This window comes from Rhizobium sp. Root482, assembly GCF_001426565.1.
Classification (GTDB): domain Bacteria; phylum Pseudomonadota; class Alphaproteobacteria; order Rhizobiales; family Rhizobiaceae; genus Pararhizobium.
This window is the reverse complement of record NZ_LMFA01000021.1, coordinates 56,356-111,917: the sequence shown is the minus strand read 5'-3', so window position 1 is coordinate 111,917 and position 55,562 is coordinate 56,356. Positions and strand designations below refer to the sequence as shown.

General features: G+C 54.6%; 57 protein-coding genes, 4 tRNA genes and 2 pseudogenes (2 of these 63 only partly in view). 22 read left to right on the top strand and 41 right to left on the bottom strand.

All coding sequences use genetic code 11. From position 1 onward, the window contains the following. From sthA to ASD31_RS14685, 4 genes and pseudogenes are all read right to left on the bottom strand, one after another. A protein-coding gene (gene sthA, locus ASD31_RS14700) for a Si-specific NAD(P)(+) transhydrogenase (RefSeq protein WP_056335068.1) crosses the window boundary here: on the bottom strand, nt 1-1,051 show its 5' portion. 353 nt of this gene lie to the left of the window's left edge; only the first 1,051 of its 1,404 coding nucleotides appear in the window; its start codon is at nt 1,049-1,051; its stop codon lies off the left edge, out of view. 164 nt (nt 1,052-1,215) lie between these two features. After that, nucleotides 1,216-1,461 (bottom strand): annotated as a pseudogene (locus ASD31_RS14695) (JAB domain-containing protein); the annotation flags it as partial. A gap of 183 nt (nt 1,462-1,644) precedes the next feature. Then, nucleotides 1,645-1,974, bottom strand: a complete 330-nt coding sequence (locus ASD31_RS14690) for a hypothetical protein (RefSeq protein ID WP_056335061.1) — start codon at nt 1,972-1,974, stop codon at nt 1,645-1,647. A gap of 38 nt (nt 1,975-2,012) precedes the next feature. Continuing rightward, the gene (locus ASD31_RS14685) at nt 2,013-2,747 is read right to left on the bottom strand and encodes an NUMOD3 domain-containing DNA-binding protein (protein WP_056335059.1); all 735 of its coding nucleotides are present in this window, start codon (nt 2,745-2,747) and stop codon (nt 2,013-2,015) included. 170 nt (nt 2,748-2,917) lie between these two features. Here ASD31_RS14685 and ASD31_RS14680 point away from each other — a divergent pair, with 170 nt between their 5' ends. The 3 genes from ASD31_RS14680 (at nt 2,918) to ASD31_RS25540 (ending at nt 4,641) form a co-directional block, all read left to right on the top strand. After that, the gene (locus ASD31_RS14680) at nt 2,918-3,703 is read left to right on the top strand and encodes a hypothetical protein (RefSeq protein WP_056335056.1); all 786 of its coding nucleotides are present in this window, start codon (nt 2,918-2,920) and stop codon (nt 3,701-3,703) included. 73 nt (nt 3,704-3,776) lie between these two features. After that, on the top strand, nt 3,777-4,043 hold the full coding sequence (locus tag ASD31_RS14675) for a hypothetical protein (RefSeq protein WP_056335053.1): 267 nt from the start codon (nt 3,777-3,779) through the stop codon (nt 4,041-4,043). Between the two features lie 244 nt (nt 4,044-4,287). Then, complete coding sequence (locus ASD31_RS25540) at nt 4,288-4,641, top strand: hypothetical protein (protein ID WP_082520576.1); 354 nt, start codon at nt 4,288-4,290, stop codon at nt 4,639-4,641. A gap of 113 nt (nt 4,642-4,754) precedes the next feature. Here the strand turns inward: ASD31_RS25540 and ASD31_RS14670 are convergent, their stop codons facing one another. From ASD31_RS14670 to ASD31_RS14580, 19 genes are all read right to left on the bottom strand, one after another. Next, on the bottom strand, nt 4,755-5,243 hold the full coding sequence (locus tag ASD31_RS14670) for a hypothetical protein (protein ID WP_082520575.1): 489 nt from the start codon (nt 5,241-5,243) through the stop codon (nt 4,755-4,757). A gap of 14 nt (nt 5,244-5,257) precedes the next feature. Then, a complete protein-coding gene (locus ASD31_RS14665; protein ID WP_056335049.1) occupies nt 5,258-7,483 on the bottom strand; it encodes a hypothetical protein in 2,226 nt (741 codons plus the stop codon). 53 nt (nt 7,484-7,536) lie between these two features. Then, entirely contained in the window at nt 7,537-9,735 is a 2,199-nt protein-coding gene (locus ASD31_RS14660) for a hypothetical protein (RefSeq protein WP_056335045.1), read from the bottom strand. Nucleotide 9,736: 1 nt separating this feature from the next. Beyond that, complete coding sequence (locus tag ASD31_RS14655) at nt 9,737-10,597, bottom strand: hypothetical protein (protein ID WP_056335042.1); 861 nt, start codon at nt 10,595-10,597, stop codon at nt 9,737-9,739. After that, nucleotides 10,597-12,003, bottom strand: a complete 1,407-nt coding sequence (locus ASD31_RS14650) for a hypothetical protein (RefSeq protein ID WP_156392675.1) — start codon at nt 12,001-12,003, stop codon at nt 10,597-10,599. The genes ASD31_RS14655 and ASD31_RS14650 overlap by 1 nt, the downstream gene beginning before the upstream one ends. A 2-nt stretch (nt 12,004-12,005) precedes the next feature. Beyond that, complete coding sequence (locus ASD31_RS14645; RefSeq protein WP_200952196.1) at nt 12,006-14,009, bottom strand: hypothetical protein; 2,004 nt, start codon at nt 14,007-14,009, stop codon at nt 12,006-12,008. After that, complete coding sequence (locus tag ASD31_RS14640; RefSeq protein ID WP_244483858.1) at nt 14,009-14,404, bottom strand: hypothetical protein; 396 nt, start codon at nt 14,402-14,404, stop codon at nt 14,009-14,011. The genes ASD31_RS14645 and ASD31_RS14640 overlap by 1 nt, the downstream gene beginning before the upstream one ends. Beyond that, a complete protein-coding gene (locus tag ASD31_RS14635) occupies nt 14,401-14,688 on the bottom strand; it encodes a hypothetical protein (protein WP_056335032.1) in 288 nt (95 codons plus the stop codon). Before ASD31_RS14635 ends, ASD31_RS14640 begins: the two co-directional genes overlap by 4 nt. Before the next feature lie 8 nt (nt 14,689-14,696). Next, nucleotides 14,697-16,211 carry a hypothetical protein gene (locus ASD31_RS14630; protein ID WP_056335030.1) on the bottom strand — a complete coding sequence of 505 codons (1,515 nt, stop codon included), beginning with the start codon at nt 16,209-16,211 and terminating at the stop codon, nt 14,697-14,699. Then, on the bottom strand, nt 16,205-16,762 hold the full coding sequence (locus ASD31_RS14625) for a hypothetical protein (RefSeq protein WP_056335027.1): 558 nt from the start codon (nt 16,760-16,762) through the stop codon (nt 16,205-16,207). The genes ASD31_RS14630 and ASD31_RS14625 overlap by 7 nt, the downstream gene beginning before the upstream one ends. Before the next feature lie 3 nt (nt 16,763-16,765). Beyond that, nucleotides 16,766-17,104, bottom strand: coding sequence for a hypothetical protein (locus ASD31_RS14620; RefSeq protein ID WP_056335025.1), 339 nt, complete (start codon nt 17,102-17,104; stop codon nt 16,766-16,768). Between the two features lie 101 nt (nt 17,105-17,205). After that, nucleotides 17,206-18,132, bottom strand: a complete 927-nt coding sequence (locus tag ASD31_RS14615) for a DUF5309 domain-containing protein (RefSeq protein ID WP_056335022.1) — start codon at nt 18,130-18,132, stop codon at nt 17,206-17,208. A 13-nt stretch (nt 18,133-18,145) separates the two neighbouring features. Next, nucleotides 18,146-19,036, bottom strand: coding sequence for a hypothetical protein (locus ASD31_RS14610; protein WP_056335019.1), 891 nt, complete (start codon nt 19,034-19,036; stop codon nt 18,146-18,148). Between the two features lie 39 nt (nt 19,037-19,075). Continuing rightward, nucleotides 19,076-19,315 carry a hypothetical protein gene (locus ASD31_RS14605; protein WP_056335016.1) on the bottom strand — a complete coding sequence of 80 codons (240 nt, stop codon included), beginning with the start codon at nt 19,313-19,315 and terminating at the stop codon, nt 19,076-19,078. Beyond that, a complete protein-coding gene (locus ASD31_RS14600) occupies nt 19,312-21,429 on the bottom strand; it encodes a portal protein (protein ID WP_200952194.1) in 2,118 nt (705 codons plus the stop codon). The genes ASD31_RS14605 and ASD31_RS14600 overlap by 4 nt, the downstream gene beginning before the upstream one ends. A 31-nt stretch (nt 21,430-21,460) precedes the next feature. Beyond that, complete coding sequence (locus tag ASD31_RS14595) at nt 21,461-22,882, bottom strand: hypothetical protein (RefSeq protein WP_056335013.1); 1,422 nt, start codon at nt 22,880-22,882, stop codon at nt 21,461-21,463. Nucleotides 22,883-22,922: 40 nt separating this feature from the next. Next, nucleotides 22,923-23,303: a hypothetical protein gene (locus ASD31_RS14590; RefSeq protein ID WP_056335010.1), complete on the bottom strand. Its 381-nt coding sequence runs from the start codon at nt 23,301-23,303 to the stop codon at nt 22,923-22,925. After that, nucleotides 23,296-23,718 (bottom strand): hypothetical protein, encoded by a 423-nt coding sequence (locus tag ASD31_RS14585; RefSeq protein ID WP_056335007.1) that lies wholly within the window; start codon nt 23,716-23,718, stop codon nt 23,296-23,298. Before ASD31_RS14585 ends, ASD31_RS14590 begins: the two co-directional genes overlap by 8 nt. Then, nucleotides 23,711-23,941: a hypothetical protein gene (locus tag ASD31_RS14580; RefSeq protein WP_056335002.1), complete on the bottom strand. Its 231-nt coding sequence runs from the start codon at nt 23,939-23,941 to the stop codon at nt 23,711-23,713. The genes ASD31_RS14585 and ASD31_RS14580 overlap by 8 nt, the downstream gene beginning before the upstream one ends. Nucleotides 23,942-24,019: 78 nt before the next feature. Here ASD31_RS14580 and ASD31_RS14575 point away from each other — a divergent pair, with 78 nt between their 5' ends. After that, a complete protein-coding gene (locus tag ASD31_RS14575; protein WP_056335000.1) occupies nt 24,020-24,418 on the top strand; it encodes a hypothetical protein in 399 nt (132 codons plus the stop codon). A 653-nt stretch (nt 24,419-25,071) separates the two neighbouring features. Here ASD31_RS14575 and ASD31_RS14565 read toward each other — a convergent pair. The 3 genes from ASD31_RS14565 to ASD31_RS14555 form a co-directional block, all read right to left on the bottom strand. After that, nucleotides 25,072-25,404: a hypothetical protein gene (locus ASD31_RS14565; protein WP_056334993.1), complete on the bottom strand. Its 333-nt coding sequence runs from the start codon at nt 25,402-25,404 to the stop codon at nt 25,072-25,074. Between the two features lie 81 nt (nt 25,405-25,485). Further along, complete coding sequence (locus ASD31_RS14560) at nt 25,486-26,235, bottom strand: GIY-YIG nuclease family protein (RefSeq protein WP_056334990.1); 750 nt, start codon at nt 26,233-26,235, stop codon at nt 25,486-25,488. A gap of 28 nt (nt 26,236-26,263) precedes the next feature. Then, nucleotides 26,264-28,645, bottom strand: coding sequence for a hypothetical protein (locus ASD31_RS14555; RefSeq protein WP_056334986.1), 2,382 nt, complete (start codon nt 28,643-28,645; stop codon nt 26,264-26,266). Nucleotides 28,646-30,213: 1,568 nt separating this feature from the next. On the opposite strand from ASD31_RS14555, the gene ASD31_RS26020 reads away from it, so the two are divergent. From ASD31_RS26020 to ASD31_RS14545, 3 genes are all read left to right on the top strand, one after another. Next, nucleotides 30,214-30,390: a hypothetical protein gene (locus ASD31_RS26020; RefSeq protein WP_156392674.1), complete on the top strand. Its 177-nt coding sequence runs from the start codon at nt 30,214-30,216 to the stop codon at nt 30,388-30,390. A 113-nt stretch (nt 30,391-30,503) separates the two neighbouring features. Next, nucleotides 30,504-30,713, top strand: coding sequence for a hypothetical protein (locus ASD31_RS14550; protein ID WP_056334983.1), 210 nt, complete (start codon nt 30,504-30,506; stop codon nt 30,711-30,713). Between the two features lie 52 nt (nt 30,714-30,765). Beyond that, the gene (locus ASD31_RS14545; RefSeq protein ID WP_056334979.1) at nt 30,766-31,146 is read left to right on the top strand and encodes a hypothetical protein; all 381 of its coding nucleotides are present in this window, start codon (nt 30,766-30,768) and stop codon (nt 31,144-31,146) included. 36 nt (nt 31,147-31,182) lie between these two features. Here ASD31_RS14545 and ASD31_RS14540 read toward each other — a convergent pair whose 3' ends face one another. Beyond that, nucleotides 31,183-32,268, bottom strand: coding sequence for a TIR domain-containing protein (locus ASD31_RS14540; protein ID WP_056334976.1), 1,086 nt, complete (start codon nt 32,266-32,268; stop codon nt 31,183-31,185). Between the two features lie 190 nt (nt 32,269-32,458). Here ASD31_RS14540 and ASD31_RS14535 point away from each other — a divergent pair, with 190 nt between their 5' ends. The 3 genes from ASD31_RS14535 to ASD31_RS26015 all read left to right on the top strand — a co-directional run bounded on the left by ASD31_RS14535 (nt 32,459) and on the right by ASD31_RS26015 (nt 33,368). Further along, nucleotides 32,459-32,770, top strand: coding sequence for a hypothetical protein (locus ASD31_RS14535; protein ID WP_056334974.1), 312 nt, complete (start codon nt 32,459-32,461; stop codon nt 32,768-32,770). Nucleotides 32,771-32,843: 73 nt separating this feature from the next. Beyond that, nucleotides 32,844-33,065 (top strand): hypothetical protein, encoded by a 222-nt coding sequence (locus ASD31_RS14530; protein ID WP_056334971.1) that lies wholly within the window; start codon nt 32,844-32,846, stop codon nt 33,063-33,065. A gap of 84 nt (nt 33,066-33,149) precedes the next feature. Next, nucleotides 33,150-33,368, top strand: a complete 219-nt coding sequence (locus ASD31_RS26015; protein WP_156392673.1) for a hypothetical protein — start codon at nt 33,150-33,152, stop codon at nt 33,366-33,368. Between the two features lie 124 nt (nt 33,369-33,492). On the opposite strand, the gene ASD31_RS14525 is transcribed toward ASD31_RS26015, so the two are convergent. The 7 genes and pseudogenes from ASD31_RS14525 to phaC all read right to left on the bottom strand — a co-directional run bounded on the left by ASD31_RS14525 (nt 33,493) and on the right by phaC (nt 40,308). Further along, nucleotides 33,493-33,783, bottom strand: coding sequence for a hypothetical protein (locus ASD31_RS14525; protein ID WP_056334968.1), 291 nt, complete (start codon nt 33,781-33,783; stop codon nt 33,493-33,495). A gap of 46 nt (nt 33,784-33,829) precedes the next feature. After that, on the bottom strand, nt 33,830-34,234 hold the full coding sequence (locus ASD31_RS14520; protein ID WP_056334965.1) for a hypothetical protein: 405 nt from the start codon (nt 34,232-34,234) through the stop codon (nt 33,830-33,832). Between the two features lie 335 nt (nt 34,235-34,569). Continuing rightward, a complete protein-coding gene (locus ASD31_RS14515) occupies nt 34,570-35,952 on the bottom strand; it encodes a tyrosine-type recombinase/integrase (protein ID WP_056334962.1) in 1,383 nt (460 codons plus the stop codon). A 287-nt stretch (nt 35,953-36,239) separates the two neighbouring features. Further along, a pseudogene (locus tag ASD31_RS14510) lies at nt 36,240-36,845 on the bottom strand (JAB domain-containing protein); the annotation flags it as partial. A gap of 8 nt (nt 36,846-36,853) precedes the next feature. Then, a complete protein-coding gene (gene map / locus ASD31_RS14505; RefSeq protein ID WP_056334957.1) occupies nt 36,854-37,684 on the bottom strand; it encodes a type I methionyl aminopeptidase in 831 nt (276 codons plus the stop codon). A 30-nt stretch (nt 37,685-37,714) separates the two neighbouring features. Continuing rightward, nucleotides 37,715-38,434 carry a DNA/RNA nuclease SfsA gene (sfsA, locus tag ASD31_RS14500; RefSeq protein ID WP_056334954.1) on the bottom strand — a complete coding sequence of 240 codons (720 nt, stop codon included), beginning with the start codon at nt 38,432-38,434 and terminating at the stop codon, nt 37,715-37,717. Between the two features lie 20 nt (nt 38,435-38,454). After that, nucleotides 38,455-40,308: a poly(3-hydroxyalkanoate) polymerase subunit PhaC gene (gene phaC, locus ASD31_RS14495; RefSeq protein WP_056334951.1), complete on the bottom strand. Its 1,854-nt coding sequence runs from the start codon at nt 40,306-40,308 to the stop codon at nt 38,455-38,457. Between the two features lie 168 nt (nt 40,309-40,476). Between phaC and ASD31_RS14490 the strand changes: the two genes are divergently transcribed. The 4 genes from ASD31_RS14490 (at nt 40,477) to recJ (ending at nt 45,472) form a co-directional block, all read left to right on the top strand. Beyond that, nucleotides 40,477-40,812 (top strand): hypothetical protein, encoded by a 336-nt coding sequence (locus ASD31_RS14490; protein ID WP_056334948.1) that lies wholly within the window; start codon nt 40,477-40,479, stop codon nt 40,810-40,812. A 119-nt stretch (nt 40,813-40,931) separates the two neighbouring features. Then, the gene (locus tag ASD31_RS14485) at nt 40,932-42,149 is read left to right on the top strand and encodes an LL-diaminopimelate aminotransferase (protein ID WP_056334945.1); all 1,218 of its coding nucleotides are present in this window, start codon (nt 40,932-40,934) and stop codon (nt 42,147-42,149) included. A gap of 78 nt (nt 42,150-42,227) precedes the next feature. Continuing rightward, nucleotides 42,228-43,550 carry a homoserine dehydrogenase gene (locus tag ASD31_RS14480; RefSeq protein WP_056334943.1) on the top strand — a complete coding sequence of 441 codons (1,323 nt, stop codon included), beginning with the start codon at nt 42,228-42,230 and terminating at the stop codon, nt 43,548-43,550. 119 nt (nt 43,551-43,669) lie between these two features. After that, nucleotides 43,670-45,472, top strand: coding sequence for a single-stranded-DNA-specific exonuclease RecJ (gene recJ, locus ASD31_RS14475; RefSeq protein WP_056334941.1), 1,803 nt, complete (start codon nt 43,670-43,672; stop codon nt 45,470-45,472). 57 nt (nt 45,473-45,529) lie between these two features. Here recJ and ASD31_RS14470 read toward each other — a convergent pair. From ASD31_RS14470 to ASD31_RS14455, 5 genes are all read right to left on the bottom strand, one after another. Next, a tRNA-Glu gene (locus tag ASD31_RS14470) sits at nt 45,530-45,604 on the bottom strand. Between the two features lie 20 nt (nt 45,605-45,624). Next, a complete protein-coding gene (locus tag ASD31_RS26010) occupies nt 45,625-45,786 on the bottom strand; it encodes a hypothetical protein (protein WP_156392672.1) in 162 nt (53 codons plus the stop codon). A gap of 2 nt (nt 45,787-45,788) precedes the next feature. Then, nucleotides 45,789-45,863 (bottom strand) — tRNA-Glu (locus tag ASD31_RS14465). A gap of 134 nt (nt 45,864-45,997) precedes the next feature. After that, complete coding sequence (locus ASD31_RS14460; protein WP_244483856.1) at nt 45,998-47,170, bottom strand: YcbK family protein; 1,173 nt, start codon at nt 47,168-47,170, stop codon at nt 45,998-46,000. Between the two features lie 564 nt (nt 47,171-47,734). Next, a complete protein-coding gene (locus tag ASD31_RS14455; protein ID WP_056334935.1) occupies nt 47,735-48,175 on the bottom strand; it encodes a VOC family protein in 441 nt (146 codons plus the stop codon). A gap of 191 nt (nt 48,176-48,366) precedes the next feature. Between ASD31_RS14455 and ASD31_RS14450 the strand changes: the two genes are divergently transcribed. From ASD31_RS14450 to ASD31_RS14430, 5 genes are all read left to right on the top strand, one after another. Then, nucleotides 48,367-48,945 (top strand): cold-shock protein, encoded by a 579-nt coding sequence (locus ASD31_RS14450; protein ID WP_056334932.1) that lies wholly within the window; start codon nt 48,367-48,369, stop codon nt 48,943-48,945. After that, a complete protein-coding gene (locus ASD31_RS14445) occupies nt 48,945-49,442 on the top strand; it encodes a DUF192 domain-containing protein (RefSeq protein WP_056334928.1) in 498 nt (165 codons plus the stop codon). Before ASD31_RS14450 ends, ASD31_RS14445 begins: the two co-directional genes overlap by 1 nt. An 88-nt stretch (nt 49,443-49,530) precedes the next feature. Next, nucleotides 49,531-49,607, top strand: a tRNA-Pro gene (locus tag ASD31_RS14440). A 239-nt stretch (nt 49,608-49,846) separates the two neighbouring features. Beyond that, the gene (locus ASD31_RS14435; protein ID WP_056335801.1) at nt 49,847-50,152 is read left to right on the top strand and encodes an ETC complex I subunit; all 306 of its coding nucleotides are present in this window, start codon (nt 49,847-49,849) and stop codon (nt 50,150-50,152) included. 43 nt (nt 50,153-50,195) lie between these two features. After that, a tRNA-Arg gene (locus tag ASD31_RS14430) sits at nt 50,196-50,272 on the top strand. 48 nt (nt 50,273-50,320) lie between these two features. On the opposite strand, the gene ASD31_RS14425 is transcribed toward ASD31_RS14430, so the two are convergent. Then, entirely contained in the window at nt 50,321-50,947 is a 627-nt protein-coding gene (locus tag ASD31_RS14425) for a MarC family protein (RefSeq protein ID WP_056334925.1), read from the bottom strand. 232 nt (nt 50,948-51,179) lie between these two features. Here ASD31_RS14425 and gyrA point away from each other — a divergent pair, with 232 nt between their 5' ends. Beyond that, the gene (gene gyrA / locus ASD31_RS14420) at nt 51,180-53,963 is read left to right on the top strand and encodes a DNA gyrase subunit A (protein ID WP_056334922.1); all 2,784 of its coding nucleotides are present in this window, start codon (nt 51,180-51,182) and stop codon (nt 53,961-53,963) included. A gap of 161 nt (nt 53,964-54,124) precedes the next feature. Here the strand turns inward: gyrA and ASD31_RS26005 are convergent, their stop codons facing one another. Then, nucleotides 54,125-54,265, bottom strand: a complete 141-nt coding sequence (locus ASD31_RS26005; RefSeq protein ID WP_156392670.1) for a hypothetical protein — start codon at nt 54,263-54,265, stop codon at nt 54,125-54,127. Nucleotides 54,266-54,620: 355 nt separating this feature from the next. Here ASD31_RS26005 and coaD point away from each other — a divergent pair, with 355 nt between their 5' ends. Beyond that, nucleotides 54,621-55,115: a pantetheine-phosphate adenylyltransferase gene (coaD, locus tag ASD31_RS14415; RefSeq protein WP_056334919.1), complete on the top strand. Its 495-nt coding sequence runs from the start codon at nt 54,621-54,623 to the stop codon at nt 55,113-55,115. A gap of 29 nt (nt 55,116-55,144) precedes the next feature. Next, nucleotides 55,145-55,562 carry the 5' portion of a peptidylprolyl isomerase gene (locus tag ASD31_RS14410; protein WP_056334917.1) on the top strand. Its footprint extends 152 nt past the window's final position, so 418 of the gene's 570 nt are visible here — the first part of the coding sequence; it begins with the start codon at nt 55,145-55,147; the stop codon falls past the right edge of the window.

Here is a 55,562-nt window from a genome sequence, read left to right as displayed (position 1 = left end):
CATAGATGCCGTAGGGAAAGAATTTCGGCGGCTCCTTGGCGATGGCGCCGACGGCGACGCGCGCCGCGATCCGACCCTGTTCCATAGAGGTCGAGGCAAGGCTTGGAAAACCGACGACATCGCCGGCCGCGTAGATATTGGGCACCGATGTCTGGAAGGTTTCCGGATTGACGCTGAGGCGTCCGCGGCTGTCGGCCTGCAACCCGGCGGCTGGAAGGTTGAGCCAATCGGTGGCGCCCATGCGGCCCGCCGCAAACAACACCATCTCGCAATGGATGACACGGCCGTTGTCGAGCGTGATTGCGCACTTTCCATCCGGCAGCCGCTCCACCTTGTCGGCCTTCTGGCCGAGATTGAGCTTCATGTTGCGGTCGCGCAGCTGATAGGTGAAATCCTCGACGATTTCCTTGTCGATAAAGTCGAGCATAGTTGCCTTGGGGTCGATCAGGGTGACCTGCGTATCGAGCGCGCTGAAGATCGTCGCATATTCGATACCGATGACGCCGGCGCCGATGACCGCGAGCGACCGCGGCAGATCGTCGATCTCCAGCAACTCATCGCTGTCGAGTACGGTCTTGCCATCGAAGGGGATGTAATCGGGGCGAAACGGCTTGGTGCCGACGGCAAGAAGAATACTGACGGCGGAGACCTGCATCACCTCACCGTCGTCCTTGACGATCTGCAGGGTCTGCGGATCGATGAAGCTCGCCTTGCCGCGCAGATGCTGGACACGGTTGCGGGCAAACTGGTGTTCCAGCACATCGACCTCGTGATCGAGCGTGATCAACAGCCGGCGGCGCAGATCGGCGGCGCTGATCTCCTCCTTGACCCGGTACGAGCGCCCATAGAAGCCGCGCTCGCGCCAGCCCGTAAGGTTCAACGCGGTCTCGCGCAGAGTTTTCGAAGGGATGGTGCCGGTATGCACGGAGACACCGCCGACCCGCTTTCCCTGTTCGACGACAAGAACCTTCTTGCCCAGCTTGGCGGCCTGGATGGCGCCCCTGCGCCCGGCAGGTCCGCTTCCCACAACCACGAGATCATACTGGTTCATGACGTTTCCAATGATGAAGAGAGAATCGATGCGGCAGATTGGTGGCGCTGCTCAAGATGGTCAATTACAGGGCTTAACAAAATATACGCAATGCCGCGGATTTCATGCCCGCCGTTGAATGTCGCATTCCGCCGGCGTGCCGGGGGAGATCGGGACCACGCCCGTCAGATCAGCCGCAGCCCTTTCAGGCTGGCATGGCCGTCCTTGCCGATGATGATGTGGTCGTGAACGGTGATGCCAAGCGGCTTTGCCGTATCGACGATCATCTTGGTCATGTCGATATCTGCCCGCGATGGCGTCGGGTCTCCGGAAGGGTGATTGTGCACGAGAATCAGCGCCGTTGCCGACAGTTCCAGCGCCCGTTTGACCACCTCGCGCGGATAGACCGGGGTGTGGTCGGTTTGGTGTTGATAATGAAAGGAAGATAGAGAGGAAAATGAGGGGAGTCAAGGGATGCGCGGCAGGTAAGTGACTGAATAGCAATAACAATTAGCGGCGATCATTTCCGAAGGGCTGATTGGACCGCCATTATGTGAAAACTCAAATAATTGGCACTTTTATTGGCAGTTTATGGCAAGGACGAAAAAGCCGCCTCAATGGGCGGCTGACTGGCGTTCAATATCCTTGGCGATGATGAACCGTATGGGGTGCGAAAGATAGTTTCGAATGTGCTTCTGTGCGGCCTCTGGCTTGTCACGAACCTTGTCGCTCATTGCCAAGATGCCGATGGTGAAGCTTTCACCGGTCGCTGGACACTTCATCCGGAATGCATTGCGCGACAGCCGTTCGATTTCGTCGGTTGTGAATTCGCGGGCATTTGGGCTGTAGTGGCATGAGTGAAGGTCGAAAGAGACCGCGACATGCACGGTCTCAATCCAGTTTGTCAGTTCGCCATCGGTTGGCAGTATGGCGAATTCAATCATTGTATCGTTCCCGGTTTCAGTCGTGATATTTAGAGAATTCACAACCCTGCCGGTTCGAAGCCAAAACCGATGTCTTGCCATTTGAGACCGATGATTGAACGGTCAAAATGCTGATTGAGATATTTGACTTTGCCATAGGCAACGGCGCTGATGATCGCATCAGGTTTCAGGCAATGCCCATATATTGACCTTTGTGACATTCGGTTGCCGCAAGCCTTTTCAGCTTCGGTCGTTGCGGCGAACTTTCCCCACGGTGTCACGTAATAGCCGGTGAATTTGTAGTTCCGCTCACCACCGTTCGCTTCGGAAATTTTCTTCAGAGTTTCGGCTGATCGTTCCTTACCGAAGTTGGGATTGTTCGCGCCGCTATACTTACCCGCTCGCGCTTCGCTGATCTTTCGGCGAGTCTCGTCTGAACGCTTCAAACCTGTCAGACCTTTGCTTCGCTTCTGAAGGATTTCCGCTTTTCGAGGATGCAGATAAACGGCAAATCCGCCTGTCGATTTGTTTGCAATATTATAGCTGAATTCACCGCTATCGATGTAGGTTTGTTCGACAGCTTTCAGCGTTTCCCTGTTGGCTTCCTGTAACACAGACCATTCGAACCCATCCTTTCCATGGGCGTTATAAGCGTTCTGAAGTAAGCCGTTCTGGTGACTATTGCGAGACAGGTCGTTGAAGTGCTGCCATACCCTGCGCTTGATGTTGATCGATGATCCGACATATTTTTCGAGAGTGAATTTGTTTTCGATTTGATAAATTCCAGAATTCATATTGGTTTGTTATGTTCCTAGTTCTCGGATTTTGCATCCGGTTTGATTGATGAAAAAAGTTATGATTTTATCGAAATAAAATGAAATTAGCTGCGAAAATAGGTCAAAATAGCATGTCTGAAAAACCCTTGGCGACTAAATAATTTTATCGAAATAAGGAGAACTTTCAGATGACTATCAATAACACTACCACTGGCATTTACTCGCTCACCGTAAACGGAAAAACCTACATTGGAGCAAGCCAAAATTTGAAGTCCCGGGTGTACCATCATAAGCGCGATTTGCACCTCAACCGTCACCACGTTCCGGCAATGCAGTGCGACTTCAACGAACTGAATTGCGGGAATAGCGCCATCTCATTTTCGGTGCTTGAATATTGCAACTTTGATCAGTTGCGAGACCGGGAGCAATTTCACATTGACACCAAGGGGCCTGATTACAACATCCGTGCAGCTGGTGGCGGGGTTCGCGTCATCACTGATGAAGCTCGCGAAAATTCACGCAAAAGACTGACCGGAAAGCAGATGCGGTACGATGGTGATTTCTGCACGCCGTTTGGCGTATTCCCGTCAAGTTATCAGGCGGCAACCGCGTCTGATGTTCCGATGTCACAGCCTGCAATCTGGAATGCCTGCAAGCGACCAGACACGACTATTACACGTTCAGCTTATATGAGGTCGCGTTACCTCAAGCATAATCACGACGAGTCAGTGATTGGTAAGACGTGGCGTGAACTTGGCTTTTCGTTTCAGCCAAAGGCGGATGATGATACAGGGATAAAGGATGTTTCAACCGCTCAATTGGAGCTTAACGAAATTCCTGAACTGTCGGCTTCGGAGCGCTCAACGCTCATCGAAAAGCTGAAGAACAGCATGGCGAATGCTCTTGACCAAGTGAAGCAATCAGCTTCGGAAATAGGTGCGATAATCGATGCCAGCAAAAGCCGTCTTCACTAACGGCTTGGCGTCAAAGACTACCGATATTTAACAGCGATAAATATGGAGATGATAAACAAATCGAGGTACCGCAATGAGAACTGCACCTGACATTCTGCTTTCAACCGGATCGGATACCGGCAAGCCTCAAACAAAGGTGCTGGTAGCCAAAGGGCTGTTCGTGGTGCTTTATGAAGGGAAGCCGTTCAATTTGACGACTGATCGGCGTCCAGCAGACCAGCCGGTAATTTACCAGAGAACTTGTTATGTCTCGCGTAAACCGGCTGAAAATCTGGCAACGAAACTGAACACCATTTTCGATGTCGATGGATTCAGCGTTGTTGATGTGGAATTGGATTGAGGGCTAAGCCTTTGTCCGCTTGTAACCGTTCTTATTATATTTCAAAGCGGTATCCTGATTATACCAACTCTTTACATGTTGGTCAAGGAAAATCCACCTAAACCATTGAAAAATAACTTGTAATCAAATCAAGTTTTGCCACCGTTAGTCCAAACAGAAAATGCCAGCGTCCCGAAAGGAATGTCTGGCATTTTCCTATGTGTTCACGGTATGCTTCGATCACCTAAGAGGGAGCGTTTTTAACATGAAACGTATTATTTTAAGCGTATTTTTGGCGGCTGCTTTTTCGACCGGCGCTCAAGCTACCTGCATCGGAAGCGGTAGTCTTCAGAGTTGCATCGATACCAATGGGAATAGCTACACAGTCAATCGACTTGGCAACACCACGATTATGAACGGTTCGAATGCTTATACCGGTTCGACGTGGTCGCAAAACTCCATTCGGGCGGGTAGCAGCACTTACACCACGGGAACCGATTCAGACGGCAACAGCTGGAATATGAACCAACAGCGCATTGGTCGAACTACGATTTATTCCGGCATGGATTCGGATGGAGATTCATTCAATGGGACATGCAACCAATTCGGCTGCAACTGACCAGACCGATTGTCTTGTATCATAGAAAAGCCCGCTTCTCGGAAGATAGCGGGCTTTTTCGTTGTGAAACAGGAGAGTTCCAGACGTATTTATGGTTCGCCGATGTGTAGCGTTTAGATCGCCAATGCCTGCGACCACATCACATCGACGCTTTCCGGTGCCATCTGAAGTGCGCCTGCAACAGCCTGTAGTGTCGGGCTAAGCCTTTCGAACGATGTGCCGTACTCCCACGCAATTTGGGATTCTTCCTTTTCCTGACCATCCGGCAGTGCCGAAATAGCAGCATCCACGCTGGCGAGCGAATGACCGTTCCTGACCAGTGCCAACCGCAATTGACGTGGGCTGATAGGCGGCATCATTGCGCGTAGCTCTTCCGCTGTCGGTTCGGCAGGCGGAACATAAGGATCAATCGGGAAATCCGGATTATCAGTCAGCCATGCGCGGATAATTGGATTGAGACCGAAACTATCGTCCGGACGACTGCAATAATCACAGACGTATCGTTCGCCGTTCATATCGGTTAGATCGACGTTTACGATATAAACATCAACATCTTGTGTTGCAGATACTTTTGTAACTTCATGTAGAATTGGAGTTGTCATAGAAATTTCCTTAATTATGCCGTTCTTTGAAAAGTTCCACGAGCGCTTTCTGTGATGCCACACGAGCGCCAAGTACCGGACAAAGCCGCACCGCCGTTATCTGCCGTAACGTAAGCTCTTGTGTCCGAACCACTCAAATAGATCGGGCTTGTTTGATTCCTGTTCACCGTCGAACCCATCACCGCCAAAAGCTGCCCAACAGGGAAATTCGTAAGGTCTTGCGTAGAACCCGTATAAAATTGCGCATATCCAACAAGGTCAGAAGAAATTTGAGCGTTCACGAATGCAGTGGTTGCGAGACGAGTTGAACTGTTGCCAGTGGCTTGCGTCGGGGCAGTAGGCGTTCCAGTCAGTGCCGGGGAAGCCAAGTTTGCCTTCAGACCAAGCGCGGTGTTCATAGCAGCCGTGGTTGCGTAAGAAGCCGCCGCAACACCACCAAGGCGAGCCGCATCATATGCCGTTCCAGCTGCCGCCGTGGCGATTTGTGAACTGGAAATGTAGCCGCGTTTGGTGTCCAGTTCGAAGCGGAAAACTTCACCAAAAGTCACGTCATCTGTTGATGAATCGAAGTAGACGTTGTTGCCGTCAACGCGCATGCGAGCGGAATAGGAACCGGACGTTTGATCGATGAATTTGATTGCCGGTGCAGTGCCCTGAACGAACAAATCACTGTTGACTTTGAAACCGAGCGGAGTCGTAAACTCAAATGCGCCGCCGCTGTTGAAGTAGAATGCGCCGGTTGACAGAGCGCCATTATTACGAACAAAAAATTCATTCGTATCCATGGCAATATTTGCGCCGGTCGTCGCACCGATTTGGAATGCATGAGCGGTTGAAGTTTCCGAAAGGTCTGAAGTAGACAATGCGCGAACGCGATTTGCCGTCAAATAGTCGATACCGTCATAATTTCCTGAAATGCGAGCATTCGGAAGGGTGCCTGTCGAATTCGCTAGATCAAGGAAATACGTGCCTTGCTGACCATCAAGCAAATCGGCATCAAGCGTCGAGCCTGCACCATCATTGCCAGCTGTCCAGACCTTCTGTCCCCAAATTTCAGCGCGTAGAGCGGCACGGTCAAATGCGAATGCATGGGGTGATTCAAACGTACCATCACCAGCATCGTCTTGCTGAAGCTGGAAAACACCACCATTCAGATACAAACGCCAGTTCGATGCGTCGTTTGTTTCGATGAATGAAATGACCGGACCGGTGTTCTGAATGGTCATATTACCGGATGTGACGAAAGTCGCATTGTCCCGGTAAAAGCTGGTTGAATCGCGACCATCAAGCAAATCGGCATCAAGACCGGAACCGGTGCCATCGTTTCCGCTATGCCAAACCGTGTTGTACGTTGTTGCCGAGCTATCGTAAAACTTCAGGGCGTTCACGCTGTCCGTGTTGTTCAGCAAGAACATATCGTTGGTGGCGTCGTTATAAAGTCGGAGACCTGCCGCTTCTGTGGTTCCAGCCCTATGCTGAATATAGGCAGAGCGAACACCGTTCCTGTTGAATGTAAAATATGGATCGCTCGTGGTATCGCCAGCGGGCGTATCCATTTGCAGAACGCTAGACGTACCAGTCAGTTTGAGTACACCGGCTGAAACTACCGCTTTGTCTACGCCGCCGTCCGCGATGAAGGTGAAGGTGTTCGTGCCATCATCAAATGTCAGATTGTCGTTGTTTGCGAAAGAAACGCCAAGAGCGGCGGGAACGTTCAACTGACCAGTCAGGGTCACGTTGTTGGCGGTTACAGCAGTGAAAGCCGCATTGTTTGCCGCGATATCGCCGAAGCTGGTGTTGCCGGTGAACTTGGCGTTATGCACTTCATTCGAGATGACAACGAAACTTGTGCCGTTGTAAACAACCTCAATGATGCTACCGGCTTTGATCTGTCCAGCCGTGAGCGCAACGCCATGCCAAGACAAGACGCTTTTGGCTCCGAGTGAATTCACGTTTATCGTTGCCGCGCCGGTATTGGTGATGTGGGCATAGAACCGGATCACAACGCCTTTGGCATAAGCTGCCGGGGCTTGACCATATGTCAGGACATAGGCGCTCGCACTGCCGGTTGATGTGACAAGGGCGTTTGCCTGTACATATGCGCGTTTGACCGCACCGCGAATGTTCCGGATGATCGGCGCAACTGTGGAAGGTGAAAAACCGCCCTGTACGCCATTCGGGCTTGGGTTCGTGTTGTTTGCGTCGAGTTCAGCCCAATCGCTGGAAATAATGTCTGTCATCGGTGGCTTTTCGCCCTCTTTTTATTGGTAGTCGGGCCTTTCTTCCCGGTTGATTAGCGGTCGTCTTCGCTGTATTGAGCGATCTTCAAATATTCATTGATGGCGGCGGCAAGCGCGTTGTCTGATGTCGATGCACCAATCTTCGCGAGCTTCTTGACGTAGGATTTCAAACCACCACGCTCCATCTGACCGCGCCCGATATTGGCGAGCCACGCAACGGTTTGTGGGTTTTGCAGAAGCTTGGCTTGCGATCCGGCGCGCAACGATGAAGTGGCACTGCCCATTGCCCGCTTGGCAACTGCACCAGCAATTGCGCCGGTTGCGGCTGCACCACCAGACGCCAATGAAGCGCCGGTTCCCAATGCAATCGAAATCAGATTGTTGCGGGAAAGTGGGTCAAGCGAGTCTTTGATCTGCCGATGGTTTTCGGTGTTCGAATGGTTCGCCTTCTTGCTGTAGTCTTTCCAATATCCGCCGATTTCCGCAAGACGGTCCAAATCCTTCCGGTATTGAGCGCCTTCGGTGCCGGTGAAAATTGCGTTTTTCACTTCCGGAGAGACGTTCTTTTTCCAGTTATTCAGGAATAGCGTTGGTTCGAAAGCATCTTCACCATTAATCGAAGCGCGACCAAGGCGTTCTGTAAATCCAGCGGCAACCTGATTCCAAGCTTGCTTACCGCCTTCCGAACGTTCAACAATTCGCCGAACTTGAGCGACACGATTACCGCCCTTTTTGGCGTCTCCCATGGCGTACTGAAAGACTTCATCGGCATTCTTGGAAAGGATATTGTAGGCTTCGCCGCCATTGTCCAAGCCATCTGGTCGCTTCTGTGCCTTGCCGAAGCCGGTGACCGGACTGGCGTAATTATCGCGATAATGATCATTCGCTTTCCGAAATGCCTCAAGAGCTTCCGGACCACTGACTTCAGCGGTCTTTTCCATGTCGGTTTCGAGCGCTGCATACATGCGATTTAGCTTGTTTTTGACAAACGGGTCATCGACATCTTTAGCGGCTGCACCAACGCGAGAACGGGCTTCCTTCAGCTGTTTCGCCGAAAGTTTCCCCTCTTGAGCGGACTGGATAATCTTGGATGCACGTTCAATAACACCGTCAATCAAAGCCCCTTGGCTGAAAAGTTCTTCATGGTTCATCGCTGCCTTTTCATCAATCAAGGACGCGAGAAAGCTTTGCGTGTTGTCTGTCAAACCCGGGCTTGTGACCTTGGATTCCATGATCGAATAAAGACGGTCGCTTTCATCCTTTGCAGACTGCTTTGCGAGCTTCGTTGCATTTCGGATAAGTTCGCCTGAACCTGCCGGTGTCGCGGTCGTCGGTGACATGCTGCCGATGATGCGGTTGAATTCGTTTGCCTGCGCTTGAAATGCTTCATCCTGTTTTGCGGCGATCTGCCCACCGTTCCGCATCGGCTTCAGTGCATGTTCAAGCAAAGCCGTCTTTTCATTGCCGGTGATCAGACCAGCGGTCGGTTCGACGCCAATACCGCGCCAATCTTCAAGGCGTTGCGCTGCTTTTGCATCAGGGGTGCCGATAAGCGATTGCTTATAAGCTCCGGAAAACGGGTTGAAATTCTTGTTGAGGGCTTTTGCAGCGGGTGCAAGAACAAGTCGCCCGACGCCTTCACCAGCTGCGCCAAGCGCGGCTGTCTGTGCCATATCGACAAGCTGTTCTTTTCCGGTTCGCGTGTCTTCGTTGCCGAAGATTTTGTTCATTGCCCACATGGTGCCTTCGCGACCAGCGGCTGAACCAACACCTGCACCGCCGATAGCACCTGTTACGGCACCAGCTGCTGTGCCGACGACAGGCACGGCAGTACCAGCCACACCACCACCAACACCGCCAAGGAGACCACCAACACCGCCACCAACCGTTTCACCGATTTCTGGCATGATGCTGGCAAAGTCACCGAGACCGGGAAACCAGCTTTCGGTATTGTAGAGTCTGGTTTTTCCCTGTTCGTCGCTGAAAATAAAATTGCCGTCGCCATATGGTTTGGCATCAGGGTAATGCTTCCGGAGTGCGGCAAGTCGATCTTCTGGCTTTTCAAGCGATCCGACTTCCATTCTAACAAGGGCAGGGGCGTCGTCACTGTTATCGATCTGTGAGGCTTGCGGTCCAGCATCGCCGAAGATGTCGGCGGAAACGGAGTCGCGCTCCATCGCCTTGCGCATCCACTCCGGTACCTGTTGAGAAGCCGTGTCGCGCTCGATAGCGCGTTTCTGCCAATCTTCCATTTTAGACGTAAAAACCTCCTAACCCGCCAAGCGATCCTTTCTTCTTCTTGCGCGGTAGTGCGGACGGCATCATCGTAAATTCAACCGGCGTATCTGAACGCCCGCCTGATCGCGCTGAAGCCTGTATTTGCTTATTTAGCTGCGCATCGCTTTCACCGAGGGCTTTCGCGAAGTCCCCGATGCCGGAAAGCGCGTTCGTGACTTTGCCGGTCTCGACACCGAAAATTTCTTTCGGCGGCTGTGGTACCTGCACGTTCTTCCCGGTGATCTTATTAAAAGCATCGACTAATATGCCGTTGTTCGATTTCGGCGCTGTCTCTTTCGTATCGGTAGCGAGTGCGAGAGACTGAAGTTCGGGCTGTGGCAAGGCTTGCGGTGCGTCGGGATTTGCAGCGGCTAGAACTTCCGCGATGACATCCGGTTTGCCAGATGGAGCGCCGTTGTACGCATCGCGAAGCCATGACGGGGCGTTGTCACCCTTGCCACCAGCCCCCCAAACACCGGGATTGCCCATGCCGATATGCATACTGCCCTTGGACATGTAGCCGGGTCCAGCGCCGAAGCCGCTAACCCCATTTGCCTTGCCGTTGCGGACAATCTCTTCAAAGATCGGGACGTGTTCCGGGTTCGACCAATCAAGCGGCTTATCGCCCTGAAAGAACCGCACATCAGCGGCGTGACCGTGATCATGTCTGGTAGAACCAACGCGACCGCCGCCTTCACCCTTGCCGGGCTGACCACCGCTGAACACTTCAGCCGTGATGCCCATCTTTTCGAGGAAGCCAAGCCTTTTCAATAAATCTTCGGAAAGCTGCTGATTTCTGGTGGCGTTCTGGTTGGCGTAACGGATGTAATTGACCATTAGCGCTTCATCCGTTTTGTGCCGGGCGGATCGCCAGCGAAACGATAAGACGCACCAGCCGGAAGGCTGTTATATTCAGCTTCAGAGCCGACAACGATTGCATCGCTCGATTCAGGCTGAACGCTGCCGGTGCTGTCCGATGAAGCATCGCCGCCACGAGCTTCGCGGAATTCGGCAAACGGATCGGGAAGGGCGTTGATTTCTTTTTCCGCGTCCTGCCAATTCCCATAGAGCGGGTCAGCCGAGTCATAGACGCGGTTGGCGATTTCGGCGGCTTTGATCTTGTTTTGCTCGATTGCCGAGGTGGTCCGGGCAATGAGGGCGTTGCCTTCAGGCGAATTCGCCATAGCCGGAAGCGATTTCAGGAACTGGTTGGCGTCGAAGTCTGATGTCGCGCCAGAACCGGGAACGCGCATAGTCGGGGCAACCTTGGCAACCATCGACTCGAATGCCTGAATTTCGTCCATACCTTCGACGTTAACGCCAACAGCTTGTGCCCAAGGACCAACCGTCTTTTTGACTTCAGCCCATTTGCCGGTGCCGATGCTCTGGCTAAGCTGCGCCATACGCGAAACGTTGTTCGCCAGTTCCTTGGCTTTCAAGCCTTCAGCCTGATAGCCCGCAAAGCGTTCGGATGCGTGTTTAGCGGATTCGCCGAAGAACTTGTTGTCCGGTTGAGCTACGCCAGCCTGTTTCAGCCGAAGTTCATTTTCGCGGAATGCCGGGTTCTCGTTGCCATACTCGAAATTCTTCTGGTCGGCGGTCATCTGCGCATTCTGACCAACGGCATTGCCGAGCGATTCAGCCTTCTTGGTGTCGAACAGACTTCCGGCATAACCACCGGCAAGACCGAATGAACCATCTTCACCAACCACCATGCCGTTCTTCGCGCCGGTCTGCTGAAGCTGCTGGATCATCCCAACCGTATCGCGAGCGCCCGCTTCATCGCCGTTCGCCATCTGGATTTGGAGAAGATCGTGAAGCGCTTCCTGCGAATAGCCGTTAGGACCGGGCGCACCGTACTTTTCAGCAAACGCCATACCACGCGCCTGACTATCGGCAATCGTCTGCAATTTCTGCTGTTCAGCGCTGTTCGCGGCTTTCGATGCTGCCATTTTAGCCGCGTTCAATGTGTACTCATCAGCCGAACCGACACCAGCGCCGATACCACTGCCAAGAACGCCAAGGAAGTTCGTAGGGGTAGCCGATGGACCACCAGCAGCCATCATCGAAGCGCCGCCCATCATAAGAGCGCGTGACAATGCGGCACGTTTGGTTTCATCTTCAGGAAGGAACTGATCAAGGAAATTGGCTTTCTTGGAAGCGGTAGGATTAACCACCGCTTCAAGGTCATTGCCGTCCACGAGCTTCTTCTTTTTTGGGTTTAGGAAATCAAAGACGCCCATGATTATGCAGCCTCCATCATGTCAATTCGGATATGTTTCTTGCCGTTAAACTCGACAACAGCGGCGGTCTTTTCTTCGACTTCCTGCGCAATGGGACCGAACCAAATCGTCTGGTCAGGATCATCACAATATGAAAATTCGTAGATCGAAAGGGTTTCGCCATTCGTCAAAGGCATGTAACCAATGTGACGATGCAAGACTTTCGTGGTCGCATCACAGAGCGCGAACAATCCCGCAAGCGATGACAAGCCACCAAGAACCTGACCGGCAGTATTTGAGTAAACCGGAGTCGTAGTATTCGAGTATCCACCGCCATTGAGCATGTTCAGCATATTTTGGATATTTTGAATCGGCTGCTGTTCCTTGCGATCCCACGCATTAATTTGCGACTGCAATTCGAGGTCGGAACGCTGGTCTTTCTGATTACCGACACCGGCAAGAAGTTCGTTCGGCAGATTTGAATTCTTGTAGATGTCACCAGCCATGCCAGCAGCATTGAGCTTCTGTCCGTTGACCGTATTTTGATTGTTCAGCTGTGAATTAGCCGCGTTCATGCGTTGGTCATTGAGACCCAAAAGGTTCGAAATGTTGTTCTGGTAATTGCTGTTTTGCAGGTTCAAACCCTGCATTTGGTAATCACGGTTTGCGTTGAACTGCTGGTTGGCAGAATTTGAGGCGTTCAGATTTTGCGTCTGCTGTGAGTTCGCAAGATCGCCGTACAGCTGCATGCCGTTAAGGCGCTGGCTGTTCTGGCTGTCGAGGATGTTGGCATAGTTCTGGTTACCGGCAAGACGCTGCTGGTTCTGGCTGTCGTTCAGCTGACCAAGCTGACCAGCTGCATTCAAGCGGCTATTCTGCTGGTCCTGCGCCATCGAGCCGTAAAGTTGCGTTCCGGCAAGGCGTTGCTGGTTCTGTGAATTCTGAAGATCGCCATAAAGACCAGTACCGGATTGACGGGCCTGTTCCTGCGCCTGACTGGTCTGTGACAAAGCCTGATTGGCGTTGAGCCGGTTGGAAACGTCCTGATTGGCAAAGTTCCCATACTGACCAGCGGCGTTCATTTGGTTCTGAACGTCCTGATTATATTGAGCGCCGTACATGTCCGTTGCAACGCGGCTCATCTGTTCGGCGGCGGTCGACTCCGCGTTGTTCCGCTGTGTGGCATATGCTGACGAACCCATTCTGCCCATAGCAGCGGCTTGGCTGTCGATGCCCGGGGCGGTCACGTTCTTCAGCTTATTGGCAATCTGGTCCTGCTGATTGGAGACCATCGAGTCGAGGTAAGCGTTTTTGCCAATATTCGCGCCGGATGCCGTGTTCTTCAGGTAGTCCAGCGCCGGGTTGCTGCCGTTCTGAAGCTGCTGCGCCTGTTGGGTCTGCAAGCCGGAAGCAGCGTTTTCGAAGGAATTGTACTGCGATGCCTGACCAACGGCGCTATTCTGGAAATTGCCGAGGTTCTGCGCCTGTTGCGCTGCCGGGTTCGTGTAACCAAGCATCGACTGGATATTGCCGATTGCCGAGTTCTGGTAGTTCTGAAGCCCTTGTGCTGTCTGTCCTGCGCCGTTCGTATAGTTTGCATTGCCGGCAGCTTGTGCGAGCGCCGGATTCTGGAAATTCTGATTGTACTGCCCGGGCGCTTGCGGCGCCTTGCCGTTGGCGATCTGTGCAGCCATCGCATCAGTCGGATTGGCACCAAGCTTGGTGTTGTTCTGAATCTGCGAAAGGGTGTTGTTTGCCTGCGAATTGCCGTTCTGTGTAAGGACACCGTTCAGGGCATTCGTCGCATTGGTGAGCGCCGACTTGTCGCCATTGCGGGCAAGTGCTTCAGTGTTGGCAAGCGCGTCCGTCGTCGCCTTCGACTGATCGGCAATCGTCTTTCCGTCATACGGCTTAGGGGAGCCATCCTTGAACAACTTATCCGCGAGTGCGTATTGTTCGAGTATATATGGTTGTGCACCGCTCCATGGCTCGACCTTCGTTGTGGATTCCTTGGGTGTTGAAGGCATTAGAAAAGCTCCTTTTCGAAGTCTTGATTTTGGGCTTCAGCGAAGCCATTCCGTTTGAGATAAGCGTGAAATTCCTTTCGCGGCTGTCCTACTAATTTAGCGAAATCCATCTTTCTAAGATGGTCGCAAAGAACCGAATGCGCTTTCATAATGGAGCGAAGAGACTGGTTCTTTTCGCCGCCGACTAGCAGAATATTAGCAATCTTTTCGCCTTCACAAATGCAGCACTGAAGGACGCATGCAGCGTTCTCGATTGTGATCAAATGCCAATCGCCAGACCGCAATTTGTCGAGAAGCTGACTTTCGGTAATCTTATCGGGGTTCACTTCGATTGCTGAAACCAGCCATCCGCGAACCCTAAGATATTCCTCTTCCGAAAAACCAACCCGGATCATATGGCGAAAACTGCATAGTCGAACGTCCTTCCCGCCGCACCGGCAATATGACCAATGACAAAGCTTCCGTTCGAAATCGCGCTAACGAAATAGACGGATGCGGCAGCATTGGCGTTGCGCGGCTGCAAAATTACCGCGCTTTGGGTCGTGACTTTGGGATTGTTGACGGTCGTGGTCGTGCCAGTCGTAAGCGTTGCCGTTCCAGTGTTTTCGAACTGGCGAACTACCTGATTGAGAACTGAAGCGACTTGCCGAGAGTCGGCATGGTTATAAACTCTTTCCATGCGAGTATTTAGCGTCTACCGGCAGTTTTCCCGTCGATTTGAAGCGAGAATGCACGGTTCCAATCGCCCGAAATAGTCAGACGAATACGCTGGTAACGGCTCTGATTACGGAAATATGCAAAGCCTGTTTCGGCATTGGTTTCCTTCAGTTCAGACCAAACGACATCGGTATTCTGTAGTGACTTTGTGCCGACACTAATTCGCGCTGTACCGTCGCCTTCAAAGAGGGGACGCGCTCCATGAACAGTTGCCATGTCCGCTTGGCTGTCGTTCGGCAGCATCCGACTTAGCTGGAATTCCGGTGTCTCGATGCTCAATTCAAGCTTGGAACCGCTGAACGAATAAATCTTGCCGGTCTGGTCCATCCCCCAAAGGAGATTTTTGCCGCCGCTCCATACGGGATCATCGAAAGATGCCGGGACGTTGTCGAGTGAGCCGAATTCGTCCAGCTGGTCGATTGTCCAAGGCAGCGACATGGAATTGAAGATGAAGTGGCTAGTCGCATCGGCGGTGGTCCACTCGCCTGTATGATAGTTGTAGATCAGCATCATATCTGGCTTTCCAGCCACGGCATTCTTGCTGCAAAACTGCCAATACACGAGGGTTTCGCGAGGATCGGCGGCAACCGTCATCAGGTTCGCTTGGGTCAGGTCCGCATTTTCGAGAAACCATTTATCGATCTTGCCCATGCCGATTGGCTGAAGCTGACCACCTTGAAGCATGTAGAAGCCGTCATCGGAGAGGAAGAAATGCTTCCCTTCGACGGTGATGACGCTTTGTGAAACCGAGCAGCCCTTGCCGGTTACGCGGGATTCGAACTGGAAAATATAGGGGCTGCCCACAAAGGTTGCCTGAACGATTCCGCGCTGAAGCAACACATAGCAGCTGTCATCGGTGACAATGCCCTGAATCGATCCGAACCCTTGGATGTCTTGGAAGTCAGACATTGTTGCTGCCGAGAACGTCCAATCCGATGGGGATTCGAGACCTGACCATCTGAGTCGATAGGGAACAGCGCCATCAAGGGCGTCATAGGTATTGCCAAGGATGACGAAACCCTTGTGCGTGTTGATATGCCTGCCTTTAACCAGCGTGGTCAGGTCGGCAAACTTCACGTCCGTATTCATGTCGATGAATTGCGGATTGTCGCTGTAATTGGTGAAGCATTGCAGCGAACCGAATTCGACCGATTTCCAGCCTTCGGTTGCACTGGTCAGATAACCACCGGTACGGCTGATATCGGTCCAATCACGAGTAGACGGACTTAGCTTGTAGAGATGCCCGGCATCTGCGCCATACACCTTGGCATTCTGAAAGCGATCCTGACCAACAGCGGAACCGAGGGGCATGGAAGCCATAGTGGTATCGCTATAGAGGCTTGCCCGCTTCAACGGGAAGAACGTGACAGCGCCGGGACCAGCGCCAAGACCGGGGCTGCAATTGTGCGCCCTTACCAGACCGGGATTCCCAAGGGCTGGCAAATCCGGCTGAAATGAAGTGAAGGGGACGTCAAGCGCTACCATGAAGACGGACCTGCGATAATCGTACCGAACACGCGCCCGCGACGGTCGTCTTCTGCAACGATGCTCAAAGCCTCTTGAAGGGCGGATTGCTCGATTGAGACGCCTTCAGCGTCCTTGGTCCACCGGTAGAATTCCTTTAGGACGGCAGCGAGGTAGACATTCGGGAAGCGTTCGAACAACCAGTTTGAGGTTTCCGGCGTCAAATCCTGAAATGCAGCCGAATAAAGCAGCCCAATTTGAGCATCAGCGATGCCCACGAGGACAAGGCGTGCGCCGTCACGGTAATAGCCGACTTCATCAGAAGCCATGGTGGCGTTCATCGGTGCAACCGGCTTATACGTCTTGGTGCCGGTGATCGCTCGAATTTCGCGAAAGTCGGAAGGCAGAGCCACGGTGTTACCGGTGACAGGCAGCGTCACAACCTTTTCGGCAAGGTAGTGCTTTGCCACGGTTCGCAGATAGCTTTCAGCGCGGCGGATGAATTCAGCAACCGGATAATCATCCCTGATTGTGTAGCTGTTGATGGTCTCGATTAGTTCGTCATACGTCATGATTCAGAGCCTCCATGTCGAGGTTCGAAACTTGCGGTAATCGCTGTCATTCAGACGGCGGCGCATTGCTTCCCGGTCTTCGGTGATGCCTTCACGCTGCCATGCCCAATACAATTGGCTTGGGATACTGGCTTGCTTCACTAGGTTGCCGTGCGAACCGTTTGCGTTGAAATCAGCGGCTTCAGCGGCGTTCGTATCGAAGAGAGTTTGAAGGTCTGGCGATGACCAGCGCATATGCAGCTTGTCGCCTTCGCGGTGCATGTAAAACGTAATTCCGGACTCTTCCGTCCATGAAACTGTCTGTCCATCCGGCACCAAATCGCCAGCGTTTAGATTGTCCATTCCTTTCATCCATTTTGTCTGTTCGACTATTTAGGATCGCAGACAAAAAAAGAGCGCCCTTTCGAGCGCCCTAAGTTTAACCCTGAATTTGTGTACTAAGATTAGCCGTTCAGGTCAGCAATCTTACCGTTGCCAGCTTCGTTCAGGCACTCAAGAGTGAGTTCCGTAATAAGCATGAACTTGTCGCTATCGCCGGTCTTAGCCAGTTCCTTCTTTTCGAGCGAACGAACAACAGCCTGATTCCAAAGTGACGGATCAAAAGCGATGACGGTCGTTGCCGACATGAAGCGATGCGGAAGGATATCGACCGTACCGAAGTCCGACTCGTAGAGGTCAACCGCCTGATGGACAGTCTTGTCCTTGGCGTTCTGTTGCTTCTGACCACCACCAACGAAGGTCGAAATCTTCGTCTTCAGCGTGCCCGGTGCAATGACCTTCTTCGGATCGCCACCGGCATTCCAAATGCCCTGAAGCATGCTGATGAACATCGGTTCGGTAAGAGCGCGAGCCGTGCCCGGGGTGACAGCACCAACAGCACCAGCCGAATAGCCAGCGGTTGCGCCGTTCGCGCCGTGCTGCGCATTGGTGACGATGAAGGCTTCTGCGCCACCGAGCTTGCGAGCGCCAACAGCGACCGAAGGATTGGCGGATACAAGAGCGGCTTCAATGTCGCGCTTGATTTCCTTACCAGCCTTGGCGATCTGGCGAGCAAGCTCGTCACTCGTGCCAGCGGTCGAAACAGCCTGAAGGGTGCCCGATACGCGGATGTCCTTAGTGAAAATCTGCGCCTGATTGGAAATACGAACCGGACCTGCAAGCGTGCTGTCGGTTGCATCAGCGCCTTCGACAGCTGCTGAATCCTTATTGGCAGCGGCAAGGGTGTCCTGAAGCCATTCATGCTTGGTTGCGGTTGCCTTGGTCTTGCCAATGGCGGTGACGAACGGAGTTTCTTCCGGGGAAATCATCGAAATGATGTTGGACAGGTCTTCTTTGACGTTTGAGACTGCCGAAGTGATAAGTGTGGGCATTTTTGCCTTCTCCTTAAAGTAGATTCTTAATTAGCGCCGCCGCATCTGCAACGGAACGTGAGTTGTTGAATTTTTCGAAATTCTGCCGGTTAAAGTCTGTCTTCTGTGACGGCTGTTTTGCCGACAGGACAGGCTTCTTATTGATCTTCTCGACAACTGCCGGAATGCTTTTCTGCGCCTTTTGCGCTTTCACATTCTGGTAGAGGATGTCGATAATTCGATGATCACTAACCGAACGAATTTCTTGTTCAGAGAAACCAGTGTCCAAAAGATACTGTGTGATGTCGCCGAAAACCTCATTGGATTTGGCAGCATCCTTCAGTTCAGGGTACTTCTCGTAAAAACGCGCATTGGATTCCTGAAGTGCGGCTTTGTGCTGTTCAGCTTCGTATTCGGCTGCTTTCTGTTTAAGATGCATTTCCGTTTCATAAAGCTGCCGAACGGCATTTTCGCGCTTCTCCCATAGTGCCTTTTGACGGACGTACTCACCGGGATCGTTTTCAGCAAGGTAGTCAAAATCTGGAACTTCAGCCATTCGGAATTCAATGGAAACTTGCTGTTTCAGGGTTTCGAGGTTTTCGAGTGCCTGATTGCGAAGTTCATTGATATCGCGTTGGTTTTCCTGATAGTGCTTACGCTGTTCCGCAATCTCTTGCGTCTTTCGCGTATAGTCCTGCTGTCTCAGATAGCTATTGCGGATTTCGGTTAGGGAAATCTGGTTCCCGTCGATGTCAACAAATTGCTCTTCTGGTGTCTCGTCTACTTCCGTAGACTGTTCTTCAACAACCGCTTCAGTTTGCTCTACCGAGTCATCAGTCTGGTCGTTCATTTGGCTAATCAGATTAGCGGCTTCATTAACGTCTAGTGCAGTTCCCGTTTCGGGGATTGTTGCTTCGTCTTCCATTTCTATTTATAAATTCCGTTATTATGAATTTGGTTTTATTTAGCGATCTTCATCCTTTGAGGCTTCGAAAACCGCAAGTTCAATGTATTTATCCACTCGCAACCCTAGAAGTTTGAAACCGTGCGACAGGTCGTGAACGGTTTTCAGTGCTTCTGAATCGCCAAGCTTCACATTCTTGAACGCATCAAAAATGTCGGCTTCAACGCATTTCATAATCAGCTTGAAGTCTTCGTTTTCCTTCAGGCGAATGGCAGCGTTTGCCTTATCGATAGGTTTCATTGTGGGTACTCCATCGGATTAGGCTGCTGCATTTGTTCCGGCTGTGGCTGCATTACATGTTCAGCTTGCATCATTGGATTCGGCTGCTGCTGTTGCATGATGACATTGCCGGTAGGATCACGCGGCATATTCTGTTCAATCTTCAACCGAGCGATATCGATCTGTGCGCTATATTTTGCTGTGATTTCGGCTTCTTTGAGCGCGAAATCCTGCGCCATCTGATCGCGCTTCAGGTCTGTTTCAGCGATGAATTTCTGAAGCTCGAATTGGCGCTGTAGCTCGTCTGACTGTGCCTTCAGCTGTGCTTTGATCTTTTCGATTTCGATTAGACCGGCGTTGGGATCGACGGGCGGCGGGGGCGGCGGGGCAGGGGGCAGCGTTGACGGATCGGTGAAGAACATCGAACCGTTCTTGAAACCGGCTGTTTCAGCAAGCTTCGAAAGCGTGGAATAGATGTTCTGCGCATTGGCAACCGGCAAACCTGCCTGCATCGCCTGCATTTGCTGACCCAAGAGGTTCATAAGCGTTTGAGTAGACTGGTCGCGGCTCATGACGCCAAAGGCGACAGAAGTCGTCACATCAAATTCGGGGGTGAATTCGTCAATCGGTACAAATTGGTTGGTCAGGCGAGAAACGAATTCCTGCGCTTCATCTGGCTTCTGAATGAGGGCATCAACGATCATCTTCACCAGATAGCGATAGCCGGTGTCAGCGAAGTAGCGGGAAATGGACTCAACGATCAGCTGACCGGAATTAGAACGCTGGTTAGCCGCCGTGGCGGTCACATTCTGCATGTCGGCAGCATTGACGCTGACCATGCTAGGACCGACACCAGTCGAGAAGTCGAGCGACTGTGTAAGATTCTGGATTACCGGGATAGCCTGACCACCGGCAAAAGGCGGGGTATTGTATGAAATGCCGCCATTCGGATCGGTGGAACGGATAACCGAACCCGGATGGACGTTTAGCAAGTCGTCCAGATTGGTCACGTCCGGGTTCACTACCTTGTAGGGGTGAACGGACATATGCAGGCTGTCGAGGACAGCGCGGTTCATCTTTGTGATAATCAGATGGTCATCGCCGATCTTGTCGGGGATGCCGAGACCGAACAGGGTGTCAGGAATATCATAGGGGGTGAAAGCCGAATACGGATAGTATTTCGTGGTTTCCTCATAATCGAGCAAAACAGGGCGGTCCAAGTCGCCAGCCAGCGTAAGGCGGTAGTGGCGGTTCTTGTTGTCCAGCTTCAGCTTTGTGTAAATCTGGTAGACTTCGACATCGTCGCCGGAAATGCCCTGACTGCCGTCGAGGTCTTTGGAGCGTTCAAGGGCAATGCCGTCATTCTTGTCACTGGCGAGCGGGATCGATCGAACCTTTTCGGCATCAAAGCCAATGTCGATCAGGTCTTGTTTGCCCATGACCTTACGGTGACCCTGAAGCTTTGCCTGAATGCCACCAGTCTCGTTTGAAAACTTGGCGTCCTTGGACACGATGAAATCTTCTGGCGTGACGCTAAGAATGGAGAAGGTCGGGACGCGCTTGATGGTCCTGATTTTCAGGTCGCGGGTTTCGATGCCTTGTTCATCGGTCTTCGGCTTGGAAACGGACTCGATAACAATCTGACCGTTTTCTTCCTGTTGAACGAATTGTGCCAGCTGTTCGTTGGGAATGCCCTTCAGGACACGAGCAAGCGATTCCTGACTTTGGGTCTCGAATTCCACGGTGATGATACCGAGACCAGCAATCAAGCCGTTCTGAAGCCATGGCTTTAGGAACGACAGATGCGAATTCTTGGTTTTGATAATCCAGTTGACGACTTTGGTCTGTTGGCTTGCAACAGCTTCATCTTCCGGACCGAACGGCACAAATTCGCAGACGTTTTCCGGAGAGGTGAAAATGCGGACAAGACTTGCCGTCATCCAATCGACGTGTTGAGCGACTTCAGGACTGACCCATTTCGAGCGCCCTTTAAGCTTGTCGTCACCGGGAAGATAGGACCGCTTATAATATTTAAGCGCCTGTTCCTGCTTTGCCGCAATGTTTGAATTTGACCACTTCACCGCATCCTTCAACGGACCGGAAATGCCTTTTAGAATGATGTCTTCTTCAGCCATAAACCCTTACCAATATTTCTGGTATTTAGGGTCATTCGAAGCTTTGTAGGTTGCTGTAGGCGAGGGGCTGTGACCACGAGTATTTTGACGCATAGCGCGTCTTAGAGACGGCAAACGTGATGGCTAGGGCGTCGGCATAGTCCGGGGATCGTCCACCAGTCAGACGCTTCTTGATGCTCTTTTTGTCTTCCAACTTGATCTTGCCGGAACTGTCGTCATAGGTCGGTGTGGCAAGCTCTTCGATAAGCTTCTGATGATTGGGGATTTGCACATTCTCGGAATGAATCCATTCGCGCATTTCCCACCACAGCTGGTCACGAACACGGCTGTATTTTTCAGGGTTGCGCGTCGGGGTTCCGGCAAAGATGGCGGAATGAACCGGTAGACCGAAATCCTTCAGGTTGGACGCAACGCCATTACCAAGACCTGTAGCATCAACCGAGATGATCGCCGGGCGCATGGGCTTTGGCGTCTTCTCGAAAAGATCGCGAACCTTGTAGGAAAGTTGGGTCGGTTCAAGCCCGTTCCACTCATGGAAGGCGAGAAGCTTGTTGTCATGCCGGATACAGAGAACCGAAGCGTCCTTGCCAGCACCAGCCGGGTCCAGCCCCCAAATCACCGGCACATTCGCAGCTGGTTCACATTCGTTAGCAACAGCCGTTTCAATGTGTTCGCGAGAAATCAGACCGTCTACGTCGGATAATGGGAATTCACCGAGAACCATGACGCGGTACTGTCGAGACGTGACACCGCCATAATTCTTGGCAAGCTGTTCGAAGGTTACCGGATCAAAGTGCGGACTATCCTTCATCTGCCCATGAAGATGGGTCCACTGGTCGGAAATGTCCGGATCGTTGAAACATCTCCAAAAGAAGCCGGAAGCTCTTGACGGGTTGCTGACAAGGACCAGCTTGGCATTAGGGTCAGTCAGGACGTTCAACAGAGCGCCGGTAAAAACCTCGTCGTCAATACCGCTGGCTTCGTCAACGAGGACGAAGTTGTTTGTCGCATGGATACCGCGTGCGTTGTCGGGCCTGTCGCCAGATGCAAGGCGATATTCAGCAAAGCAGGATGAGGGGTTCACTTTTCGGCTGATGCGGGTTGCCGCTACGTCAAACACGTCCTTGAACATCGGATGCATTCGGGCATGGAGAAGCTGTAGTTCCTTGTAGATGCCGCCTTTCAGCTGTGGTTCGGACGGACCGAAGATGGAAATCTGAACCTGATCATGGGTGATCAATGACCACCATGTCACGATAGCTTCCGCATGCGTCTTGCCGAAACCTACGCCACCGCGAAAGGCGATGGTCCGTTTCGTCCGGAACGCTTCGCAAAATTCGATCTGTTTGGGGGTGAGCGTTGAGTCAAAGACCTGTTTCGCGAATATGGTGATATCGCTGCGATAGAGGTCAAGAAGGTCTTTAAGTGCTTCAAAATCGGTGTTCTTTGTCATCCGATATTTAGCAGAATGACCTAATGGAAGCGGCTTTCGGTCACTTGTCCTTTGGACCGATCAAGCGAAGGGCAAGGTCGCGGAAATCTTCTTTCAGTTTGCCCGGGTTCTTTTTGTAGTCTTTCCCGATGGCGATAATCGTTTCCGTAATCGCTACGCCAACCATGCCGAGGAAGAATGCAACCGCATAAGGCGGAACGCTTGGCATGCTCAACATGAGAACCGCAACGGGCGTGAGGTAAGCAGCAAAGACAGCCCCAACGAAACCGCCTGCGAGGTTTTCCCAAATCGTGCCTGTTTTGGCGACGATTGCCCTAACGATTGAACCGAGAAACCCGGCAAGGATATAAGACGGCGGAAAGCCGTTCACGCCAAGCCAGACATAGAGCGCGACACATCCCGCGATTACCCAATCAAACATTCTTAGCCGCCTTTTGGCTAACAACGCGAAGCTGTGGGAGTGCATCCGCCTCTTCATGCGAAGCGATAGGGGTGATGTCGATTGTCTTTCGGCTGTCGTCCTTCAAACGCATCTGGTTGATTTCAGCCAGCATGTCAGCGATTGAATGTTTGTGGTTCACATCAACAGTCGTCGGGGCCTTCGATACAAACGGGTCAAGGAAGTATGCAGCTGCCTTCACCCGGGCATTGTCGTTGCTGGAATTCAGCATTACGTCATAGAGCGTTTCAACCGCATCGATGGTTCGCGCCTTCAATGCTTCTTTGACATCCGGTGGAATTGCGACCGTGCCGCCTGTCTTCTTGCGTCCTTTCTGGAAACCGACTTTCTTTAGCCGTTCTTTCTCATCTGGTGTGCGTACCGTCGCGTTACCCAATGATCCGCCCTCCGAAGAGGTTCAGGAACGCAATCGCATCATCTTCATAAACGAAATCTGCGATGAAATTCGTTTCGCTGATTTCCATGGTGAAATCATTCGAGATTAGATCACGAATGCGAGCGCCGAACTTGCCGTCAACCCAAGCATGAAAATCGTTGTCTTCGCGTGCCTTTGTCATGTCCGCTTCGTAACCACGCGGAAAGGAAAATTGAATCTTCATGAATGTTTTGTCTTGCCTTTTCGAACGGAATCCTTTTGAGGTTATTTAGGAACAGAAACCGTTTGGAAGGAATTTGATATGGTCTCGTTTTTCGATTTGGCAAAAAAGTACGAAGTGAAAGAAAACAAGGCTCATTCGACCTTTGCAAAAGGATTGAGCGCGGCTAAGTCCTCCTTTGAAAAGGGCGAGTTCACAAGGCGCTCATGGGTAAAAGAAAGCGGGAACGGCTATTCGCTGAAGCTTGGCAAGCTGGAAACCACCTACCAGATTCCGACGAAAGACGAAGTGATTGCGGTTCTGGATAAGGCTTCTGAAGCGCTTCGGTCGGATAACGAGTTTCAGGCAGCGGTCGAAAATGCCTACAATGGTCCGCTTGGCGAGGAACCGGCTGTCAAGAAGCCGCGCAAGAAGCGGGAACCCAAAGCCGCCGCTGTCGATACCGACGTGTTGAGCATCCCTTTGCGCCCGCGCAGCTGATCTAGCGGAATTTTACCGGAAAGCCCACGATATGCAGGAATGGTACAACAACACCAACACCAATCAGCGAATACTAATGTTCGTTGTGTCGGTTGGGATGATACCTCTGTTTATGACCGGATTGATTCCATTGGTAATTCTGCTTTACCTGCATTTCGGAAGCAAAACGCGATAAAGCCGAACTAATGGCAAGGTTGAAAAGGGTGGCTACTGATGTGCCGCCCTTTTCCCGTTGTGCCGATCTGTCGCAAAAATTTGGCTTGATTCGTCAGGCGAAAGTCGTAGGCTGATGTTGTTCCAAAACCGACGAATGGAGGCAGGCATATGTCGTTATTCGATACGAACAGCAATGTTCAGGCAATTCCGCCCGGCGATTTGTCAATGCTCACAGAGACTTTGAACGTCTGGTGCAGTCTCCATCGCGTTCCCCGGAGTCAGGCAACCAAAGAAGCCAAAATTCTGATTGAGACTTATCAAAAGGGCAAGAGAAGCCAAGCTGACCTAGTAGACGCGCTTTTGAAAACCGCGCACTGAACCACCGATATGATGGATGTACGAAAGGCGGCTACTGATGTGCCGCCTTTTTTCGTTGGGATAATGGTGAGGGTTAGTGCTTCGACGATGCCGACAGTGATGGCTTTCACGGCTTTGCCTTAAATGTAGTGCTGAAAACCACGATTGACGCCGTTTTCAATGTAGTTCTTGGGTAGGTTGTCAACCAGCTGTTCAGCCAGCCAGCGGCGGTTATCTTCATCAGGAATCGCCCGTAGGAGATGCTTCAGGATTGCAACCGCTTTCGTCTTGGCAAGGTGAAACTTGACTTCGGAAATTCCTTCGCCGGTCTTGAAGTTGACCGTGTGCGTGTCGCTTGTGTCGGTATTGCCGTGCAGTTGGTCAACTAACGTCTTCAGGTTGGTCGGCTCTTTCGATAGGTTCTCTTTGGATGTGTCGGATTGGGGAATTTTGGACGTGGTCAGTATGATCATTTCGTTGTGTTCTCCTTGTTTCATTCTGTCATGTTATTTAGTCGCTTTCCGAGCGGTGAGGGCCTGGACTAAATTTCGGGGTTAGGCGGTGAGGGTGGCTTGTCGGATCGTGAGAGAGTATTCACCGCTGTCGTAGTAGCGCTGTGCTGCATCAATTCGCGCTTGCGGGTCGTCCAGTAGCTCCAACACCTGAAGTGAAAATCCGTCTTCGCCATACTCATTATAAAGAGCTTGCATACGCGGACTAATGTGCCTTTGGCGCTCCAAATCTAAGAAGTGTGATCGGCGGCGCGTGGCGATGTCCTTAGAATGGACAACAAGCTTTTCGCCAGTGGCATTGCAGGTAAGTGCGAAAACGCCTGCAATGACCTGTCTCGCTGGTTTAGGCGGCTTGACACGTGTTGCCCGTTTTTCGGTAGCGGATTTCGCTTTTCGCATGGGTACCCAAGGGTTTTCATCGATATTCAAATCAAATAGCCCTGATTTGATGTACCCATTTTCCAAGCGAAGAATATCGGTTGCGCTCAAATCCGCGATTGGTTCAAGGAGTATCCAAGCCCATTCGTCCGGATACTGCATATGAAGCTGATGTAGCTTGTAGTTTTCATGGACGCCGTTGCGAAGTTTCCCGAAATGGGTTTGCAGGCGCGTCTTTAGATCGGTTGAAGAACCGACATACATCGATCCATTTTTCCGACACAAAAGGGCGTATATGCCCGCCTCTATGGGCGGTGAGGGGAAATTGGTGCCGTCGATGTTGAATACAGGGCGTGGAATGTCGTGGATCATTATATTTTGAGCCTGTCTGGATGCTGTCGTTTGTTGGGTCATGTCCTTTCCGGTGTTTTGAGTTGTGATTTCAGGCGGTGAGAAGGTCGGTTAAGACAGTTTGCCTTGACCGATTGAGACTGTGTACCAGCCGCGTCGGTGCCCCACGATCTTTGCCAAGCAATTTTGCGGCAACAGAAAGGGCGCGGATCGCCTCATGGTCCGGAACCTTATGGGTATAAACAAGCGCAATACCAGCTTGCTTGAAGGCGTCATCACGGTTGCCGGGAACAGCAGCAGCGGCAATATCACGAACAATCGCATCGATGTCAGCCGGTCCAAGTGCAACCTTCTCAACCTTGGCGGATGCCTTTTCCGGTTCGGGCGTTTTGGGCACCTGTCTAATGAGGTAATCCTGAACATCCAAGAACGAATATTCTTTGGTCAGGATGCTTTTCCAACAAGGCTTGGCAATCAAAAATCCTTGCCCAAATTTGGACTCGCATGGCATCGCAATCCACTTGTTGATTGAACTGTATTTGGCTTCAATCGGCAATTCTTTCTCTCCGAACCGAGCTTCAAGCAGCGCACGAACCACCTTGAAGATGTGGCGATAATTGCCTTCATTCACCGCCCGCGACAATGGAATGAGGACGTGGAAACGATATGGATAACCCTTGTGGCTGAAGCTGTTGTATATGAGACTCGTAATGCCCAAGGACGCCAGATAGCCGGATATAGCTTCTGGCTTGTGAATCGAGTCATCAATGTCGAAAGCCAGCATCTTCGATGAGGTCAGATTTCCAGCGATTTCGGATTTGTCGAGGTAATTGAACATACCTTCTCGGAATTGCGAGCAACCAGACTTGAACTTGAGCGGCATTTCGGCAGCGCGTTCCATCAGTTCGACAACGTCTTCAAAAGCATAAGTCTGATAAGTCGGTTCCTTGTCAGCACCAGTTGACCAGATACGAGCGCCAAAGCCTTCATACTGTGGTGTGGCTTGATCATCGGCAATACGTGCCTTTTGGGCTTCATTTGCCCGCCAACGGGCTTGTGCACCGGTAGCAGCCGCCGTCGCGTCATATGGAAGCTGCTGGTCTTCCTGAAGCTTCTCAATGCCAAGATCAATAAAGGTCGGTTCGCCGCAACCAATCATCGCTTGCATCCGCTTGGCGGTTTGACGGTCGAACACGATCAGGGTCAGTTCTTCGCCTTCCCGATAAACGCGGTCATAGTCGCGCAAGCTGGTTCTGCCCAAAAACTGGTAAATCCGCTCGAATTGGCTGGCACGAACAACTTCGTCACGCGAGATGGTCAGGAAGTCATCGAAGAAATGAAAATCCATGGGCGTGTAGTTCAGCGCTGCCATGTGAATTGCCATGTCATAGTCAGCCAGACCATTCCAGCCACGCGGATCAGGCGAAACCATTTTGCCGGTCTCAAGTGCCCAATGGTAAGGTGCTGGTCGAGTCCACTTCCCGTTCACCCTCACAAGATCAGGATGGTTCATGGTGTAGATGTGCCGCTTATCGGGGAACATCCTGCCAATCATTGTAGCGGCTTTGTCAAAGAAGGTCTGGAATCCTACTTCTTTGCCACCGAGCAAACTTTTCGAGCAATCCCGATGTGAAAAGTAGTAGATTTTGGTATTATCAGATTTGTGTGAATGGTCGTCATAAAAGCCTTTGATGAAGCCGTGTGGGACAAATCGAATGTTCTTCTCATGAACGAGGTAAAGCAGGCTATCCTTGAAATTTGCACCGATAATCGTGACGGATTTGAATCCGGTAAACACCGATGGCTGCAACAAAGTGTAGAATGTAAGACGGATGCCGTCGCTATCAGTGAACCTGTTGTGCGATTCAGTGTCGATGACCATGCGGAAATATTCGCACCACATAGTTTCCAACGTTTTCGGCAGGGAGGGTTTCTCTCTGCCTTTTTTGTCAGTTATCGTGTCCAGCCTGAAGACCTGTTCCTTTCGCCATTTGTTTAAGAAATCGATGCCTTCGGGAGTGATGTTGACATCCAAGAAATCGGCGGTCTCCTTGGTTGGCGTCGTGCTGAAATACCTGCGAATATCATTCTTGGAAATCACCATTCCATCTATGAAAAACGACTCATAGATGTTGGGAATTTCGTCGATGATAAGGTGATAATTCGCTGTGTAGATGCGATTCAGCTTCAGGATGACATCAAGGTTAGCAACGATGACTTTGTGTTTGTTTTCACCGATAGCGGCAATCAGCGCTTGCTTGCAATTGATGCCGTTTTCACTGTCGATCTGAAGGACCGATACGCCTTTGGCAACGAGAGAACTGGTCGTCTCTTTGGAAAGTTTCGTATTGGGAGTGGCAATCAGAAATCTATCTGATGCGGGGGATGATGCGATAAAATCGATTGTGTGAGTGGTCTTTCGAGCACCAACGAGAGCATCAACATATTGAACTGTCGGTAATTGTTGTGACATGAATCCTTTCTGCCTTAGAGTTGAAATAGAAAAAGGTCTCGCGCCGGTTGGACATTCGCGAGACCTCTGACCAAATTCTTTCAATGGCATTAAGGATTGCGGAACTAACCGATTGTCTTGACCTATGGAAAAATAAGCCAAGCGTCCAACCGGCTTCGTTCCAATGTTTTATTTAGCGTTTTGGGATTTGCAAATTGGTCATTTCGACCGGTTTCGTGAAAATATTTTATACTGATATAATTAGGCAATCTCATTAATTCATTCGATTACCTAAAAATCGCATTCCAGCCTATGGATAGTCGAAAAAACTTACCGGTTTTTGTAGATAGTAAGCCTATAGGTTTCTTAGACTCATTCTCTACACAAAGTGACAAATTTTTCGACTTCCAATCGGTTGGAATGCGGATATTCGGTTATTCCGCCACCGGCTTGTATTCCAGATGAGTACAATCTCGAAATCCAGTTACCATGGAGTGAGCCGATAGGCGAGCGAACATCTTCCGAAGGAAGTAGGTGACCATTGGTAGTGTTTCACCACCGATCAGCTGCCGTTCATCTCGACACATCCGGAAGTCTGGCAACGTTCATCAAAATTTTTAGGGCAGGGGCTTTCGAGCGCAGGGAATGGTAGGGCGGTCCGGAGTTCTATTTCAAAAAAAAACGGCTGGACCGCCATATTAGTATTTGCGGAAATCCCACAGGGGGTGGTAGGGTGGAATTTCCTTGATTTTCGGCTAAAAAAGATGTGTGATTTCAGTAGGTTACGCACCGAGATAATGCGTTTTCGTGCAGGATGGTACAATGACCAATGCCGCTACATCGATGTGTGCGTTTATCTCAAGCAAATGGACAGGAAGCCTTATGGCATAGGGGTTTGCGGGCAATTGGCTTGGATCATACCCGCGCCGTAACTCTCTCCACGCCTGTCGCCGTCCACTTGTCGCCGCGTTGTGTCTGCTGATAGCCAGTCTTACGGGCGAGGGGAGCCGTCCAAACGCAATTCAGGGTAGCGTTATACACCCTGTAGTTACGAACGATAATGGAAGGTTATCGTTCATTGTTGATCTGCACGCTCTTCGCTGTGTTGATCGGGAAGAGCGGAAAGAGCTACCAGCCTGCAAAGGCAACGCCATCACGTTCCGATATTGTTCAACGTTGAACCATTACGGCAGCGAAACGATTTCAGCGGGAGTTCTGGCGAGGTCGAGAGGCGGGCGCGTGAAACGTCATCACGGCAAGAACCTTGTAGGACTAAGCAGGATGCGAGTGTGCATATCTGTCCCCGTTGTCCACAGGGCAACTGTGTAAACCAACCGCGACAGCAAAATATCGGTGATTCACCTTCAACGCCAATTGTAACCAAGCTACATTGCGTTTGTGCTTCTCGAATCGAAGCACAACCGGTGCTTCTCAATTCAGAAAAGCACCGGCTGTATTGTCAACTAAGCGGACAATGTCCGTCGAGTTGTTGAGTGCGAGACTGTAGCAGTCCCTCCCTAGACAAGAGAGAGGTTACAGTCTTCGCCCTTCAGCGACAAGGCGCAACATGTCGCAGAAAGGTAATTTCCATGAAACGAAAATCTCCTCCGGTAACACCTGAAATGGCTGCTCGTATCAAGTGGCTGCTTCAGACGCATATGATGCAGCACGACATCGCGGCTAAGTTTGGGATCAATCCCGGGCGGGTCAGCGAAATTAATACCGGCAAACGCTTCAAGGAAGTCGCACCGGTCTCCGGGGCTTGACGACAGGAGTCCGCTGCTTCGGTGGCGGACTCACTCTGTCTCGCTATTAGCAGCCCACAGCGAGAACTTCCTACCTTTTTTGTTTATCCGTCTCTCTAACTTGGACACCATTTATGATCAGCCTACAGACATGGCTTCTCGCGTTTTGTTTCGGTGCGTTTATCTGGTTTCTTGGAAGTCAAAGCGGACCAGTTGCCGCTGCCGCCCTAGTGGGTTTTTTCACAGTCGCCAATGGGCGGCATGGGGAAATCAAGATAGCAGAGCTTGAGAAGCGCTTGGAAGACCTTTCATGGCGTCTTCGCGATGTGATGAAAGATGAATAATGAAGCCGCTTAACTTGTCTCACGAAATCCACCATTCCACCATAAATAGCGGATGCTTCAACAGTTCAATCTCTACATCATCATCGTCTTAATCGTCCTGCTTTTGACCGTCTCCGGTGGCTTCTTTGCCTATCACCGGATCGCATCGGCGGACATCGCCTTGCTTGAGCAACAGACGGTGACCTATCGTCTCGCTGTCGATGAGCAGACACGAACAATTGAGACGATCTTGGCTGATGCGGCAAAGCTGGCGACGGCTAACAAGGCCCTGTCTGAACGGATGCTGCATACTGAAACGGAATTTGCTGCCGAATGGTCAGCGATCAACGAACTTGATTTGATGAGTGGCGGTAGTCTCGATGACATGGAAACCCGCGCCAATGACGTTTTCGGTAAATCGATAGATCAGCTTCAAAAAGCCACGAGCCGTTAAAGGCATTCTTTTGCCGCATGTGCTAAATCGCAAGGATTAGCGGCTATCGTGTTCTGCTGTGCTTTTTTCTTTTTCCGACAAAGCTTTCTTAAGCTCTAATATGAGCTTTGTTGCATTATAGGGTTTTGTGACGAGATATGCCGGAAACGGTCTTTCATTCGTGAGGAGTCGTTCCGGATATCGCGTATGAAATATGGGAACTGTCCCCCACTGCTGTTGAAAGTGGCGGGCAATATGGAGTCCTTGTGTCGGGCCTGACTGCAACGCAACTTCTGTTATCAAGAAGTCAGGTCTGGTTCTTTCACCTACCACCAGCGCTTCCGCCCCATCTCCTGCCAGTCCGACACAAACATAGTCGTTGGTCATCAAAAGAAGATGGATATCCGTGGCAATCTTGCTGTCCGGCTCTAGTATGACAAAGGTTGGTCGCCTTCCGTCCTTCACCACTCCTTCTACATCGGTTAATAGCGCGTCTAATCTCTGTCGTGTCTGGACCAGCTCATGTTTCAGGCTCACGACTTCAGCTTCCATGCGTGCACTTCCGGCGCGTGCATCCTGCAGCTCGGCATTCGCCTGTTCAACTGTCGCATTTGCTTCTTCCAGAGCGGCAACGCTGACTAAGCGAGACTTAGGGCTGTTTCTCAAGATTCGGGGGAGGTTTCTTCGCCACGCCTCTCTCTTGTGATCCCATGTAGAGTCGCTACGGTTCTCTAGCGAAATCGCGGAATGGCGAATTTTATCGCGAAGTTTCACCAGCCCGTTTTGGTCGGATATGTCCCACGCCTGAACCAACCCAAGAGTTCGGGTCACTTCATCAAAAGCTACCGGTTTCACAACGATTGGTAGCCGGTCTAGCGAGCGGGACCATGTGGCACCGAGTTCCATTAAGCAAAATTTACTCTCAAGGTAGGACGGTGTCATCAGCAGAATCACTAACGCGGGCGCTTCGATCCGCGACTTCATATAGTCGTTGAAGTTTTCACCCAAAGGTATGCCGTTTTCGGCAACGCTGGAACAGAAAATTTCATCCGTTGGCACGCCGATTGCCTCCTTTAAGAAGTCCACAAGCAGAGTTGCTAATTTTTTGTCTGCGACCGCGTGACTGATAAAGATTTTGCTCATGCTGTGCGTTTACCCGATGTGCTGGCTTTTCGACCGTTACCGTATAGGCGTTTGAGTCCAACTGGTTCTACATTATTTCTGCTACAAATATCGCCAGCGTTATCGTCCACCGAAATCACCATTTTTAATGATCTCCTAAAACACGCATAAATATTCGTCTGCTATCCTAGCGGGAAATGGAGATTAGTCGATGCGTCATCGCCAGTTTCAGACAAAGCCGGTTCGTCGGTCGTTCATTCGTGAAGCACCGGGAGTCGCTCTAGGTTTGGTCGCCATCGTTGTCGCTGGCGTTTACAGTGTCGGCAACATCTCATCGGTCACCGCGATAGCCCAAGGCTGTTCGATCAAAGGCAACATCAGTATCAATTCGCGTGAGAAGATTTTTCACGTTGCCGGGCAGGAATACTACGCCGCGACGAAGATCAGCCCGCAATATGGCGAGCGCTGGTTTTGCACGGAAGATGAGGCGAGGGCGGCAGGATGGCGAAAGGCTAGGAACTGATCCTGCCCTGATCCGATTGACTCTTGCCCACAAAGGGAACAAAGTTGGAACATCCGTCTAGGGATGTACCGCTATGATCGCAGCCAGCGAAGCCATTGTTGATGTTCTGCGCCGGATCGGCGCTACTCCGGACAAGCCTGTTGGCATGTACGAAATAGGCGTTCCTCTTGTGGGGAACCCGTACACACAAGACGACATCGTCAATGGGCTGTTTTGGCTTCAGCGAAAAGGTGTGATCGAGCTAAAAAATGACAACCGTTTGCAGCTGGTCAAAGAGTTGCCTTCAGGCGAGTAACCGCACCAAAAACGTTCCTCAACCCCTACTTGTTCTGATGCCACGAATGTTCCACAGTGGCTTGATTATATGAGGGGAAGCTAAATGAATATTGTTTTTCTTGCTGCCGTTGTCTCATCGTCAATGGCAAACCCGGGAACGTTGAATGCGCCTGCTGAAGGCCCTCAAGTTGCGATGATGTGCTTCAAGTCTGGCGAACAGGTCAGCGGAATGAACAAAATATGCTTCTATAATTGTGGTGGATCGGCGAAAGCCGTTACCGTTGGCGCTGCTGAACTTTGCCCGCTCTCGGTAGATGACTGATCAACGATAAGCATTTCGATGATCCTGACCACAGTCCAGTCATTCTTCATTGGGCCTTTTCACGGCAGATTGGTGAACGTCTTACCAATCTGCCGCTTCTTATCGCCGTTAAAGCTTTGGGGCTTTACGCAAAGTAAGCTCTGGCTTGTTCGGATAGCTTAAACTCGGTTGCCCACTGATAGATGCTTTCCAGCCCCTCTTTTTCCAGTTTCCACCCTTCTTCTGTGTCACCGGCAGCGAGCGCGTCGGTGAACGAGCGAACAGCCTTCTTCGCAGATTTAGCTGCCTCGTCCGCATAGCTGCTTTCAACGTCGCCAACAGCATTATCCAAGATTGTTTCAGCCTTCTGCAAAAAGTCTTGCGCATGTCTAAGGTTGAAGTCGTTTCTTTCCCTAAACCAGTTAAACGCTATCATATTAGATATCCTTTATGTGAAATTGTGTTGTTGAATGAAATCGCCATTACGTTGCGTCTGAAGTGAGGATGCAACGAATCTCAACCCGATCCCTTACCATTGCCCGTTGCTGCCATGCTGGTGCGTGTTCGATGCTCTTTTTGAATTCCGCTGCCTTATGAGCGCAAGTCATTTCTGCTTGGTTTTGGTATTGCCAGATGTCTCCCTCAATCGGTGATATTCGGACGGAAAAGCCGTCTTCGAAGTAGACGTGGCAATAATCTCCCATGCCGACATTCATCAGACGATCACAAGGTAACTGAAGATTGGTCACAACCGCATTGATTGCTGATGTTTTGTATGAGGCAACAGCCTCATACGTGTCCTTGTTGAATGCGCCAACATAGGTAAGGTAGAACAGGACGACACCGAGAAGCGTTACACTCGCGATATATCTTGTTGCTCGTTTCATTTTGATGCCTTTCCTGATTGTCATTATCGTTGTTCGTGCATTGTCTCGATGCAATGAATCATTCGCTTTTTAATAACGATTTCAATCTGTTAGCGAAGTGAGTCAACAGCCGCCTTATGTTCGTTTCGTGTTTTAATATGGTCCATGGCGGCATCCAGATAGCCAAAGTCCTTCGACCACTTTATGATTTTGCTGAATCCAGCGAAGTATTCCTTGTATGCCTTATCGTCGTAGACAAGCGTTTCTAGGGTAGTCATTGATATAAAGATTTTCCAAAATGGGAAATGATGACGTGTCACATAATATATAAAAGATTTTCAATTCGGTCATATTTCTTACGGGTTGATGTTAAGCTGTTCGTTTTCGTGTTCTTCTTTTTTAGGTGCAGCCGCAAGGGCTTTAACAAGAGCCTCCTTCTTATCTTTGAGTGTGTAACCGTTTCCTGATTTTCCATAATATAGTAGACGCCCGCCGAGCGAGTGACCGGAGATTGCAGCCTTGATGCCAAGATCGATATTTGCTGTTTTAATCAGGTCGTCCAATCGATGGCGTGCCGAGTAGAATGACTTGCCGGGTGTTACCGCTTGGAAGAACGGTGAAAGTTCGCCGTTCAGTATCGATGGTCCTCTATCCCCTTGATACAGGGTGAAGCCATCCGGAAATTGCTTCAACAGCTTCACGCCTTCGTCGGTCGCTATTGGCAAATCTCTATGCCGATCTTCCCCTGACTTGACCTGAGCGCGAAGACGATTGGGACCGATCTTCATGAACGGCGTCTTCGCATCTAGTCTGAGGTCCTCTTTCGTGATCCAGCACAATTCCTTGGGACCACATCCGGTGATGAGCGCAATTTGGATCATTGCCTTGGCTTGGTCCGACATATCCGCCGTTGGCAATGCGGCATAAATTGCCCTGACTTCGGCTTCAGTGAATGGAAGTCGCTTGCCAGCATCGCTAACTTTGAGCTTGATGCTATGTCCATCAAGGGCAGTGAACTTCCGCTTGTAGCGTTTATCCAATACAAGCTTCAGTACCTTTCGGACTTGGGTAATTCGACGGTTCGCGTGATCTGACCCAAACTTCTTGCTGGCGTCGAGAACATCGGTCCAAAGCGAATTGACGTATGTTTCTGCTATCGTCTCATCAATCGTAAGAACGTCGATGTCGCCACAGCGGGCAATGAAGTCCTTCATCGCATTTTCGTACCGCTTGATTTTTTGCTTCGCATCCCATTCACGCAGATTGAGAGTGAATTGATGGTCGAGTTCTTGATAAATCTCAAATGCCTTCATGATCAGAAGTGCCGGTTCCTTCGTCGCGCCAATAATCGTGACAGCATCCAAGTGAGTGGGATTATCGATGAAATACGCAATTCGGATACGTTGTGCCATCTCAGCCATTTGTTGTTCCATAGTATCCAAACGGATTTGAGCAGAGCTTTTGCTGGTGATGCCAAATTGTTCGGCGCGTTCCAACTGTTCATCATATGAAACGGTCTTAACCTTGCCATTGCCAGCAAGTGCCGCTTCATGATCCCGCTTGCATGTTTCGAGGTCGATCACGGCTTGCGTGAAGTCCGGACCCAACGACTTCGATACCTGTCGACGGTTCTCGAACAAGTGACGATGGCGAGGCGGAATGTTACGGATGTACGTATACTGGTTGCCGCGCTTGAATAGGTACTTTGGCGTCTTTGCTTTTTCGGTTGCTGCTTTCATGTTGTTAAATCGCAATAAGGTGCGGACGGCTCATGGCGAGCCGTCGCAAGAATGAAAATTTGGGATGATGAAAGAGACTATAGCCCATAAAAGCAGTGGCGTCAACCGATATGTTGCGCAACCCATTGTAATCATTACAGAAGTTGAAATGATTCCAAATTCTTGAGGCTTGTAATGGGGAAGTAGTGCAAGCGCGAATAATTGGCACTTTTATTGGCAGTCGAGGGGGTAAAGCAGGCTGACTGCTGGCGGAATTCGCCCTAAAAGCCTGTAAAAACAACGGGTTGTAAATCTGCCCCATGTGAAATAGCTCGCATTCTTCCGACCGGGGTGTGATCGACGGTGCCTGTCTGCTGCACCTCGTCGGCGATCAGGGCGTTGCGCTTGTCGAGGAACAGAATGCGAAACTGTTCGCGTATTTCGTGCGCCATTGCCGCATGGCAGTAATCGATAACCGAGGACCAGGAGGCAAGCACCTGCTTGCCTTTGAGTTCGCTTTTCAGGGTCCGGTGCGCGACGGAGGAAACCAGCTTGAGATCGAAAGCGACCGCCTCGCCGATCCCCTTGACCTCCTGCAGCAGGGCAGGCGAAGCGCCGAAGACCCCGGCCAGCGTGCCGAACCGCTCCAGCAGCGCTTTTGCGATCGGTTTGGTGTCGCGTCGCGGGATCAATCGGAAGAGCAGCAGTTCGAGGATTTCATAGTCCGCAAGCGCCGTATCGCCATGATCCCGATAACGGGTCCGCAGCCGGTCCCTGTGGCCATGATAATGCGCGTCGTCGGATGGGGTAGCGGCAATGTTGAGGCCCGCACGCTTGGGTGCCTGCTCAGCAAAAAATCCCCTCTCGTCGGCCGGCTGGAAAACTTCGCCATCGGGAGAGGGGGGCTTGGCCATTGGAAACCCTATTGAGCGGTGAGCCCCGGCCGGTCGAGCCCGGCCGGCGACAGGGTGAAGATCTCGCAGCCTTCGGCCGTCACGCCGACCGCATGTTCGTATTGCGCCGAAAGCGACCGGTCGCGCGTCACGGCCGTCCAGCCATCCCTCAGGACTTTGACATGCGGGCGGCCGAGATTGATCATCGGCTCGATGGTGAAGATCATGCCTTCGCGCATTTCCGGGCCTTCATTGGCGCGGCCGTAATGCAGGATATTGGGCGCATCGTGAAACAGCCGGCCGACGCCATGGCCGCAGAAATCGCGAACCACCGAACAACGCTCGGCTTCGGCAAAGCTCTGGATGGCCTCCCCGATGGCGCCGGTGCGCGCGCCTGGCTTGACGGCGGCGATGCCGCGCATCAGGCATTCATGGGTGACCTCGAGCAAGCGATAGGCGGCGCGCTTGATCTCGCCGACAGGATACATGCGGCTGGAATCGCCATGCCAGCCATCGACGATATAGGTGACGTCGATATTGACGATGTCGCCTTCGCGCAGCGGCTTCTCATCCGGAATGCCGTGACAGACGACGTGGTTGATCGAGGTGCAGGAGGATTTCATATAGCCGCGATAGTTCAGCGTCGCGGGCAGGGCGCCGTGATCCATGCCGAAATCGAAGACGAAGCGATCGATCTCATTCGTGGTGACGCCCGGTTGCACGCGGCTTGCCAATTCATCGAGGCAACGGGCCGTCAGCTGGCAGGCACGCTTGATGCCGGCGAAATCGTCAGGCGTATAAAGGCGGATGGCGCCGGTGTTCTTGTAAGGCGCGGAGGCCGCTTCGATATAGGTTACCATTACGGGGCTTTCGTTTGTCTTTGCCTGTTGTCATAGATCAGCAAGGGCCGGTTCGTCCATGGCGATCAGGCCGGCCGGGACGATTTGCTGCGGCGAAACCCGGCATTGGACGGCAAAGACTTCGACGCCGCGCTGTCGCGCGTACCGGAAGGCACTGGCGTAGAGCGGATCGAATTCCGCGCAGATCGAGAGGCGGTCGCAGTCATCGCGCTGGATGAGATAGACCATGATGCCGCGATGGCCCATCTCGACCATATCGCCCAGTTCCTCGAGATGTTTTGCGCCGCGTTTGGTCGGGCTGTCAGGAAATTCCGCAAGGCCCTGGATTCGGCTGAAGTGGACGTTCTTCACCTCGACATAGGCGAGCCCGCGTTGCGGGTCGCTCAAAAGCAGGTCGATGCGCGAATTGCGGCCATATTTCCGTTCGCGCTCGACCTTTGCATAGAGATGAAGATCGGAAACCTGCCCGGCCCGGATTGCCTCTTCGGCCAGCCGGTTGGGCAGGCCGGTATTGATGCCGATGGTCGTATCGCCGACCTCCACCATTTCCAGCATGTGCCGGTATTTTCGCGTCGGGCTGTCATGCTGCGACAACCAGATGCGCGAACCCGGTGCGGTCAGGCCGCGCATGGAGCCGGTATTGGGGCACGAGCCGGTAATGGCGCTTCCGTCTTCCAGCACCGCATCGAAGAGAAAGCGTTTGTAGCGCTGGACAAGGACGGCGGGGAGCAACGGCGGATCGAAATACATGAATGAGGAAATCCGTTGGCTCAGGCGCGGGCCCGGACATAGGAACCGGGCGCTTCCTCCAGCGAATTGAGCGTCCCGCCGGTCTTGCGTGCCGGCACGCGTTCGCCGTCAAGCGCCTCGATCCATTTGTGCCAATGCGGCCACCAGGAACCCGGCGTTTCACTGGCCGTCTTGACCCAGTCCTCGAATTCACCCTCGACAGGCCCGCCCGTCCAGAACTGGTACTTGCCCTTGTCCGGCGGATTGACGACGCCGGCAATATGGCCGGAGCCGGACATGACATAGGTCACGTCGCCACCGAAAGACCGGCTGCCGAGAAACACCGACTTTGCCGGCGCGATATGGTCTTCGCGGGTGGCGAGATTATAGACCGGGATCTTGATGTCACCGAGCGAAATCTTCTTCCCGGCCAGCACCATCTCGCCCTTGGAGAGATTGTTGTGGAGATAGCAGTTGCGCAGATAGAAGGAGTGGTTGGCGGCCGGCATGCGGGTCGAATCGGAATTCCAGTAGAGCAGGTCGAAGGCGGTCGGCTCCTGTCCCTTGAGATAGTTGTTGACGAAATAGGGCCAGATGAGCTCGGAGGCGCGCAGCATGTTGAAGGCCGTCGCCATCTTCGAACCGTCGAGATAGCCGTTCTCCTTCATCTGCTCCTCCATTCTCTCGATCTGTTCGTCATCGACGAAGACCTTGAGGTCGCCGGCATGGGTGAAATCGACCTGAGTGGTGAACAGCGTGGCGGAGCGGATACGCCTGTCGCCCTCCTGTGCATGGAGCGCAAGGGTTGCCGCAAGCAGCGTGCCGCCGACGCAATAGCCGATCGCATTGACCTCCTCTTCGCCCGTCGCCTGGCGAATCGTGTCGAGCGCGAAACCGATGCCGTCGCGGGCATAGGCCTCCCAATCCTTGTTTGCATGGCGCTCGTCCGGGTTCACCCATGAAATGACGAAGACCGTGTGTCCCTGGTCCACCGCCCATTTGATGAAGGATTTTTGCGGATTGAGATCGAGCACATAGAACTTGTTGATCCAGGGCGGGCAGATCAACAGCGGCCGCTTCAGCACCGTCTCGGTGGAGGCGTCATATTGAATGACCTGGCAGACGTCGCTCTGGGCAAGCACCTTGCCAGGCGTTATGGCGATATTCTCACCGATGGCGAATTTGCTCGTATCCGTCTGTCGAAGTTTCAGGTCTCCCTTTCCGGCGATCACGTCCTCGGCGAGCATCTGCATGCCGCGCACCAGATTGGCGCCGCTGGAGGCTACCGTTTCCCGGTAGAGCTGCGGGTTTGTGGTGACGAAATTCGACGGCGAGATGGCGCTGGCGATCTGGCGGACATAGAAGGCCGCCTTGTGCTTTGTATGGTCGTCGAGCCCTTCGGCCTCCCGCACCATCCGGTCCGCCCAGTCCGACGTCACGAAATAGGCTTGCCGGAGAAAGTCGAAGAACGGATTGGCGACCCAGTCCGCATCGGAAAAGCGCTTGTCCGTGCGTGCGCCATCGTCGGGCTCGGCCACCGTCTCGCCGTTTATTTTCTGTAGACTGCGCGTCCAGATGGAAAAGAAGCTTCCCATCAGCTGCGTTTGCGCATCCAGGGTCCGGCGCGGATCGGACAGCCAGTATTCGGATATTTTTGAGAGCGTCTTGACCATGTCGACGACCGGATCGGCCATCAGGTCGCTCTTTTCACCGCTTTCGCGCGGCGCAAGCCAGGCCGATGCCGCCTTGCCGAGTTGCTCGACCGTGCGGGCGAGATTGAGGGTGAGGGCCTGCGGGTCCTTGACGATATAGGCATCGACGGATTTCGGATCGAAACCGGTGAAACCATCCGCGCCGGCGGTGGTTCGACCTTCGGACTTCCGGTCGTCTGCCACTGCGCATCCTCCACAGATGTTTGTCGTTTTGTCTTTTTACATTCTGCCCTAAAATGATTACAAGTCCAGCGTGCCGGACGTGATGACAACAGGGCAGAGGCCGATTTCCGGCAGAGATTCAACGATATGCGCCGCCTATGGCAAGAAGATGAAGACGGGAAAACAGAGATGATGCGGATGGCGACGGGTTTTGGCCTTGCGGGCTTGGTGCTCGCCCTTGCCGCGTGTTCCTCGTCCTCTGGCCCGGCGCAGCCATCGCTCTATTCCGCCGCCGCCAAGCCTGCCTCGGCCGATGTCTATCCGGTGATCGAGGGAAAATTGCCGGCCGCAAGCGCGCAGATGAGCAATGAGGAAGCGGCCACCCAATCGGCTCGGCTGACGGCGCTCGGCGGCGCCCGCTCGTCCGGCCAGATCACCGAAGCGGAATATCAGCGCCGCCTGAAGGAACTGCGCTTGCTTGCCGCCAATCACGGCTCGGATGCGCTGAAGCAGATCGAGAATTAGCGCTTGCGTTCCAGCGGATTTGGACGCAAAGCCTTTCATGGCCGCGTGGCCTTTTGCACCGCGCACGTCTCCATGCCGCACATGATTCATGCATGGGGCCGCGCAAGACGAGGTTAGAGATGGAAGAGTTTCACAAAGTCCGGCGTCTGCCGCCTTATGTCTTCGAACAGGTCAATCGTTTGAAGGCGAGCGCGCGAGCGGGCGGAGCCGACATCATCGACCTTGGAATGGGCAATCCGGACCTTCCGACGCCGCAAGCGATCGTCGACAAGCTGTGCGAAGCGGTCAAGGATCCGCGCACCCACCGCTATTCTTCCTCAAAGGGCATTCCGGGCCTGCGCCGGGCGCAGGCCGCCTATTATGCGCGCCGCTTCGGCGTCAAGCTCAATCCGGATACCCAGGTCGTCGCGACCCTTGGTTCCAAGGAAGGCTTTGCCAACATGGCGCAGGCGATCACCGCGCCCGGTGATGTCATCCTTTGCCCCAACCCGACCTATCCGATCCACGCCTTCGGCTTCCTGATGACCGGCGGCGTCATCCGCTCGATTTCGGTCGAGCCGGACGATACTTTCTTCCCGCCGCTTGAGCGGGCGATCCGCCACTCCATCCCCAAGCCTATCGCGCTGGTGATCAACTATCCGTCCAATCCGACCGCGCATATCGCGACGCTGGATTTCTACAAGGAAGTCGTGGCCTTCGCCAAGAAGCACGACATCGTCATCCTGTCGGATCTCGCCTATTCGGAAATCTATTTCGATGGTACGCCGCCGCCATCGGTGCTCGAAGTTCCCGGCGCCGTTGATATCACGGTCGAATTCACCTCGATGTCGAAGACCTTTTCCATGCCGGGCTGGCGCATGGGTTTTGCGGTCGGCAACGAACGGCTGATTGCGGCGCTGACGCGGGTCAAGTCCTACCTGGATTACGGTGCCTTCACGCCGATCCAGGTTGCCGCGACCCATGCGCTGAACGGCGACGGGTCCGATATCGAGGAGGTGCGCAATATCTATCGCCGCCGCCGCGACGTGCTGGTCGATAGCTTCGGCAAGGCCGGATGGGATGTGCCGCCGCCGGCCGCCACCATGTTTGCCTGGGCAAAAATCCCGGAAAAATTCCGCCATCTCGGTTCGCTGGAGTTTTCCAAGCTGCTGGTCGAAAAGGCCGATATCGCGGTGGCGCCGGGCATCGGCTTCGGCGAGCAGGGCGATGACTATATCCGCATCGCGCTGGTCGAGAACGAACACCGGATTCGCCAGGCGGCCCGTAGCCTGAAGAAGTTTCTTTCGTCTGCCGATGACACTCTGCACAATGTCATTTCGCTGAACGCCCACCGCTGAGACGCCGGAAACATCCGGCATCCTCTTGAATCCGCTTCGCCTTTCGGCGAGGCGCTCTCTATATGTTAGGAACTACCTATGGCAGATGCCCTTAAAATCGGCATTGCGGGCTTGGGAACCGTCGGTGCCTCGCTCGTGCGTATTCTTCAGGAGCGCCGCGCGGCGCTGGAAACCACCTGCGGCAGGGCCATCGAGATCACCGCCGTCACCGCCCGCGACCGGAACCGCGATCGCGGCGTGGACCTTTCAACCACGACATGGCATGAGGATGCGCTTTCGCTGGCAGGGACTGCCGATATCGACGTTTTCGTCGAACTGATGGGCGGCGCCGGCGAACCGGCCCTGTCGGCAGTCAAGGCCGCACTTTCCCGCGGCGTCCATGTGGTCACCGCCAACAAGGCCCTGCTTGCCGCCCATGGCATCGCGCTTGCCGGCCTTGCCGAGGAAAACGGCGCGCTTCTCAATTACGAGGCAGCCGTCGCCGGCGGCATTCCGGTCATCAAGGCGCTGCGTGAATCGCTGACCGGCAACACGATCTCGCGCGTCTATGGCATCATGAACGGCACCTGCAACTACATCCTGACCAAGATGGAAAAGGAAGGCCTGTCATTTGCCGATTGCCTCCGGGAAGCGCAACGGCTTGGCTATGCTGAGGCCGATCCCGCCTTCGACATCGAGGGCAATGATACCGCCCACAAGCTTTCCATCCTCACCAGCCTTGCCTTCGGAACCGCAATCGCCGCCGAGGATATCTATCTCGAGGGCATTACCAATATTTCGATCGACGATATCCATGCCGCCGCCGATCTTGGCTACCGGATCAAGCTGCTCGGCGTCGCCCAGCGCACCGAGAGCGGCATCGAGCAGCGCGTACACCCGACCATGGTGCCGCTCGATTCGGTGATCGCGCAGGTCGATGGCGTCACCAATGCGGTGGCGATCGAATCCGATATCCTCGGCGAACTGCTGATGGTCGGTCCCGGCGCCGGCGGCAATGCCACGGCATCCGCCGTCCTTGGCGATATCGCCGATATCGCCAAGAGCCGGCCCGGCGAGCAGCACGTTCCGGCCTTCGGGCGTCCGGTCACTGCACTGCTCCCCTACAGGCAGGCGCAGATCCAGAGCCATGAGGGCGGCTATTTCATTCGTCTCAAAGTTCTCGACAAGACCGGCGTCTTTGCCAGCATCGCGACGCGCATGGCGGAAAACCGCATCTCGCTCGAATCGATCGTCCAGCATTCCAAGCATCCCGTCGAGACCGGCGAGCCGCAGACGATCATCCTCGTCACCCATGCGACCACCGAGGCGGCGGTGCGCAAGTCCGTCCTGACGATCAAGAACGAAGGCTATCTCGTCGGCGATCCGCAGGTCATCCGCATCGAGCGCCCGAAGGCCGCCTGACAAGATTGAACCGTTTCCAGCGGCCCTATCCGGATGCGAGCCGGGTAGGGCCGTTTCGATTCCGGTTTACGGCGAGGGCCAAAGACGGCTACGAACACGGGCAAACGATGGGAGAGACGATGAGCGAATTGGTGGACCCGGTACAGCGTGCCTTCTTGAACGTGGAACGGTCCGCAACCGGCCAGCGCTGGGTGTCGCGGCTCGACCAGGCAGGGCAGAACCGCGCGCTCGCCATCGCCCAGGTTCACGGACTGTCCGATCTCATCGCCCGCGTGCTCGCCGGGCGCGGCGTGACCATGGATGACGCGCTCGCCTTTCTCGACCCGACGATCCGCAGCCTGATGCCGGACCCCGACACGCTGACCGATTGCACGAAGGCGGCCGCCCGCATCGTTGCGGCCATTGCGAAGGGAGAAAGGGTCGCCATCTTCGGCGACTATGATGTCGATGGCGCCGCTTCCTCCGCGCTTCTCTATCGTTTTCTCCATCATTTCGGCGTCGATGCGGTGATCTATATCCCCGACCGCATCTTCGAGGGTTACGGCCCCAATCCGACCGCGATCGGCCAGTTGATCGATGCCGGCGCGCAACTGCTCGTCACCGTCGACTGCGGCTCGACCAGCCACGAGGCGCTTGCCGTCGCCGAGGCGCGGGGCATCGACGTGGTCGTCATCGACCATCACCAGGTCGGCGCGGAACTGCCGCCCTGCGTGGCGCTGGTCAATCCGAACCGGGAGGACGATCTTTCAGGGCAGGGGCATCTCTGCGCCGCCGGCGTCGTTTTCCTCGTCCTCGTCAATGCCCTTCGCCAGTTGCGCGAAGCGCGCGATCACCGCGCCCCCTCCTTTGATCTTCTCGCTCTTCTTGACCTAGTCGCCCTGGCGACGGTCTGCGATGTCGTGCCGCTCAAGGGCCTGAACAGGGCCTATGTCGTGAAGGGGCTGATCGCCGCGCGCCACATGCAGAACCCCGGCCTGGCGGCGCTGTTTCGCAAGGCGGGGCTGGGCGGTCCGGTCACGCCCTATCATTTCGGCTTTCTGGTCGGACCACGGATCAATGCGGGCGGACGGATAGGCGATGCGGCGCTCGGCAGCCGGTTGCTGACACTGGACGACGAAGGTGCCGCCGATGAGATCGCCGCCAAGCTGGACGAACTCAATCGCGAGCGTCAGGTCATGGAAGTGGCGATGCTGGCGGAGGCGGAAGCCGAGGCGCTTGCCGAATATGGCCATGGCGATTCGGCCTCCGTCATCGTCACCGCGCGCGAGAACTGGCATCCGGGGATTGTCGGCCTTCTGGCGGCGCGACTGAAGGAAAAATTCCGCCGCCCGGCCTTTGCCATCGCCTTCGATCCGAACGGTCGCGGAAGCGGGTCCGGTCGGTCGATCAGCGGTTTCGACATCGGCAAGATTGTTCGCGCGGCGGTGGATGAGGGCCTGCTCGTCAAGGGCGGCGGCCATGCCATGGCGGCCGGCCTGACGGTGGAGCGCGTCAATCTCGGCAGGTTGCGGACCTTCTTCGAGGAGAAGGCAAAGAATACCGTCAGGGATCTGGTTTCGGCGGAAACCCTGAAGATCGATGGCGCACTCGGCGCCGCCGGCGCCAATCTGGCATTGATCGACCTGCTCGAGCGGGCAGGGCCCTATGGCGCGGGGCATCCGCAGCCGATCTTTGCGCTTCCCGCCCATCGTTTGCGCGATTCGCGACAGGTGGGCAGCAACCATGTGAAGGTGACGCTGGAAAGCCAGGACGGGTCAAGGGTCGAGGGCATCGCTTTCCGCGCCCTGGAAACCCCGCTGGGTGATCTGCTCCTGTCCAAGCGCGGCGAGACCATCCATGTGGCGGCCTCGATATCGGCCGATCTCTGGCAGGGAACGCGACGCGTGCAATTGCGGGTGATCGACGCTGCAATGGCGCTGTGATCCACGCATTTTGCAGGCAAAGGGGGGACGATGGATTGCTGGGGGGAGAGAAAGACCTGGTACGCCCTAGGGGAGTCGAACCCCTCTTCCCAGAATGAAAATCTGGTGTCCTAACCGATAGACGAAGGGCGCAGCAGGTGGCTGTCTTATAGTCAGCGACTTGGAATGCCGCAAGCGGCAATTTTCAAATTTCCGGTGTTTTTTCCAATAAAAACAGCAGGCGATTCGGCGACGGTTGCGAAAGTACACGCGCGCTCGCCCGAGGTCTCTTTTGCGATCTCGGGGAAAAATCCTGGTGTTTTGGGGAGGGTCACAATGGTACGCCCTAGGGGAGTCGAACCCCTCTTCCCAGAATGAAAATCTGGTGTCCTAACCGATAGACGAAGGGCGCAGCCGTTGTGTGGGCGTCTTATAGTCAGGGCTTTTGAATACCGCAAGCGGCAAATTTCATTTTTCTGCAAAAAAATCCCGCCCGGTGCAGAAGGCGCGGCCGACGCAAAAACTATCAATTATAACAAAAGCTTGTCATTTGCTTCTGCGCCGACGGCAGCGCCAGTTCCAGTCGCGCGCCTCGCCAGTGTCGATATGGACAGATTCGGTATGGCAGTAGGTTCCGACGCCGCCTCGGCCAGGCATCGTGCGCAGATAGCCGGCGAGCTCCCATTTGCTGACGCCGGGAACCTGGATGTCCGCAGCCTCGCAGGTCGTGTGAAGCGAGCCGCGGCTGCCGCCGGCGCGCCGGTTGTGCTTGACGTCGCGAAGGCCGGACGTAACCATGATCTTGCGGCCGTAATGGGTTTCGATGGTTTTCAGGACCTGCATCAGCTCCGGTTGAAAACAGCCGGTTTCCACCTTTTCGGTCTGCAGCCAGAGTCCGTTCGGCGCAAGCCGGGCAAGGCCGGAGAGGGAGGCAAGCTCGACCTTTCCGCTCTGGTCGTCATGGCCGGGTTGCGAATCGTCGGCGGTGGCGAACATGGATCCGGTTTTGACGCCGGGCAGGGCGGTGAAGCCCAGCGCCGCGACCTGATTCTGCGCACCTGCGGACGTCAGCGTCTTCTTTTTCTGCGATTGAGCAAAGCGGTCGCCATCGAACTGATTGCGGTTCCGGCGCTTGGCGGCAAACAGCCCCGCCAGCGTCAGGGTCTTGCCCGCCTGCTGCGGTGTGTTTTCTTGCGATCCACCGGTCTGATCTTGCGCGACTGCTGCGTCATCGATGATGCCTGTTGCCGCCACTTCATTTGTCGTCGCTGGCTGGCCGGCATCGGTCCGCATCGCCTGTGCGCTCGTGGGCACCGGCACCGCGACGGGAAGCGTGCCCGCGTCGCCGGATGTCTCGGCAGTTGCCATCTGTGCGCCGGCGGCTGCGTCCGCTCGCCTGCTTGCTTCCTCAAGCGGCAGGGGAGCGGGCTCCGCCGCCGGTTGGCCGCCGTTGAAAAGGCTGTTGGAGGCAGGATTGACCCCGGTCTCCTGTTTGATGGGGAGCGGCTCGTTGCCTGCCTGAGCCCGTGCATTCTGGGCCTGTGCGTTCTGGGGCGGCAGCGCATTTGGTGCCTGAACGGCAAAAATGCTGCTGGATGTTGCGTTGAGGCCGGTTCCCTGCAGCGTTAGCGATGCGGGTTGACCATCGGCCTCGGTCGGAACCAGGGCCGTGCCGGACGCCGGATATCCCACCTGCTGCTGCTGGCCGCCCGCGCCCATGGCGGAGACCTGCTGGTCCTGGTACGTGGCTTCGGCGCCGGCCGATGCTGCGTCCGCCTCGGCGGTTTCGGTGGTTGTCTGGTCGGCGGCGGTCGCGGCGTCCGCCGTTTCCTTCGCCGCCGTGACGCAACCCGAAAGGGCAAGAACGGAGACGGTCAGGGCGAGGGCGCAACCAAGGCCACGGATGGTGGTTGCCTTTTGCAGAACATGACGCAACGTTGGATCCCCACTCATGCGGGCCTGGCGACATTGCTGCCATCATGGCCCATTCATCAGGAAGTCACGATCCACACAACCGCTGCAAAAGCCGTAAGTCGGGTCGATCGATCAACCGAAAACGGGAAAGTCCACCGCCAGGCGCCGGACTCCTCCCGATCGTTAACGTGTCGTTCAAACTTTAGTGAACGCGCCGTTACTTGTAAACCTGTGCCGGTTCGAAACGACCGGCGTTGATCCATCACGCGCCACAGGCTGGAGCCGCGGCAGGGCCGGACGATCATCGGTAATCGGCACGGAAAGGGCCAATAACGGATGCAGATATCGCCCGGCCGCATTGTGCGAGGCTTACCAGGCGCCGGTATTGCCCATGGAAGCCCAGGGCTCCTGCGGCGCCAAGCGGTCGCCCTTCTGCAGGATTTCGATGGAAATGCCGTCCGGCGAGCGGACGAAGGCCATATGTCCGTCGCGCGGCGGCCGGTTGATGGTCACGCCGTTGTCCATCAGCGCCTGGCAGGTCTTGTAGATATCGTCGACCTCGTAGGCGAGGTGACCGAAATTACGCCCTCCGGTATAGTCTTCCGGGTCCCAGTTGTAGGTCAGTTCCAGGCAGGGCGAGAGATGGGTTTCCGCATGGTCGAGATCGCCGGGCGCGGCCAGGAAGACCAGCGTGAACCGGCCCTTTTCATTCTCGATCCGGCGAACTTCCACCAGTCCGAAAAGCGTGCCGTAGAAGTGAAGTGCCGCGTCCAGATCTTTGACGCGAACCATGGTATGCAGATAGCGCACTGTAATATTCCTGTTTTGCTGAAGACGAGCGCATAATTAGGCAACAGACAGCCAGAGGCAAGGCTCGGACGCTAGGGATGGCGACGGCAAATTTCATCCGAGGGCTTGCGCAATTGCGGCGGGACGATGTTATTCTGCCATCAAGAATCAGTTAACCGTGATGTGACGCGTATTCGAGGGGCTGGAAGACAATGGCGGACAGGATTTCAGCAAAGGGCGCCACGCCGGACGAGGATTTCGGCAGCGACGCACTCGATCTGGTTGAAATCACCGGCGTGATTAAGTGGTTCGACGTTGCCAAGGGGTTTGGCTTCATCATCCCGGACAATGGCATGCAGGATGTGCTTGTGCATGTCACCTGCCTGCGCCGCGACGGTTACCAGACGGTGCTGGAAGGTGCGCGCGTCGTCGCCCTGATCCAGAAGCGCGATCGTGGCTACCAGGCCTTCCGCATCCTTTCCATGGACCAATCGACTGCGGTACATCCCTCGCAGCTGCCGCCGGCCCGCACCCACGCACAGGTCACCCCGACCAGTGGGCTGGAACGTTGCCTTGTCAAATGGTTCAATCGCACCAAGGGCTTCGGCTTCCTGACGCGCGGCGACGGCACCGAGGACATCTTTATCCATATGGAAACACTGCGCCGCTTCGGCCTCACCGAGCTGCGCCCGGGCCAGACGGTGCTGGTGCGTTTCGGCGATGGCGACAAGGGGTTGATGGCGGCGGAAATACACCCCGACGTGCCGGCACCCTCCGGCCGGGCGCATTGATGCTGGGGCGGTTATTTCGCCCAATAGCAAGCGCCTTCGCGGCGCTTTTTTTGTGCCTTTCCGCCTCGCCGGCCCTGGCAGCCGACATCAGCTTCGAGAAGGCGCCGCTGACGGTGACGACAGCCGATGGCCGCGCCCATGCGTTCACAGTGGAACTGGCGCTCGAGAGCGAGCAGCGCGCGCAAGGCCTCATGAACCGTCGCGAAATGGCCGGTGACGCCGGCATGTTGTTCGATTTCGGCGAGACGCGTCGGGTCCTGATGTGGATGAAGAACACCTATCTGCCGCTCGACATGCTGTTCATCGCGAGCGACGGCAGGATCGAGACGATCCGTGAAAACGCCGTGCCGCTTTCGGAAAGCATCATCGATTCCGGCGTTCCAGTCGCCTTCGTGCTCGAATTGAATGCCGGCTCGGCCGAGCGCTTGGGCATCGCCCCCGGCGACCATGTCGAAAGCCGCCAGATCGCCGCATCGCCCCAGGCAGCCCGGCCGTGACGCGTCGCCCGGCCGTCACCTCAAGCCGGCCAATTTAACTGTTGCAGGGGCAGGGGGAAGCGTGTATCTCCCCGCCATCGGCCGGTCACGGAGTGTAGCGCAGCCTGGTAGCGCATCTGGTTTGGGACCAGAGGGTCGGGAGTTCGAATCTCTCCACTCCGACCACCGATATCTTCCTTCCATCATGATGACGAAGTCCGCCACGGCGACGTTGGCACGCCTGCTTCAGCTTGCCGGTGCGCAAGGCGAACCACGTCCTCCATACGCCGCGCGGCCCACCCTGCCGAAATCGGCGCATATATCGCGCAAAAGTCATTCCGTTTCATTCCATTCTGCGCTATGGGAATGCAGCGATCGGCTTGGAAGCCGGCGCGATGCACTGTTGAGTGGAGCCGCTTGAAGATATGTCCGCGAAAATCTATCGCCCCGCAAAGACCGCCATGCAGTCCGGCAAGGCCAAGACGCATTTGTGGGTTCTCGAATTCGATCAGGACAGCCCGCGCACGATCGATCCGATGATGGGATATACGAGTTCGGCCGATACCCGCCAGCAGGTGAAGCTGACCTTTGAGACCGCCGAGCAGGCGGTCGCCTATGCAGAGCGCAACGGCGTCGAATACCGCGTCATCGCGCCGAAGGAGGAGACGCGCAAGAGCGTCTCCTACAGCGATAATTTCCGCTTTACCCGCACCCAGCCCTGGACGCATTGATTCCAGGGCTATGTTCCAGCGGAGGTGATCCCTCCGCCAAAGCGGCCCCTTAGCTCAGCTGGATAGAGCACCTGCCTTCTAAGCAGGTTGTCGCAGGTTCGAGCCCTGCAGGGGTCGCCAGCATGTTCTCCGCAAAGCCTCAAACTATCCCGCCAATAGTCGACGTCGTCAGGCCATGGCCGATTTGACGCCATCGACCACGAATTGCACGGCGAGCGCCGCGAGAATCACGCCGAGCAGGCGGGTCAGGATCGCCCGACCGGTGACGCCGAGGAACCGGTCGATGCGCTCGGCGATGACGAGGGCTGCGAACAGCACGGCGAGGCAGAACGCGATCACCAGGATCAGCTGGGCCCGGTCGATGGTCCCCGAAAACGAGCCCGACAGCAGGATCGTCGCCGAAATCGCGCCGGGACCGGCGATCAGCGGCAGGGCCAGCGGAAAGACCGCGATATTGTGAATATGATCGCGGGTCACTGCGACCTCTCCGGTCTTTTCCTTGCGCTCGTTGCGCTTCTCGAAAATCATCTCGAAGGCGATCCAGAACAGCAGCAGACCACCGGCGATCCTGAAAGCGCCAATCGAGATGCCGAGCAGGCCGAGAATGCCGTTTCCGAACAGGGCGAAGGCCGACAGGATGAAAAAGGCGATCAGCGTGCCACGCCGGGCAACGAGAAAGCGCTGCTGCCGGTTCATGCCGACCGTCAGGCTGAGAAAGATCGGCGCCAGGCCGGGCGGGTCGATGGTGACCAGGATGGTGGTGAGCGCATTGACCAGAAGATCGATGTTCAGCATCGCAAATTCCCCTTTGGCCTGTTCACGCCGGCCGTTTGATCGATTGTTAGGCGAGGGGACCGGCGAAGGAAAGGCCCGTCTTCCATGGTTCCGCCGCTTTTGCCTTGCAAATCCCGCTGGGCCGTGGCTTGAAGGGGAAAAGCCTGTTCAAAACCCGGCCGCAAAATTGGCGCTGCCCGGTACATTCGGCTATAAAAATATGTCTGATTCTGAACAAAGATCGTGATCGAAATTGACTGAGCAAACCACACCCGGCGGCGGCAAGAACCCACCAGGCATCGAGCCTATTTCCATCATGGAGGAAATGCAGCGCTCCTATCTCGATTACGCCATGAGCGTCATCGTCAGCCGCGCTCTTCCCGATGTCCGCGACGGCCTGAAGCCGGTTCACAGGCGCATCCTCTTCGGGATGAGCGAACTGGGCATCGACTGGAACAAGAAATACGTCAAATGTGCCCGCGTCACCGGTGACGTGATGGGTAAATACCATCCGCACGGCAATTCGGCGATCTATGATGCGCTTGCCCGCATGGCCCAGCCGTGGTCGCTGCGCCTGCCGCTGATCGACGGGCAGGGGAATTTCGGCTCGATCGACGGCGATCCGCCGGCGGCCGAGCGTTATACCGAGTGCCGGCTGCAGAAGGCGGCCCATGCCCTGCTCGACGATCTCGACAAGGAAACGGTCGATTTCCGCGACAACTACGACGCGACGCTCAGCGAGCCGGTCGTCGTGCCCGCGAAATTCCCCAATCTCCTGGTCAACGGGGCAGGCGGCATCGCCGTCGGCATGGCCACCAATATCCCGCCGCACAATCTGATCGAAGTGATCAACGGCTGCATCGCGCTGATCGACGAGCCGGCGCTTGAGCTGCACCAGCTGATGGAGATCATTCCCGGTCCGGATTTCCCGACCGGCGCCTTCATCCTTGGCCGTTCCGGTATTCGGTCTGCCTATGAGACGGGCCGCGGCTCGGTCATCATGCGCGGCCGTGCCACCATCGAGCCGATGCGCGGCGACCGCGAGCAGATCATCATCACCGAAGTTCCCTATCAGGTGAACAAGGCGACGATGATCGAGAAGATGGCCGAACTGGTCAAGGACAAGCGCATCGAAGGCATTTCGGACCTGCGCGACGAAAGCGACCGGCAGGGTTACCGGGTCGTCGTCGAGCTGAAGCGCGATGCCAATGCCGACGTGATCCTCAACCAGCTCTATCGCTACACGCCGCTGCAGACCTCCTTCGGCTGCAACATGGTGGCGCTGAACGGCGGCAAGCCGGAGCAGATGAACCTGCTCGACATGCTGCGCGCCTTTGTTTCCTTCCGCGAGGAAGTCATCAGCCGGCGCACGAAATATCTGCTTCGCAAGGCGCGCGACCGCGCCCATGTGCTGGTCGGTCTTGCCATCGCGGTTGCTAATATCGACGAGATCATCAAGCTGATCCGCGAAGCTCCGGATCCGCAGACGGCGCGCGAACAGTTGATGACGCGCCGCTGGCCGGCCGCCGATGTCGAAAGCCTGATCCGCTTGATCGACGATCCGCGTCACCGGATCAACGAGGATCTGACCTACAATCTCTCCGAGGAACAGGCCCGCGCCATTCTCGAACTGCGTCTTGCCCGCCTGACGGCGCTTGGCCGCGACGAAATCGGCGACGAATTGAACAAGATCGGCGCCGAGATCAGCGACTACCTCGATATTCTCGGCTCGCGCGTCCGCATCATGACGATCGTCAAGGACGAGCTTGCCGCCGTCCGCGACGAATTCGGTACGCCGCGCCGCACCGAGATCGTCGAGGGCGGTCCGGACATGGACGACGAGGACCTGATCGCCCGCGAGGATATGGTCATCACCGTATCGCATCTCGGCTACATCAAGCGCGTGCCGCTTGCCACCTACCGCGCCCAGCGCCGTGGCGGCAAGGGTCGCTCCGGCATGGCGACGCGCGACGAGGATTTCGTCACGCGGCTTTTCGTCGCCAATACGCATACGCCGATGCTGTTCTTCTCCTCGCGTGGCATCGTTTATAAGGAAAAGGTCTGGCGCCTGCCGATCGGCACGCCGCAATCGCGCGGCAAGGCATTGATCAACATGCTGCCGCTGGAATCGGGCGAGCGCATCACCACGATCATGCCACTGCCCGAGGACGAAACGACCTGGCAGAACCTCGACGTAATGTTCTCGACGACCCGGGGAACCGTCCGCCGCAACAAGCTGTCGGATTTCGTCCAGGTCAACCGCAACGGCAAGATCGCCATGAAGCTTGAGGACGAGGGTGATGAAATCCTCTCCGTCGAGACCTGCACCGATCGCGACGACGTGCTTTTGACCACGGCGCTCGGCCAGTGCATCCGCTTCTCCGTCACTGACGTTCGCGTCTTTGCCGGCCGCAATTCGATCGGCGTGCGCGGCATTTCGCTTGGCGACAATGATCGGATCATCTCGATGACGATTGTCGGCCATGTCGATGCCGAACCGTGGGAGCGTGCCGCCTACCTCAAGCGCGCCGCCGCCGAACGGCGGGCGACCACCGGCGAGGACGAGGAAATCGCCCTTGTCGGGGAAGAGGTGACGGAAGAAGGCCAGCTCGACGACGCGCGCTATGAAGAACTGAAGGCACGCGAGCAATTCGTGCTCACCGTGTCGGTCAAGGGTTTCGGCAAGCGTTCCTCCACCTACGACTTCCGGACGTCCGGACGTGGCGGGAAGGGAATTCGGGCCACCGATACCTCCAAGACAGGCGAAATCGGCGAACTGGTCGCCGCCTTCCCGGTCGAGGACAAGGACCAGATCATGCTGGTCTCCGATGGCGGCCAACTGATCCGGGTCCCGGTCGGCGGCATCCGGCTCGCAAGCCGCGCCACCAAGGGCGTGACCATCTTCTCGACCGCCAAGGACGAAAAGGTCGTTTCGGTCGAGCGCATCAGTGAGCCGGAGACGGACGAGGAGGACGAACTCCTTGACGCCACGGACCTGCCGGAGGGTGGGGAGCCACCGGCTGCGACCGAGGAATAAGCCCACAATCCATGGAAAAAGCCGGCGAATTTTTCGCCGGCTTTTTCGTAAGCAGCCCCAGATACAGAAAGACCGGACTGGCAGGGACCATCCGGTTTTTCAGGACAGCGCGCACTGGAGGTTACGGCTGTCAGATAGAGCTGGAATGTCGCAGTCGCGGATCAAACGCTGAAGCCGCCCGTATTCCGGGTAATGGTCTTCATGACCGCACGATCGCGCTGAAGTTCCAGAATGGTTTTTGCGAAATCGACCAGAAACACAATACTGATGACTGCCGATACGAGCATCATGATGATCGCCATGGCGATTCTTCCTATTTCAACAATTGATCCGGCAGAAGACCATCGCGGTCGTTGCGCGCTTCGTTTCTTATCGCGTGCGCCGTTGCAAAGAGCATCGCGAAAAACATTGTTATCGACAGAAGAATAAGTCCCATGACAGTGATCCTTTCGCCCTGTTAACGGCCGCGATTGCAAAAAGTTCCGTTCGCTACTTCAGAAATTGAATGCCCCTTGGCGAGAACTTCGAAACTGGACCCTGTTTAACATTGGTGCTGCAGGCAGGCTGTTTCCATGGGAACAGGGCCAGACGACCGGGACGCTCCCTTGCGGTTGTGCGCGGTCCGTGACAAAAGGCTTGCGAAACGGAACAGGCGCGATGACCACTGCTTTTTATCCCGGCTCCTTCGACCCGATGACCAACGGCCATCTCGATGTGCTGGTCCAGTCGCTGAACGTGGCCTCGTCGGTGATCGTCGCCATCGGCATCCATCCCGGCAAGGCGCCGCTGTTCAGCTTCGAGGAGCGTGCCGACCTCATTCGCCAGTCGCTGAGCGAATATCTGCCGCAAAGAGCTGGCGATATCTCCATCACGTCTTTTGATAATCTGGTGGTCGACGCGGCCCGCCAGCACGGCGCATCGCTTCTGGTGCGCGGCCTGCGCGACGGTACCGACCTTGATTACGAGATGCAGATGGCCGGCATGAACCGGCAGATGGCGCCCGACATCCAGACGTTGTTTCTGCCGGCCGGAACAGCCTCGCGACCCATTACCGCCACATTGGTCCGCCAGATCGCGGCCATGGGCGGCGATGTCAGTGCCTTCGTTCCGAAAGCCGTTCACCAGGCGCTCAGCGCCAAGCGCAAATCCTGACGCGTTCACATCATTTTCACGGAGCTATCATGAAAATTCTCCAACTCGCTTTCGCAGGCGCCTTCGCCCTTGCATCCTTGACGGGTACTGCCTTTGCCCAGGCAAAGGACTATCTCACCATCCAGTTGAAGGACGGTCCGGTGGTCATCGAACTCCTGTCGGATGTCGCGCCGAAGCATGTTGCGCGCATCAAGGAACTGGCCGAGGCCGGCGAATATGACAATGTCGCCTTCCACCGCGTCATCCCGGGCTTCATGGCGCAGACCGGCGACGTTCAGTACGGCAATATGGAAAAGGACTTCAAGGCCGACATGGCCGGCATAGGCGGCTCTTCCAAGCCGGATATCGAAGCCGAATTTTCCAAGACCCCCTTCACGCGCGGCACGGTTGGCATGGCTCGCAGCCAGGATCCCAATTCCGCCAATTCCCAGTTCTTCATCATGTTCG

What these genes read in the sequence shown, in the direction of transcription:
- ASD31_RS14435 (WP_056335801.1), top strand. Translation starts at nt 49,847, where the DNA reads ATGTCCGCGAAAATCTATCGCCCCGCAAAGACCGCCATGCAGTCCGGC.
- ASD31_RS14490 (WP_056334948.1), top strand. Translation starts at nt 40,477, where the DNA reads ATGATGCGGATGGCGACGGGTTTTGGCCTTGCGGGCTTGGTGCTCGCC.
- ASD31_RS14645 (WP_200952196.1), bottom strand. Translation starts at nt 14,009, where the DNA reads ATGCCTTCAACACCCAAGGAATCCACAACGAAGGTCGAGCCATGGAGC.
- ASD31_RS14600 (WP_200952194.1), bottom strand. Translation starts at nt 21,429, where the DNA reads ATGGCTGAAGAAGACATCATTCTAAAAGGCATTTCCGGTCCGTTGAAG.
- ASD31_RS14525 (WP_056334968.1), bottom strand. Translation starts at nt 33,783, where the DNA reads ATGATAGCGTTTAACTGGTTTAGGGAAAGAAACGACTTCAACCTTAGA.
- ASD31_RS14665 (WP_056335049.1), bottom strand. Translation starts at nt 7,483, where the DNA reads ATGACAGACATTATTTCCAGCGATTGGGCTGAACTCGACGCAAACAAC.
- ASD31_RS14595 (WP_056335013.1), bottom strand. Translation starts at nt 22,882, where the DNA reads ATGACAAAGAACACCGATTTTGAAGCACTTAAAGACCTTCTTGACCTC.
- ASD31_RS14545 (WP_056334979.1), top strand. Translation starts at nt 30,766, where the DNA reads ATGCTTCAACAGTTCAATCTCTACATCATCATCGTCTTAATCGTCCTG.
- ASD31_RS26015 (WP_156392673.1), top strand. Translation starts at nt 33,150, where the DNA reads ATGAATATTGTTTTTCTTGCTGCCGTTGTCTCATCGTCAATGGCAAAC.
- ASD31_RS26005 (WP_156392670.1), bottom strand. Translation starts at nt 54,265, where the DNA reads ATGGCGATCATCATGATGCTCGTATCGGCAGTCATCAGTATTGTGTTT.
- recJ (WP_056334941.1), top strand. Translation starts at nt 43,670, where the DNA reads ATGAGCGAATTGGTGGACCCGGTACAGCGTGCCTTCTTGAACGTGGAA.
- ASD31_RS14620 (WP_056335025.1), bottom strand. Translation starts at nt 17,104, where the DNA reads ATGGACAATCTAAACGCTGGCGATTTGGTGCCGGATGGACAGACAGTT.
- ASD31_RS14640 (WP_244483858.1), bottom strand. Translation starts at nt 14,404, where the DNA reads ATGATCCGGGTTGGTTTTTCGGAAGAGGAATATCTTAGGGTTCGCGGA.
- ASD31_RS14675 (WP_056335053.1), top strand. Translation starts at nt 3,777, where the DNA reads ATGAGAACTGCACCTGACATTCTGCTTTCAACCGGATCGGATACCGGC.
- ASD31_RS14520 (WP_056334965.1), bottom strand. Translation starts at nt 34,234, where the DNA reads ATGAAACGAGCAACAAGATATATCGCGAGTGTAACGCTTCTCGGTGTC.
- ASD31_RS14650 (WP_156392675.1), bottom strand. Translation starts at nt 12,003, where the DNA reads ATGGGCGTCTTTGATTTCCTAAACCCAAAAAAGAAGAAGCTCGTGGAC.
- ASD31_RS14660 (WP_056335045.1), bottom strand. Translation starts at nt 9,735, where the DNA reads ATGGAAGATTGGCAGAAACGCGCTATCGAGCGCGACACGGCTTCTCAA.
- ASD31_RS14480 (WP_056334943.1), top strand. Translation starts at nt 42,228, where the DNA reads ATGGCAGATGCCCTTAAAATCGGCATTGCGGGCTTGGGAACCGTCGGT.
- sfsA (WP_056334954.1), bottom strand. Translation starts at nt 38,434, where the DNA reads ATGTATTTCGATCCGCCGTTGCTCCCCGCCGTCCTTGTCCAGCGCTAC.
- ASD31_RS14615 (WP_056335022.1), bottom strand. Translation starts at nt 18,132, where the DNA reads ATGCCCACACTTATCACTTCGGCAGTCTCAAACGTCAAAGAAGACCTG.
- ASD31_RS14680 (WP_056335056.1), top strand. Translation starts at nt 2,918, where the DNA reads ATGACTATCAATAACACTACCACTGGCATTTACTCGCTCACCGTAAAC.
- ASD31_RS14445 (WP_056334928.1), top strand. Translation starts at nt 48,945, where the DNA reads ATGCTGGGGCGGTTATTTCGCCCAATAGCAAGCGCCTTCGCGGCGCTT.
- ASD31_RS14625 (WP_056335027.1), bottom strand. Translation starts at nt 16,762, where the DNA reads ATGACGTATGACGAACTAATCGAGACCATCAACAGCTACACAATCAGG.
- ASD31_RS14590 (WP_056335010.1), bottom strand. Translation starts at nt 23,303, where the DNA reads ATGTTTGATTGGGTAATCGCGGGATGTGTCGCGCTCTATGTCTGGCTT.
- ASD31_RS14690 (WP_056335061.1), bottom strand. Translation starts at nt 1,974, where the DNA reads ATGATTGAATTCGCCATACTGCCAACCGATGGCGAACTGACAAACTGG.
- ASD31_RS14425 (WP_056334925.1), bottom strand. Translation starts at nt 50,947, where the DNA reads ATGCTGAACATCGATCTTCTGGTCAATGCGCTCACCACCATCCTGGTC.
- ASD31_RS14555 (WP_056334986.1), bottom strand. Translation starts at nt 28,645, where the DNA reads ATGTCACAACAATTACCGACAGTTCAATATGTTGATGCTCTCGTTGGT.
- ASD31_RS14575 (WP_056335000.1), top strand. Translation starts at nt 24,020, where the DNA reads ATGGTCTCGTTTTTCGATTTGGCAAAAAAGTACGAAGTGAAAGAAAAC.
- ASD31_RS14450 (WP_056334932.1), top strand. Translation starts at nt 48,367, where the DNA reads ATGGCGGACAGGATTTCAGCAAAGGGCGCCACGCCGGACGAGGATTTC.
- ASD31_RS14535 (WP_056334974.1), top strand. Translation starts at nt 32,459, where the DNA reads ATGCGTCATCGCCAGTTTCAGACAAAGCCGGTTCGTCGGTCGTTCATT.
- ASD31_RS14670 (WP_082520575.1), bottom strand. Translation starts at nt 5,243, where the DNA reads ATGACAACTCCAATTCTACATGAAGTTACAAAAGTATCTGCAACACAA.
- ASD31_RS14655 (WP_056335042.1), bottom strand. Translation starts at nt 10,597, where the DNA reads ATGGTCAATTACATCCGTTACGCCAACCAGAACGCCACCAGAAATCAG.
- ASD31_RS14540 (WP_056334976.1), bottom strand. Translation starts at nt 32,268, where the DNA reads ATGAGCAAAATCTTTATCAGTCACGCGGTCGCAGACAAAAAATTAGCA.
- ASD31_RS14515 (WP_056334962.1), bottom strand. Translation starts at nt 35,952, where the DNA reads ATGAAAGCAGCAACCGAAAAAGCAAAGACGCCAAAGTACCTATTCAAG.
- ASD31_RS26020 (WP_156392674.1), top strand. Translation starts at nt 30,214, where the DNA reads ATGAAACGAAAATCTCCTCCGGTAACACCTGAAATGGCTGCTCGTATC.
- map (WP_056334957.1), bottom strand. Translation starts at nt 37,684, where the DNA reads ATGGTAACCTATATCGAAGCGGCCTCCGCGCCTTACAAGAACACCGGC.
- ASD31_RS14635 (WP_056335032.1), bottom strand. Translation starts at nt 14,688, where the DNA reads ATGGAAAGAGTTTATAACCATGCCGACTCTCGGCAAGTCGCTTCAGTT.
- ASD31_RS14610 (WP_056335019.1), bottom strand. Translation starts at nt 19,036, where the DNA reads ATGGAAGACGAAGCAACAATCCCCGAAACGGGAACTGCACTAGACGTT.
- coaD (WP_056334919.1), top strand. Translation starts at nt 54,621, where the DNA reads ATGACCACTGCTTTTTATCCCGGCTCCTTCGACCCGATGACCAACGGC.
- ASD31_RS14630 (WP_056335030.1), bottom strand. Translation starts at nt 16,211, where the DNA reads ATGGTAGCGCTTGACGTCCCCTTCACTTCATTTCAGCCGGATTTGCCA.
- ASD31_RS14460 (WP_244483856.1), bottom strand. Translation starts at nt 47,170, where the DNA reads ATGGGCGCGGGCGGCCAGCAGCAGCAGGTGGGATATCCGGCGTCCGGC.
- ASD31_RS14560 (WP_056334990.1), bottom strand. Translation starts at nt 26,235, where the DNA reads ATGACCCAACAAACGACAGCATCCAGACAGGCTCAAAATATAATGATC.
- ASD31_RS14685 (WP_056335059.1), bottom strand. Translation starts at nt 2,747, where the DNA reads ATGAATTCTGGAATTTATCAAATCGAAAACAAATTCACTCTCGAAAAA.
- ASD31_RS14580 (WP_056335002.1), bottom strand. Translation starts at nt 23,941, where the DNA reads ATGAAGATTCAATTTTCCTTTCCGCGTGGTTACGAAGCGGACATGACA.
- ASD31_RS14530 (WP_056334971.1), top strand. Translation starts at nt 32,844, where the DNA reads ATGATCGCAGCCAGCGAAGCCATTGTTGATGTTCTGCGCCGGATCGGC.
- ASD31_RS14605 (WP_056335016.1), bottom strand. Translation starts at nt 19,315, where the DNA reads ATGAAACCTATCGATAAGGCAAACGCTGCCATTCGCCTGAAGGAAAAC.
- ASD31_RS14550 (WP_056334983.1), top strand. Translation starts at nt 30,504, where the DNA reads ATGATCAGCCTACAGACATGGCTTCTCGCGTTTTGTTTCGGTGCGTTT.
- ASD31_RS14565 (WP_056334993.1), bottom strand. Translation starts at nt 25,404, where the DNA reads ATGATCATACTGACCACGTCCAAAATTCCCCAATCCGACACATCCAAA.
- ASD31_RS25540 (WP_082520576.1), top strand. Translation starts at nt 4,288, where the DNA reads ATGAAACGTATTATTTTAAGCGTATTTTTGGCGGCTGCTTTTTCGACC.
- ASD31_RS14485 (WP_056334945.1), top strand. Translation starts at nt 40,932, where the DNA reads ATGGAAGAGTTTCACAAAGTCCGGCGTCTGCCGCCTTATGTCTTCGAA.